We start from the raw sequence: 42,513 nt of genomic DNA on the forward strand, positions 1-42,513 counted from the left end.
ACGAACGGCATTGCGCAAATTTTAGAAGAAAACGGATTGATTCGAAATACTACCGTGTTTCGTTTGGAATCAAAAACAAAAGGCTATGATGGGAAATATAAAGCAGGGGAATATTTGCTTTCAAAAAGTATGTCTATGCTTGAGCTTATGGAAAAAATAGTTGCTGGTAATGTAAATACCGTTCGTTTTACGATACCGGAAGGATATACATTAAAGAAAATATCTGAAAAGCTAAGTGCAGAAGGATTAATCAATGAAGAACTTTTTATGCAGGAGATACAATCCGGAGAATATAATTATGAGTTCTTGAAGCATGCTCCGCAAGGAGAACTTCGCTTAGAAGGGTATTTGTATCCGGAAACGTATGATGTATATACAACCGCTTCCGAGAAAGATATCATTGATCGAATGCTTCTACAATTTGATAAAGTTTTTAAACCAGAATATTACGATCGAGCAAAAGAGTTAAATTTAAATATTAATGAACTGATAACCATTGCTTCTATCATTCAAGGAGAAGCAGTTAAAGAAGATGAGATGAATCTCATTTCCAGTGTGATTTATAATCGGCTTAACATTGGTATGCCGCTGCAAGTAGATGCCACCGTTCAATATGCACTGCAGGAACGAACAAATCGTGTGAGTACGGAAAATACAAAAGTAGATTCACCATACAATACGTATCAGAACAAGGGATTGCCGCCGGGACCAATTTGCTCCCCAAGCATTAAAGCAATTGAAGCAGCGCTTTATCCTGCTGAGACGAATTATATTTATTTCGTCGCTAAGGGAGATGGCTACCATGCCTTCACAAATGATTACGACCAATTTTTAAAAGATAAAAAGGCTTATATTAAAAAAACCTTTGGAGAATAAAAAAATGAACATTATGACACATCAGGTTACCGCATACTTGGACGAACTGTATCGACCGCTAAATCCATTCTTAGAAAAATTGAGAAAGGATGCGGAGGAAAAACATGTTCCGATCATTTTGCGTGATACAGAACAACTATTGATAAATCTTCTGCGTATCAAACATCCAAAAAGAATCCTAGAAATCGGGACAGCCGTAGGGTATTCTTCCATTTGTTTTGCAACAATTTGCTCAAAATCTATAATAACTACTTTAGAATTATCAGAAGATAGTGCTAACATTGCAAGAAAAAATATAGAAGACGCAGGGTTTTCCGATCGAATTCAAGTAGTACAAGGAGATGCAAAAGAAAGCCTTACGTTTCTAGAAGAGCAATTAGACCAAGGGCAAATAGAACCTTATGATTTCATCTTTATTGATGCGGCAAAAGCGCAATATCAAGCATTTTGGGATGCGTGTGAACCACTTTGGAGCAATGAGGCACTTATTGTGTCAGACAATGTTTTATTTAAGGGAATGACTGCTTCTGATGATTTTGTATTAGACCGAAGAAACAAGACTATTATTCGCCGTATGCGAGAATACCTTAAGAACATTACAAATTTGCAAAAGGTTGATACTTGTGTATTGGCAGTTGGTGATGGTGTTGCCATTAGCTTAATCCATGAATAGAAGTGAGGAAATCATGAAAAAAATTGAATTGTTGGCTCCAGCCGGAGATTTAGAAAAATTAAAAATAGCGATTGATTATGGTGCAGATGCGGTCTATATGGCAGGAGAGTTATTTGGACTTCGTGCAGGTGCAAAAAACTTCAGTTTAGAGGATATGCAAGAAGGCGTAGCCTATGCCCATGCACGTGGAAAAAAAGTATTTCTTACCATGAATGTGTTTGCGCATAATGATGACATTGAATTAATGAAAAACTACCTTAATCAAATAAAAGAGATTCCTCTTGATGCTTTTATTGCTTCGGATGCCGGAGTGATTCAATTAATACGGGAAGTGATTCCAGATGCTGAAATTCATTTAAGCACACAAGCTAACACAACGAATTACAGAACCGCTGCATTTTGGTATCAGCAAGGAGTGAAACGTATTGTTTTGGCTCGAGAGCTATCCTTTGATGAAATAAAGGGTTTAAAAGAAAATTTACCGGAAGATATGGAATTAGAAGCCTTTGTTCAAGGTGCAATGTGCATTTCTTATTCTGGCCGATGTCTTTTAAGCAATTTTATGATTGAACGCGATGCAAACAGAGGAATGTGTGCGCATCCGTGTCGTTGGAAATATAGCTTGGTTGAAGAAAAAAGACCCGGAGAGTATTATCCGGTTGAAGAGGATGCACGAGGTACCTATATCTTTAACTCTAGGGATTTATGCATGATTGAACACATACCGGATTTGATTGAATCTGGACTTGCATCACTAAAAATAGAAGGACGTATGAAGAGTGTTTTTTATGTAGCAACCGTTATAGGTGCTTACAGAAAAGCCATTGATGCATATTATGAAAAGAAAGAAAACTATTGTTTTCAACCTGAATGGATGGAAGAATTAAAAAAAGTCAGCAATCGACATTTTACTACGGGTTTTTATTATCGAAAGCCAACCAACGAAGATCAAAATTATGAAAGCAGTGCCTACTATCGAGAATATGTATTTTTAGGAATTGTACATGATTATGATGAAAGCACCGGCTTTGCTACCGTTGAACAGAGAAATAAGATAACCGTGGGTGATGAAGTAGAAATTTTCGGACCAAACAGTGATTATTTTAATCAAAAAATAGAAATCATGCTGAATGAAGAAGGAGATGCGATTACAGAAGCACCTCATGCCCAACAAATGTTGAAAATTAAAGTTTCTAAACCAGTATCGGAAAAGTTCATAATACGAAAAAGGAAAGAATAAGATTGAATTTTCATTAAATTTATGGTATAATATAGTAAGTTTTGATAGAAAACAACATATAATAGTATTTCATTAAATTAGGAGGAATTTAAAAATGATGGACTCTAGTCCAGACCCCAGTATGCCGCTGGCATTTCAACTATTATTTTTAGCATTATTGATACTGATTAATGCTTTTTTCGCCTCGGCAGAAATGGCGTTTGTATCACTGAATAAAAATAAGATTAAACTACTTGCAAATCAAGGAAACAAAAAAGCGATTTTACTTCAACGATTGATTGAAGAGCCTAATAAATTTTTATCGACTATACAGGTAGCGATAACACTGGCAGGATTTTTATCCAGTGCATCCGCTGCTACGTCAATGGCCGATGATATCGGTGCTTTTTTACATCGGTTTGGCATTCCTTATGAGACTCAAATTGCAGTTGTTTTGGTAACCCTAGTTTTAAGTTATTTTACTTTGGTATTTGGGGAATTATTTCCAAAGAGACTTGCACTGCAAAATGCAGAAAAAATGGCTTTGTTTGCTGTTAAACCGATATTATTTATTTCAAAAATTGCATCACCATTTGTAAAATTATTGTCCATTTCGGTTTCTTTTCTATTAAAAATTACCGGAAAAGATCAGCATGATCAGGCAGATGAATATTCGGAAGAAGAAATCCGATCCTTACTTGAAGTCGGTCAGGAGTCTGGGCAAATTAATGAAACCGGACGTGAAATGATCAATAGTATTTTTGAATTCGATGATAAATTAGCCTATGAAATCATGACACCAAGAACGGATGTTTTTTCGATTGACATAAATGATGATTTATCCGAATACATTGATGAACTTTTAGAAGAACGCTATTCCAGAATTCCGGTTTATAATAAAGACAGTGATGACATTATTGGTATCCTTTATATGAAGGATTTTATTCTTGAAGCAAGAAAACATGGTTTTGAAAAGGTTGATATCCGTAAGATTCTTCAAAAACCATTCTTTGTTCCGGAAAGTAAAAAAATCAACGAATTATTTAGCGAATTGCAGATTTCTAAAATGCATATCGCAATTTTAATTGATGAATACGGTGGATTTGCCGGTATTGTCACAATGGAAGATATCATAGAAGAGGTTATGGGAAACATCGATGACGAATACGATGATGATGAACCACAGCTGGAACTGATTGAAGAAAACACTTATATGGTAGATGGACAATATTATTTGGATGATTTGAGCGAGGAACTAGGTTTGGAATTGGAATCGGAAAATCATGAAACCATTGGCGGGTTTGTCATAGATCTGTTAGGTGAAATTCCAGATGAAGATGAAACAGAAGAACGCGTCGTTCCTTATGATGGTTGTATTTTTAAAGTAGAATCGGTAAAAGATCGTCGTATTGATAAGGTTCGTATTATTATTACACCACAAGAAATCATATCCGAAGAAAAAGAAATAGAATCGATTGAAGAAAATGAAAAAGCAGAGATTAATATTACCGAACAAAAAACGCAACATAATTTAATATAACACATAACCCCCTAGTATCCACGCATATAATAAAAATGGGACAGGGGGTTTTTTTATGAAACAAAATGCTGGTTTATTTGCAAAATTACCGTTGGAATTATCCATTGAGCTACAGCGCCTTTCACCGGAAATACAAGAACATCTGCAAGAAATACGTATTAAAATAGGACATCCTATTTTAATCTACTCTGGAAGCAAAGAATATGTGTTAAAGGGAGAATCCGCCTCAGTAATTGATAAAGAATATATTAACAATGTATGCAACTGTATACTTAACCACTCAATTTATGCACATCAACAAGATCTGGCAAACGGCTTCGTTACAATGGAAGGCGGACATCGCGTAGGGTTTTGTGGAAGGGCAGTTATCGATAATGGCAGAGTAAATACCTTAACAAATATTACCTCAGTAAATATAAGAAGAAGTCGGCAAATACTCGGAATTTCAGAACCTTATTATTCTTACTTAACGACACAGGAAGGATATTTTTATAATACCATTTTACTTTCACCTCCAAAATGCGGAAAAACTACCATGCTTCGAGATTTAATTCGTAATTTGAGTGCACATGGCTTCAAAGTAGGCGTTTGTGATGAACGTTCTGAGATTGCAGGATTTGACCATTTTGGCACATCGTTTGATTTGGGAATGCGAACGGATGTTCTGGATGCTTGTCCTAAGGAAATGGCTATGATTATGTTAATTCGATCAATGGCACCCGATATCATTGCAACGGATGAAATTGGAAAGCCGGAAGATTACCAAGCGATCCAATCGGCGATAACTGCAGGTGTAGGTCTTTTAACGACCATCCATGGAAACAGCTATGAAGACTTGCTACGATCTCCGGCAAAAAACTTACTGGATTGTGGCATTTTTCAAAGAATTGTATATCTGGGGAATCAACCAAAGATTGGAACTGTAAGAAAAATTACGGATGAGAAAAACCATATGATTTTATTAAGGGAAAGGAGTCTGGCATGAAGTTATTTTTATGTGTTTTAATTGTTGCTTCCTGCTTTGGAGCCGGTAAAGTAAAAGCACTTGAATTTTCTTATCGTTATCGTCAATTACGAGAATTACATCGAGGATTTAAGTTATTGCAAACCGAGATTCAATATGCAAGAGAAACATTACCGATCTTATTGGAACGTCTTGCCAAAGAAGAAAAGGGACTTCTTGCATCTTTTTACACAGATGTTTGCAATGGCTTAGAGAAAGGTGGAAATAGTTTTTATGAATGTTGGGAAAATTCTGTAACTGCAATCTATAGTAGCAGCAGTTTGCAAAAAGAAGATAAAGAAATATTGCGTCAATTAGGACAAGAGCTTGGAAAAAGTGATTTACAAGGACAAAAAAGTGCATTCGAACGCTTTTTTTCGCGTATCGAAGAGCAAATTAAAGAGGCAGAAGAAGAAAAAAAGAAAAAGGGTAAAATGTATCAAAGTCTTGGATTTTATGGTGGAATTTTAATTGTTTTATTACTTTTTTAGTGTTTTCTATATGCATTTTTTTTGATAATAAAAAAACATTAACGCTAAAATGCAAAAAAAATAGTTGACAATTTCGATTTAAGGGGTTTATTATAAGCATAGTTATAAGTAAAAGATTAAGAGAGGAAATAGAAATGAAGAATCAAATGTTAGCAAAATTAAATAGCTTTACATATTTTAATTTTTGGGGCTTTTATTTTAGCGCTGACATTTTTTCATGTAAAATATTTCGATTCCTATGAGTCTTATAACATCAAAATAAAATCAAAAACGATTAGTCAAACTATTTTGGAAATTTTGAGAACTCAACGGATGGGTTCTCTTTTTTTATACGATAGAAAAAAAACCAAAGTTCCTATCTGTACGAGAAAATCACATTAATAAGCCAATTTAGTATCTTAGAGAAAAAATAGAAAATGGAGGAAAATGATATGATTATTGTATTAAAGCCAAATACGTTGCAAGAGGAAATTGATAAATTATCCATCTTTGTCAAAGGAAAGGGAGTCGAGGTATGCCCCATTGTCGGTACAGAAGTATGTGTGCTGGGTTTGGTTGGCGATACCAGTAAAATTGATTGCTCCCAGCTGGAGGCAAATCGGAACGTTGCACGAGTCATGCATGTAGCTGAACCATTCAAAAAGGCAAATAAAATATTCCATCCGGAACCAACCGTTATTGATGTATGTGGACAAAAAATTGGAGGGGACAAGCTTGCCATTATTGCAGGCCCTTGCTCCGTAGAAAGTGAAGAACAAATCTGTGAAATTGCAGATGAAGTAAAGCAGCTAGGTGCTCACTTTCTTCGAGGCGGTGCATTCAAACCAAGAACTTCTCCATACGCATTTCAAGGATTAAAATACGATGGACTGGAGCTTTTGATGGAAGCACGTCAAAGAACCGGATTGCCAATTGTGTCGGAAATCATGTCTACAAATGATTTAGATATTTTCGAAAGAGAAGTAGACATCATTCAAGTAGGTGCAAGAAATATGCAGAATTTTGACTTGTTAAAGCAACTAGGAAAAACATCCAAACCAATTTTACTGAAACGAGGTTTATCCGCAACGGTTGAAGAATGGCTGATGTCAGCAGAATATATTATGTCTGGCGGAAATGAGCAAATTATCTTATGTGAAAGAGGCATTCGTACATTTGAATCCTACACAAGAAATACACTAGACCTCAGTGCAATTCCAGCAATTAAAGAGTTAAGCCATCTTCCAGTTGTAGTTGATCCAAGTCACGCTACCGGTAAATATTGGATGGTAGAACCTTTAGCTAAAGCTGCAATTGCAGTTGGAGCAGATGGACTGCTTATTGAAGTTCATAACGATCCGGCAAATGCACTTTGTGATGGTCAACAATCTATTAAACCAAAATTGTTCGGGGATATTATGGAAAAACTTCGTCCAATTGCTTCTGTAGTAGGAAGAGAACTATAAGTTAAATAAAAACAATTGCTGAAGACAAAAGAGGTTTTCATGAAAAAACATTTATTGGTAAATTTAAAAGAAAACAGTTATCGCATTCAAATCAAAAATGGTCTTATATCAATCATCGGGAAAGAACTAAAAGGAATCTATCAAGGGCGTAAGGTATTTGTCTTAACAGACCATCATGTAAATGCAGAATATGGTGAGTCATTGCTTTCATCGCTCAAACAAGAAGGATTTGAAGTAAAAATTTATTCACAAGAACCCGGTGAACAATCAAAGTCATTATTTCAGCTTCAACGTATCTACGATGCGCTTTTAAACTTTTCAATGACAAGAAAAGATTTGCTGATTGCTTTTGGGGGCGGTGTTGTTGGAGATATCGGAGGCTTTGCTGCAGCGACCTATCTGCGCGGAATTTCTTTTGTACAAATACCAACCTCGCTTCTCGCACAAGTAGATAGCTCTGTAGGAGGAAAAGTAGCCGTTGATCTTCCGCAAGGCAAAAACTTAATAGGAAATTTTTATCAGCCAAAAGCTGTTTTTATTGACCCTTTGGTTTTATCGACTTTACCAGATAAATTTTTTAAAGATGGTATGGCAGAAGTAATAAAATACGGCTGTATTAAAGATTATGATTTTTTCAATTTGCTTTCACAAAATTTCAGCAGAGATCAAATCATGCAGCATATTGTAGAAATCATTTACCGCTGTTGTGATTTAAAAAGACAGCTTGTAGAAGAAGACGAACGAGATTTCGGAAACCGTATGCTATTAAATTTTGGTCATACCTGGGGCCATGCAATAGAACTGATGTATCACTACGAGGGACCAACACACGGCGAAGCTGTTGCCATCGGAATGTATCAGATTACCGTAAAAAGCGAACACTTGGGTTTAACGGAACAAGGGACAGCCGAAAAAATAAAAAAAATATTGATCGCTCATGGTTTGCCGTTTGAATTGCCTACTTTTTCTATGGAAACGATTAAATCTGCCGCGATTCATGATAAAAAGCAGTTCGGTGATGAACTAAACGTTGTTTTATTAAAAAGAATCGGGGAAAGCTTTCTATATAAAAAAGGGAGGACTCTATGGGAAATATGAAACTGCATCCGTCAAAATTAATGGGAGAAGTTAAAATACCACCCTCTAAAAGCATCGCGCATAGAGCAGTTATCTGCAGTGCTTTAAGCAAAACAAATAAATTTCTAAAATTGAACTTGTCGGATGATTTAATTGCGACCAGTGAAGGCATGCAGACACTTCGAGAAGGCGGAAAAGTCGTTATTGATTGTAACGAATCCGGTTCAACGCTTCGATTTTTAATACCCATTTCTCTGGTTTTAGGAAATGGCGGTCGCTTTCTGGGACGAGGGAATTTAGGAAAACGACCATTAACTCCATTTTATCCAATCTTCGATCAATGCAACATTCAATATGAAGAATGCAGCAATGATTCTCTTGATTTTAGAGTTAATGGCAAATTGATTTCCGGCAATTATTCGATTTCCGGAGATATAAGTTCACAATTTATCAGTGGTCTGTTTTTTGCACTTCCACTTTTGAGCGGCGATTCTACATTGACCATTACAACCCCACTAGAATCAAAAGGATATTTAGATTTAACACGATCTGTAATGGATGAATTTGGAGTAAAGATTGAAAAAAAAGAGAATCAACTTTATTACATAAAAGGAAATCAATCTTATCAAAATCAAAACTATGAAATTGAAGGAGATTATTCACAGGCTGCCTTTTTCCTTTGTGCAAATAGCTTGGGTTCAAATATAAAGATCGCTAATTTAAAAAGTAATTCTTTGCAGGGTGATAAAGCAGTTTTGGAATTATTAAGCAAGATAAAGGAACAAAATACGAGCAGCCTTATTACCATTGACGGCTCTCAATGTCCTGACATTATACCAGTAATTGCATTGGTAGCAGCACTACAAGAAGGTAAGAAAACAGAAATCATTCATGCGCAAAGACTACGCCTGAAGGAATGTGACCGAATTTCCGCCGTAACACAAGAACTAAATAAGTTAGGTGCAAATATTAAAGAGATTGCGGATGGTTTTTACATTGAAGGCGTTGCGCAACTGCAGGGAGGCACTGAGGTGTGGAGTCATAAAGACCATCGTATTGCAATGATGCTTTCCATTGCAGCAACGGTATGCAAAAATCCAATAATTTTACAGGATTACGAATGTGTTTCAAAATCATATCCAGACTTTTTTAAAGACTATTTACAGTTAGGAGGAATTGCAAGTGAGTGGAGTATGGGGTAAGCAATTAGAACTGTCCATTTTCGGAGAATCACACGGAGATGGTATCGGAATGGTAATCAGCGGTCTTCCTTCTGGATTTGCCATTGACATGGAAGAAATCATCCGGGAAATGCAGCGTCGCGCTCCCGGAAAAGATAGTTTTTCTACAACTAGGAATGAACAGGATTTACCGCAGATCTTAAGTGGTTTTTTTAAAGAAAAAACAACAGGTACTCCATTATGCTGTTTCATTGCAAATAAAGACAATCATTCTTCTGATTATTCTCTTATGGAACAAGTTATGCGCCCGGGTCATGGAGATTATCCCGGATTTATCCACTATCAAGGGGCTAACGATTATCGAGGTGGAGGTCATTTTTCCGGGAGGCTTACTGCACCGCTTGTTTTCTGTGGTGCTATATGTAAACAAATTTTAAAAGAAAAAGGAATTTACATCGGAGCTCACATTAAACAAATCGGAAACGTTCGAGATATTTCCTTTACTTCAGAAAGTATCACCCGGGAAATACTTTCTGAGTTAACGAAAGAAACATTTCCTGTACTTGATCAAAACAAAGCAGTATGTATGCATGAAGAAATTCTTTCTGTAAAAGCAGAAGGAGATTCTGTAGGCGGTATTGTAGAATGTGCTGCCATTGGTTTGCCGGTAGGAATCGGGGATCCGTTTTTTGATTCGGTGGAATCCACACTTGCACATCTAATGTTTTCCATACCTGCTATAAAAGGAGTTGAATTTGGTCTTGGATTTGAGATGGCAGAGAAAAAAGGTTCCGAATGCAACGATAGTTATTATTATGATGGAGATCAGGTAAAAACTAAGACCAATTATAACGGTGGAATACTGGGTGGAATTACAAACGGAATGCCAATTGTATTTCGATCTGTAATAAAACCGACACCTTCCATTTCCAAAGAACAAGCTACGATTAATATAAAGACACGGCAAAATACAAATCTTTCTGTTTCTGGAAGACATGATCCTTGCATTGTGCAAAGAGCCTTACCTGTTATTGAAGCTGTATGTGCCATTGGAATATATGAATGCATCAAAAGGAGAGACGCAGATGGAATTGGGAAATAAAGTAGTCGGATTTCAGGGAACCATTGGTTCTTTTTCGGAGGAAGCACTTATCCGATATTTCGGAGAGCACCAAAAGAGGCAAGAATATGCAGAATTCGAAGATGTATTTATAGCATTGCGTGAAGGAAAGATTGCGTATGGTGTACTTCCAATTGAAAACTCTTCTACCGGTGCCATTTCTGCAACCTATGATCTTTTAAAACAATATGATTGTTATATTGTCGGAGAAACGTATTGCTCCATTAAACATCATCTGATTGGCTTCTCCGGAACAAATCTTTCTGAAATTAAGGAAGTCTATTCACATATTCAAGGCTTAGAACAGTGCAGTAATTTCTTAAATCGTTTTTCAAATTGGAAACTGATACCTTTTCATAACACGGCAGTCAGCGCTAAGTTAGTAAAAGAGAGTCAATCAAACGCGAAAGCAGCCATTGCAAGTGAACGTGCAGCAAAAGTATACAACCTTACTATTTTAGAGAAAAACATTCATAATCAAAAAAATAATACAACTCGTTTTGTAATTGTAGGTAGACAGTTGGAAAGAAACGCTTTCAGCAATAAATTCAGTGCAGTGCTTTCCTTGGAAAATCGAGCTGGCTTTCTTTACGAATTATTAGGAGCATTTGCAAAAAATAATGTAAATTTAGTAAAGATTGAATCCCGACCTTTAAAAGAACATGCCTTTCAATATTGCCTGTACTTGGATTTTGAGGGTGATTTACAAGGTGAAAATGTAAAACAAGCACTTGAAACCATTGAAAAGGACGGTTATGATTTCCGACTTTTAGGTTCCTATGTGAAAGAGGTACAATTATGAAAATAGCCATTGTAGGATTGGGAGTCATAGGAGGTTCTTTTGCCTTGGCGCTCAAAGAAAAAGGGTATACCGAAGTTTTTGGTATCGATACGGATGAACAAACGATTACCCAAGCAAAAAAAATGAAAATTATTTGCGACGGAAGTGCAGATGGCAAAGAATTTCTTTCAAAAATGGATTTAATTCTATTGTCAATTTATCCAAAACTCGTATCTTCTTTTTTGAATCAAAATAAAAAGCAATTTAAGCAAGGAACAATTATAACGGATACCACCGGCGTAAAGGGTGCTATTTTAAACGATGTTTTAGAAGCCCTACCAGAAGGTGTGGATTTTATTTTCGGACACCCTATGGCAGGTCGTGAAAAAAAAGGTCTTTCTTATGCCAGCAGTACAGTATTCCAAGGAGCAAATTATATTCTGACTCCAACTATTTATAATAAAGCAGAAAATTTAGATCAAATTGAACGATTAATGCTGGAAATCGGATTTGGAAGAGTGAAGCGAATTACGCCTAGCTTTCATGATGAAATGATCAGTTTTACATCACAACTCCCTCATGCAATGGCAGTAGCACTCATTAACAGTGACAAAGAGGGACGAGATACCGGCAGCTTTATTGGTGATAGCTATCGAGATTTAACTCGTATTGCAAATATGAATGATGCACTTTGGGCAGAGTTGTTTCTTGAAAATAAAGAAAATCTTCTGCATTCCATCGAAAATTTCCAAAAAGAGCTGAATGTGATAAAATTCGCGTTAATAAAGGAAGATACGGAAAGCTTAAAGCAGTGTTTTCGTAAGTCAACGGCTCGTCGAGAAAAACTGGATCAACAATAAAATAGATTATATTTAAAAGTAAAATGCCGAAATAAAAAACCGAAAAATGGTTTTTATTTCGGTTTTTTTTCATTGCATAAAACCTTGGACAAGGAATATACATGGTATAAAGAATTGTTCAACAAAAAGGAATAAAAAGATAGGCGGTGAATCACTTATGACAATCGATGTGGATATTATTTTTAAAATTGCAGCCATTGGGATCATTGTTGCAGTTTTAAATCAGGTATTAATCCGGGCAGGCAGAGAGGATCAGGCAATGATGACAACTCTAGCTGGGATTATTGTCGTTCTAGTTATCATTATACAGATGATCAATGATTTTTTTATAGCAGTGAAAACAATGTTTCAATTTTAGGAGGACAAAGACCATGGATATTTTTCAAATTTGTGCCATTGGTCTTTGTGGCATGATTCTTTCTTCCATAGTAAAAGCATATAAACCAGAGCTGGCAATTTACATTGTCATTGCAACAGTTTTACTTCTTTTTGGATTTTTGCTTTACCATTTACGTACAATCTTTGATTTTCTTAATACTATTTATAATCAAATTACGTATGGAAAAGCATTTTTTTCAGTCATGATTAAGGTTTTAGTTGTTGCATATGTGGCAGATTTTACCGCACAACTATGTAGAGACGCTGGAGAATCTGCCATTGCCGGAAAAGTAGAATTAGCTGGGAAGTTATTTATTTTTTATCTTGCAGTTCCTGTTATGATGTCCATTTTGGAGCTCTTAGAAAATTTGCTACCCATGCATTGAAAAAGTAGGTGATACTCTTGGAAATGGAAAATTTAATCAACGAGCAATTATCTTCAATGAACCTGGAGCAACTACAGGAACTTATGGGGATGGCAAACTCACAAGGACAAATATTTGAAAACAAATCTGTAATGGAGATTATTCAAAGTTTAATAAAAGGAGAACCCTTTTTTCAATGGGATCAATTATTAAGTCGTATTTCTGAACTTTTCTTCATTGAAATCAGATCAGCCATTTTTTTAGCCGTCCAAATACTGCTTATTTGTATGGTCGTTAATTTACTTCAAAATATGGCATCTTCCTTTGGAGAACATACAGTTTCTAAAATGGGTGGCATGATTTGCAGCTGTGTAGTCGCAACCTTATGTCTGAGAAATTTTATAGACGTATATAACCTCTGCAGTATTGCAGTTACACAAATGGTTTCTGCCATGCAGATATTGCTTCCTATTTTAGTTCCGCTGATGATTGCTACAGGCAGTATTACCTCAGGCGGTATTTTAAACCCCGTAATTTTAGCGGCAATTACGCTGCTTTCTAAGGTAATGGAGCAACTGATTCTACCGGCCATTTTTTTATCCTGTATTTTTTTATTAGTTAACAGCCTTTCCGACAAAGATTACATAAAGAAACTAGCTGGTTTCTTACGAGGTTTTGCTGTTTTTCTTATGGGGCTTTCCGTTACATTATTTTCAGGATTAACTGCCATTCAGGGTCTTGCAACTGAATCCGCAGATACCATGCTCATAAAAACTGCACGATTTTCGGTAGATCATTTCATTCCGATCATTGGAGGATTTGCAGCCGATTCTATGGACATGATTCTTAGTTGTACAAAAATGATTAAAAATGGCATTGGGATTTTTGGCCTTTTACTCATTCTTACAATTTTACTCATTCCATTACTAAAATTGGTAGCCATTGCAATTGTATATAAAGTTGTAGCTGTCATTGCAGAACCGATTGGTTCGAAAAAAATTGCGGTATGCATGGATGAGATTGGGAATACCATCATTACTTTAGCGGTTGTCTTGCTTCTGGGTGCTATCTTATTTTTGATTTTTATTTCCATTCTTATTGCTATGGGTACAATGTGAGGGGGATGTTTCATGAGTTTTGTCACGGAATGGGTACGGAATGTATTTTTAATTGTTCTAGCCATCTCATTTTTGGAATTGCTTCTTCCAAGCGGAAGCATGCGAGGTTATTTAAAATTTATTTTTTCCTTACTCTTGCTTACTGTCATGCTTTATCCTCTGCAATCATTGGGAGGAAAAGAAATTTTAGCATTTCATTCGATTCCTTATTCCTTTAGCGCTGCACAATCTTATGAAATTAATAACGATGCTTCCTTCGAATATGATCTTTCACAAGTACAAACAAAGCAAATTTCTGATGTGTACAAAGAGAAAGTAAGCGAAAGCATAAAAGAAGAGTTGGAAAAGCAATTTTCAGGCATAAGTGAGGCAGTAATTGAAATATACATTAACGAGAATAGAAACAGCAAACATTTTGGTGAGTTAAATAAGGTGATATTATATACAGATGATTTGACGGAGCAAGTTAAAATTCAAAATACCCTTTCGGATTTCTTGAATTTGTCAAAAAGGAACATTTTTATCAAAGAAAAGGAGGAAGAAAATGAAGCTACTGATGAAAAATGAAACAAATATTAAAGATTTATTTTTTAAATTAATTACTGTTGTAATCATTGCTTCAATGGGACTTGTCCTATTAAACGTAATGACACAGAGTAAGGATGGAAGAAAGCAAATTGTCGATCATGATGGAGGTACAGAATACATTGCATCAGAAGAATCGACTTCTGCAACGAGAGAAGAGCTTCGCCTTTCTGAAATACTCAGCGGTATCAAAGGCGTAGGGGAAGCCGATGTATTTATTACTTATCGGGATAATGTTCAGACAACAAATGTTTTTTCTTCGTCTGTAGCAAAGGATGGTCCGAAAATAAATGGAGTAATTGTAACCGCAGAAGGGGCAAATAATGTAATCATCAAAAATGATATCATCAATGCTGTTGCTTGCGTATTTAACATATCGGCTGGTAATGTGACCGTGTTTGAAAAAGAATAGAGAAAATGGAGGGTTTGAAAGGTGAAGTATGAAAAAAGAAAAATTGTGGTCTTAGTTAGTATGTTGGCACTGATCGTATGCGTCAGTGTAGTAAACAACAAATTAAGTACCAAGGATGCTCTTAGCGCATCAGCAGGCTATAAAGATTATGAAACAAAAGAAATGCAGCTTCATGATGGCGAAGTTTTGGTGGATAGCATTAATGTTGTAACGCTTCCTGGAAAGAGTCCGGATCCGGTTTCTATTGCCGATCCAGCCAAACCAAATGAAGCAGCCGCTGAAGAAACCAATAATGAAACAACAAATGGAGCGACTGAAGCAGAAGAATCTTCTGTCGTAACTTCCGATAACTTAGAAGAATTAAAAAATACAGATACCTATTTTGAAGAAGTTCGGGCTACCATTAATATGGATCGAAACGAAATTCTTTCTATGCTTACGGCAGTCATTGAAGAAACCAAAGATGGACCGGAAAAAAACAATGCAACACAGCAAAAATTAAAGATTATTGATTATATGAACCAAGAAAAGGTCATTGAAAATTTAATTGAAAATAAAGGTTTTACAGATGCACTGGTTCTCATTACAGATACTTCCGTTAATGTAACTGTAAATAAACAGGAATTATCTCAGACAGATGTGGCAAAAATATGTGATATAGTAATGAGAGAAACAGAAAGAAATGCGGAGCAAATCGTGATTCAAAGTAAATTTTAAACTCTGAAAACATTGTTTATTCTACGCATTTCTGCTATAATAGGCAAGAGGTGAGTGGAATGAACGCAATCAATGACGAAAAATATGGCACAATAAAAATATCTGATGAGGTTATTGCTGTTTGCGCGATGAATGCCACTTTAAAGACAGAAGGTGTATCCTCTTTAAGTCGAGGTATTACCGACAGTATTTCTAATATGTTAGGCAAAGAACCTCTATATAAAGGCATAAAGGTAGCTCAAACTGATTATGGCATTGTGATAGATATTTATCCAATTGTCTTTTTAGGAGTGAAGATTCCTGAGGTTGCTTTTAACATTCAAAAAAATGTAAAAAAAGAAGTAGAACACATGCTTGATGAACCGGTTAAGGCTGTGAACATTCATGTTCAGGGTGTGGATGTCAAGCAGAGTAAATAAATCCCTATACAATCGGAGGAATGTATGCGAAGAACACAAGCAAGAGAGCTATTAATGCAGATGCTTTTTCAGATGGAAGTACAAAATGATCACAGTGATTCTATAAAAAAACGAGTTGCAGAAGAAAACTTAGAAGAATCAAACCAGAAGGATTACTTTGAAGAAATGTATGGTTTGATTACATTGCATTTACCTGAAATTGATCAACAAATTGAAGAATACAGTAACAATTGGAAAATTAATCGTTTAGCAAAAGTTGATTTGGCCATATTACGATTATCCATTGCAGAACTCTTATACAAAATGGATATCCCAGATTCTGTTTCAATTAATGAGGCTGTGGATCTTGCAAAGAAATTTGGAGGAGACGATTCAGGAAAATTTGTAAATGGTGTATTAGGTAAAATTGTAAGAGGCAAGCAAAAAGAAAACGAATAGAAAAGATGGAGAAATGAAATGATACTTGGTATTGATACCAGTAACTATACAACATCAGTTGCATTGACAGATTCAAACGGAAATATCCGACTTGATAAAAGGACACCGTTGGTGGTAAAACAGGGCGAAAGAGGGCTACGGCAATCACACGCCCTTTTTCAACATATGGAGAATTTACCATTGCTCCTAAGTGAGGTGCTGAAAGAACCCTTTCGGTCTCAAATTAAAGCAATTGCAGTCAGCAGCAGACCGCGTCCTGTAGAAGGCTCTTATATGCCAGTGTTTAAAGCAGGTATGCAGTTCGGAAGCGTATTATCCAATGCACTTGCAATTCCGTACTATACGTTTTCACATCAAGAAGGACATTTAGCAGCAGCTGCTCATAATACCTTGATAAACGAACAAGTATCCTATTTTGCTTATCATTTATCCGGCGGCACCTGCGAACTATTGGATGTGAATGAGCAGCACATTTCCATTATTGGGGGGTCAAACGATATTTCTTTTGGACAATTGATCGACCGTTTTGGTGTCGCTACAGGTCTTGCCTTTCCTGCAGGAAGAGCAATGGATGAAATCGCGCTTTCTCAATGGGAAGAACATAATCACACAAAACCACCCAATAAACTAAAGCCGATCCCGATAAAGGAACTTTATCTAAATTTATCCGGAATCGAAACACAGGCACTTCGTATTTTGCAAGCTGCAGATGTAAAAGACAAGCAAAAAGTACAAAATGCTCTGATTTTTGAACTCTTTTTAAAAATCAGCGATTCTTTGGAAAAGCTTACAAAAGAAGCATTAAAACATCAATATAAAGATCAAGTCTTATTTACTGGAGGAGTATCTGCAAGTACTTTTTTACGAAAACGTCTGTTAGATGCTTTTTCAAAAGATAAGATCAATCTATTTTTCGGAGAACCGAAGCTTTCTTCAGACAATGCAGTCGGTATTTCTTTGTTGGGAGGAAAAGCATTATGGCATTAAAGCCGGTTAGTGTATCCCAAGTAAATGGATACATCAAGCGCATTTTACAATCCGATCCGATATTAGGCAATGTTTCCGTCATTGGAGAAATTTCTAATTTAAAATACCATAGTTCTGGACATGTCTATTTTACATTGAAGGATGCAAACAGTAAGCTAAATTGTTTTTTGGCTGCTGAATATTTGCGGAATCTTCGCTATGAGCTTTCAGATGGAATGGAAATTACAGCACACGGTTATCTTTCCGTATACGAACGTGGAGGAAGCTATTCGTTAAACGTAAAAGATGTTTCCCTTTCCGGAATAGGGAATTTAAGCATTGCATTTGAACAGTCAAAGAAAAAATTGGAAGCAGAAGGTCTTTTTGATACAAAATATAAAAAGAGTTTACCTTTTTTTCCAAAGAAAATCGGTGTAATGACTTCGCCGACCGGAGCAGCCGTTCGTGATATTATTAAAATAATAAAATCAAAAAATAATTATGTAAACATTTTAGTATATCCTTGTTTGGTACAAGGCCCGGAAGCAGCAAAGGATATTTCTGAGGGAATAAAAAATATTAATCAAAAGTTTCCGGATTTGGATGTCTTAATTATTGGCAGGGGAGGAGGGTCTCTGGAAGAACTTTGGCCGTTCAATGAGGAAATCGTAGCGAGAAGTATTTTTTCTTCCGTAATCCCGATTATTTCTGCAGTTGGACATGAGACGGATTTTACTATTTCTGATTTTGTGGCAGACTTCCGTGCAGAAACACCTACAGCGGCAGCACAACTGGCGATACCGAATACGTTTGAATTGCAAAGCCTTTGTCAAGATTTCCTTTCATCTATAAAATATGGTTTATCACGCAGGTTGGAGTATGACGCAATGCGAGTTTATATGCACGACAAACAAAAATTATTTGAATCATTCCAAAATCGCTTGCAATATGAGACTTTACGTTTACAACAGCAAAAAGAAAAACTAGAAGCACTCAATCCTTTATCAATTATGGAACGCGGCTATAGCATTCTTACCGATAAAAAAGGAAATTTATTAAATAAAATTTCTCAAATTGATTTAGGTGATCAATTATTTGTACGAATTAAGGACGGTCGTCTGCATTGCACAGTGGATGAGAAACATTGCTTGGATAGGGAGATGATAATAAATGACCTCAAATAAAAATTTAACCTTTGAAGAGGCACTTAAAGGATTGGAAACAGCAGCAAATGCATTAAAACGAAACGAAGGAACGTTAGAAGATGCCATTAAGAATTATGAACAAGGTATTGTTTTTTATGAACAATGCAATCATATACTAAAAGAAGCAAAGCAGCGAATTGAAATTTACGACAAAGAAACGCAGGAACAAATAGAATTCTAAGAGGAGGAAATTAATATGGAAAATAAAGAATACATTTATTTGAAAAATTTACTGGAAGAACATCTTTTGGACTTCTTACCTGAGGTTGACCATAAAAGTATTACGTTATACGAATCTATGTGTTATAGTTTATCAGCCGGAGGAAAAAGAATTCGCCCTGTATTGCTTTTAGCTGCTTGTGATTTTTGCGGATATGACATTAAGCAGGCTTTGCCTTATGCCTGTGCAATGGAGTATATTCAAACCTATTCTTTAATTCACGATGATTTGCCAGCTATGGATAATGACGATCTTCGAAGAGGCATGCCTTCCAATCATAAAGTTTATGGGGATGCAATGGCAATTTTAGCAGGTGATGGCCTTTTAACCTCGGCTTTTGAAGCAATGAATAAGGATATGCTTCTCTATTTTGATGATCCTGACAAATTAATCTGCCGTGTGAAAGCAAGTTATGAAATTTCAAAGGGTGCAGGCTGTCGTGGTATGGTAGCAGGGCAAGCTTCTGATATTGAAAATGAAAACAAGCAATGCTCAAAGGAAATGATTGATTATATTCATTTGAATAAAACAGCAGCTTTAATCATCTCTGCAATCATGTCAGGTGCATATTTATCTGGGGCTGATGATGAAAAGCGCCGTGATTTAAGTATATATGCCGAATGTGTTGGTTTGGCTTATCAGATTGTTGATGATATTTTGGATATTTGCGGTGACCAAGATGAACTTGGAAAAAAGGTTGGTGTGGATGCAAAACAAAATAAATCAACCTATCCAGCTATTTATGGTTTGGAAGAATCGAGAAGAAGAGCAACTGAGCTCTTAGAAAATGCTTTAAATATAATGGCACCTTATTATGACCAGGCTGAGGTCTTTACTGCAGTTGCTGAATATTTATTAAAGCAAATTAAATAATGATAGGAGACTTTCATTTTATGAAGCATTTGTTAAATGATGATAATTTTCCACAAAAACTAAAGTCCATGACGGAGCATGAATTGGAATTATTATCTTATGAAATTCGTCAAACGTTATTGGATACTGTTTCCGTAACCGGAGGACATTTGTCTTCCAATTTAGGTGTTGTGGAGTTAACAATAGCACTTCATACCGTATTTGATACACCAAAGGATAAAATTATTTGGGATGTAGGTCATCAGGCCTATGTACACAAAATGCTAACGGGTAGAAGCGGAAAAATGAATACCCTTAGAACTTACGGAGGAATCAGCGGATTCCCAAGACTAGAAGAGAGTGTACATGATATGTATGCGTCCGGACACAGCAGCACTTCCATTTCTGCAGCCTTTGGATATGCAGTAGCAAGAGATTTGAATCACGATGATTATTCTGTTGTTGCTGTCATAGGAGATGGAGCATTAACGGGAGGGATTGCTTATGAAGCACTAAATAACGTTGGGCAATCCAATCGACCGATGATTGTCATATTAAATGATAATGAAATGTCGATTTCGGAAAATGTTGGAGGCATGTCGCAATATCTTGGAAGATTAAGAGCTTCTCATGCATATTTGGAATTTAAAAAGAAAGTAAAACATGCAGTGAAAGGCATTCCTAAATATGGCGAAGGTCTTTATTCCGGAATGGAACATATCCGAGATTCTTTAAAATATGCCGTAGTATCCGGAGCTATTTTTGAAGAGTTTGGTTTTAAATATTTTGGTCCTATTGATGGTCATAGTATCCATGATTTGATTCAGGCAATGCAATTTGCAAAAAATATGCAGCAGCCTGTTCTTTTGCATGTCGTTACAAAAAAAGGAAAAGGTTATCGCAATGCAGAAAACAATCCAGGCAAATTTCATGGAATTGGAGCTTTCGACTTGAATACAGGAGAATTGCTTTCGGTTGCAAAAAACTACACTTACTCGCAGATTTTTGGAAAAAAAATAGTACAAATTGCACATAATGATCCACGAGTTGTTGCAATCAGTGCTGCTATGGTAGAAGCAACCGGGCTTAATCGATTTCAGGAAAAATTTCCGGAACGTCTCTTTGATGTAGGAATTGCTGAACAGCATGCTGTTTCTTTTGCTGCAGGCATGGCTCTTAATGGGATGAAACCCGTCGTTGCCATTTATTCTACATTTTTACAAAGGGCCTATGATCAAATTTTAATCGATGTATGTATGCAGAACCTTCCGGTTATTTTTGCAATTGATCGAGCCGGAAACGTTGGAAATGACGGTGAAACCCATAATGGTCAGTTTGACCTTTCTTATCTGTCTCATATGCCGAATTTAACCATTCTGGCTCCAAAGGACGGCAGTGAACTTGCAGAAATGCTTGAATATGCTTTTACTTTGAATGGCCCTTGTGCCATTCGTTACCCAAGAGGTGAGGCAGAAGATTTGGATACAGAAAAAAAGGAACATTCACCGATAGATGGAAAAATTGAAGTTCTTTCTGAAGGAAATGACGGTGTATTACTCGCAATCGGAAAGATGGTTGAGCCTGCAATAAAAGCAAAATTAATTTTAAAGCAAAAAGGACTTGATTTCGGGGTAGTAAATGCGCGATTTATAAAGCCGCTTGATGAAGATGGCATTCTTTCTTGTGTTAATACAAAGAAAACGGTCATTACATTAGAAGATAATGCAATCATAGGAGGCTTTGGTTCCGAAGTATGCAAATTATTGAAGGAGAAGGGAAATCCTTCACAGAAATTATTACAGATCGGATGGCCGGATGTGTTTATTTCCCAGGGAAAGGTCTCAGAACTGATGAAACAATATGAATTAGATGCAAATGGAATTGCAAGAAGGGTGGCAGAGTTTATTGAAGGATAGATTGGATGTAATATTGGTAAACAAAGGATTGTTTCCGTCTCGAGAAAAAGCGAAGGCATCCATTATGGCAGGAATCGTTTTTGTAGATGGAAAAATGGTTGACAAAGCCGGTACATCGGTCTCCGATGACTCAGAGTTCACAATAAAAGGTGCTGTTTGCCCTTATGTCAGCCGTGGTGGATTGAAGCTGGCAAAAGCTTTGGAGTTATACTCCTTTTCTTTGGATGGGGCTGTTGCTATGGACATCGGGGCTTCAACCGGGGGATTTACGGATTGTATGCTGCAAAATGGTGCAAAAAAAGTCTACGCTGTTGATGTTGGATATGGACAGTTGGATTGGAAACTTCGGAATGATAATCGAATCGTTAATATGGAACGTGTAAATATTCGTTATTTAGACCCGAAAACCATAGAAGAAAAATTGGATTTTATCAGCATTGATGTTTCATTCATCTCTTTGCATTTGGTTCTCCCAGTAGCATCCTCACTTCTCAGCTCAACCGGCAAATTAGTTTGTCTGGTAAAGCCGCAATTTGAAGCAGGTAGAAGCCAAGTTGGGAAAAACGGTATTGTTCGAGAAAAAAGCACACATTTGGAAGTCCTTCATAAAGTAGCTGATTATGCTCTGGAAGCAGGGTTCACAATTGGTGGTTTAACCTATTCACCGGTAACCGGTGCAAAAGGAAATATTGAATATTTGATGTATTTATGTAAAGATAAATCTTCTTGTGAAGCGTTAAATTATGATGAATTGGCAGAGTCTATTGTCAATGCATCACACGAAGAATTAGATAAATAGAAAGAGGTAACCTATGGCACTCACACCCATGATGCAACAGTATATGGAGATCAAAGAAAAATATAAAGACTGTATTCTATTTTTCCGTTTGGGTGATTTTTATGAAATGTTCTTTGAAGATGCCATTACAGCCTCAAAGGAAATGGAAGTTACACTAACCGGAAAAAACTGTGGACAAGAAGAAAAGGCACCTATGTGTGGTGTTCCTTTTCACGCAGCCGATACTTACATAGCAAAGCTTGTGGAAAAAGGCTATAAAGTAGCCATCTGTGAACAGGTTGAAGATCCTGCCCTTGCAAAGGGGATCGTAAAACGTGAAGTGATTCAAATCGTAACGCCAGGTACCGTAGTCAGTCAAACCATGTTAAATGAAAAAGAAAACAATTATTTGGCATCGGTTTATATGGAAGGTCCACATGCAGGTCTTGCTTTTTGTGATATTTCCACAGGAGAAATCAGTACGACTGAATTTCTTGGCAATTCTTCAAGAGAATTACTCTTAAATGAGCTGGTAAAATTGAAGGTAAAAGAAATCTTGGTCAATGAGGAGATTCTTTTTGAAGAATTTAATCAAGAAATCAAGCAAGCAACGAATGCTTATATTACAACGTTAAATGATAGCTACTATTCAAAAGATACAGCAGAAAGCCGTATTTTATCACAATTTCAGATTGGATCTTTAAAAGGGATTGGTCTTTCTGAGCACACCAATGCAACCTTATCTTTAGGTGCCTTGTTATCCTATCTATTCGAAACTCAGAAACAAACTCTTTCACATTTATCCCATTTAAATGTATACGACATAGGGAAGCATATGTCCTTGGATAAAGCGACCATAAAAAATCTGGAATTGACAGAAACCCTCTTTGAAAAAAAAGTGCAAGGTTCTCTTTTGGGAATTTTAGATAAAACCCATACTGCAATGGGATCCCGAAAACTGAAACAGTGGCTGCGAGAGCCCTTAAATAATTGTCCTCAAATTCAGGAAAGACTCGACGCGGTAGAACTGTTATTTGATCAGATTTTAATCCGAAATAATCTCAAGGAATGTCTGAAAAAAATCTATGATTTAGAACGCCTTTGCGGCCGAGTTGCATGCGGAAATGCAAACGGAAAAGATTTTATAGCATTAAAAAACTCTATTTTTGTCTTGCCGGATATAAAGGAAGAGTTAAAACATTGTGGCAATTCATTACTTGAACGCTTAGAAACAGAAATGAATAGTCTGAAAGATGTTTATGACCGAATTGATTCTGCAATAATAGACGATCCTCCCTTTACCATTAAGGAAGGGGGTATCATCAAAAGCGGTTATTCTAACGAATTAGACCAAATGAAGGATTCCATTAAAGATGGACAAGCTTGGATTGCATCCTTGGAAACAACGGAAAGAGAACGTACCGGAATCAAAAATTTAAAAGTCGGCTATAACAAAGTTTTTGGTTATTATCTGGAAGTTACAAAATCGTATTTTCAATTAGTACCGGATAACTATATTCGAAAACAAACATTATCAAACTGTGAACGTTATGTTACACCGGAATTAAAAGAAGTTGAAGCCGTAGTATTGAATGCTGAGGCAAAAATCAACCAAATGGAATATGAATTGTTTCTTTCCTTACGTCAGGATGTTCAAAACAGCATTGGAATCATTCAAGAGACCTCAGCTGCAATTGCGATACTCGATGTGTTGGTTTCCTTTGCTGAATCCAGCAATCGGTTAGGATATGTAAAGCCACTCGTTCATGATGGAGATGAAATCATCATTGAAAAGGGAAGGCACCCAGTTATTGAGGCTACTATAAAGAATGGTATCTTTGTATCAAACGATACTTATTTGAACCGAAAAGATACAAGTATGCTCTTAATTACAGGACCAAACATGGCTGGAAAATCAACCTATATGAGACAAACGGCTTTAATTGTATTAATGGCGCAAATCGGCTGCTTTGTCCCTGCCGATCGAGCTTCCATCGGCATTGTCGATCGAATCTATACTCGAATTGGTGCTTCTGATAACTTAGCACAGGGTCAAAGTACATTTTTCGTTGAAATGAGTGAACTTGCATATATTTTGAATACAGCAACAGAACGCAGCTTAGTCATTTTAGATGAAATTGGAAGAGGTACTAGTACTTACGATGGTCTTTCCATTGCCTGGGCAGTTGTCGAATATCTGTGCAGTCATAAAAATCATATTCGTACTTTGTTTGCAACGCACTACCATGAATTAACCTCACTGGAGGGTCATATGGAAGGCGTTCAAAATCGAAATGTTGATGTTGCTGAAGAAAATGGTACCGTCGTATTTCTACATAAAATTGTACCGGGAAGTGCAAGCCGAAGCTACGGAATTCACGTTGCAAAGCTTGCTGGTGTACCAACTCTATTATTACAAAATGCACAGGAAAAACTGGATGAGCTTGAGTCTGAAAGCAAGGAAATGGATTTGCAGCAATACCTGACTTCTTCGTTTGTATCAAAGGATACAAACCCTATTCCTGAAGAAACACAACAGCTTTCCTTGTTTGATTTTGCTCCAAATGAAATTGTAAAACGGTTAAATGATTTGGACCTGATGAACCTCACACCATCCGAAGCCTTTTCCATTTTAGAAGACCTCAAATCTGCTGCTGAAAAAGCAGAAAGGAGTTACCGTTGAAATCAATTGATCGAAGGAAAATACAAGCGCTTTCAAAAGAGGTTGCAGATAAAATTGCAGCCGGTGAGGTAGTAGATCGTCCAATTTCTATTGTAAAAGAATTGCTGGAAAACGCAATTGATGCCGGAGCAGACTCGATTGTGGTAGAAATAAAAAATGGAGGAAAAACCTACATCCGTATTACAGATAACGGATGTGGAATTCCTAAAAATGAGGTTGAACTTGCATTCCAACGACATGCTACCAGCAAAATTAAGGAAGCAGCTGATTTAAATCATATTTATACCCTGGGTTTTCGTGGTGAAGCACTTTCCAGTATATGTGCGGTTTCCCGTACAGAATTGATCACGAAAACACCAGAAGAAAAAACAGGAATTCGTCTTTGTATTGATGGGGGAGAAGTTGTTCAAAAATCCGATACCGGCTGTCCCGATGGAACAACTATAATTGTTACTGATTTATTTTATAATACCCCGGCACGGTTGAAGTTTTTAAAGGCTGACCATACAGAAAGTACTTTAATCATTGACTTCATTTCAAAAATGGCACTTGCTTATCCGGACATTAAAATTCGTCTGATTAATAATGGTTCCATTCTTTTTTCAACACCAGGAAAAGGAGATATATATACCAATATATTAACAATATACAGCAAAGAAATTGGTCAAAAACTAATCCATTTAACAGAGGATGATGGAAAAGGAATTAAACTCGAAGCTTACATTTCTTCTCCTGACCAAACAAAAACCAATCGAAAAAGTCAGATTTTTTTTGTAAACGGCCGTTATATCAGTAGTAAAATTTTAGACAAAGCGGTTGCTGAAGCCTACGCGGAAAAATTATTCGAAGGTCGCTATCCCATTGCTTTTCTTTTTCTAAATATTGATCCGGAACAGTTGGATGTAAACATTCATCCAAATAAGCAAGAAATTCGATTTGATGATGAAGGCAATGTAAGCCACTTTGTACGATCATGCATTCGCAAAGGTTTATTAACTGCCGATGCCATTCCAGAGGTGAAAAAAGAAAATCTCTTTGCAAAAATGCCTGTACCTATAAAAAATCAAAAAACAGAAGAACAGGTTGACATAAAAAAATTGTTGGAAACAAAACGAAAAGAACAAGAGATGATAACGCAATCTAAAAATTCTCTCTTCATAAATAAAACCGATGAAAAAGCAAAAGATAGAAATAAGAATATGGCAGATGATCTCTCTTTTGTAAAAGAATCATGTGAAACATATCCATTACCTATACAGCAACCGGTGGAACAGCAGAATGGCATAACTGCATTTGTTCTTTCGAATCTACATCCAACTGGCTCTCTTTTCGGCACCTATATCACAGCAGTCGATGAAAATTATTTTTATTTAATTGATCAGCATGCAGCACACGAACGTGTCTTTTACGAAACGCTTCTGGAACAATACCATTTGGAAGAAAAACCATCGCAGATTCTCTTGACGCCTTATTTGCTAGAAATTCCTTATCGGTTAAAAAATGATGATGTTCATTGGATACATTCTCTCAAGCAAATGGGATTTGCCTTAGAAGAATTTGGACAGAGGTCTTATCGGGTTACGGAAATTCCAATGTATATGAGTTTGACTGAATCCGAACGGTTTTTGGATTATTTTTGTGATAATCTTACGGAGGACGGAGAGCTTTTAGACCCTAAAAAATGGAACGATATTGTTATGAAAGCTTGTAAATCTGCAATAAAGGCAAATGATTCTTTGGATTTACAGGAAATGATTCAGCTTCTTAAAGATCTTTCTAATACAAAAAATCCATTTTCCTGTCCACACGGCAGACCTACGTTTATTAAAATGAGCAAATATGAAATTGAAAAAATGTTTAAACGTACTTAACAATAAAAAGGACTTGGTGATTTTGTGAAACGAAACATTGTAATTATCGCAGGCCCTACGGCCGTAGGAAAAACAAAATATGCCATTAAAATAGCACAAAACCTCGGTGGTGAAATTGTATCAGCGGATTCAATGCAAATTTACCGTTATATGAATATCGGCAGTGCAAAACCAACAAAAGAAGAATTGGCGCAAGCCCGTCATTACATGGTAGATGAAATCGATCCTAAAACAGATTTCAGCGTTGCAGAATATCAAAAAAAAGCAAAAGAATGCATCGCGCAAATTTTTGACAAAGATGCACTTCCGATTATTAGCGGAGGTACGGGACTGTATGTAAATTCTTTGATTTATGATATGGATTTCTCAGTCATTCCGAAGCAAACACAGTTTCGTAAACAGCTGCAAGAAGAAGCCGAAACTTATGGCAATGAATTCATACATGAAAAATTAAGAAAAAAAGATCCAAAAGCAGCAGAACGCATCCATCCTAATAATGTAAAAAAGGTCATTCGTGCCCTGGAAATTTTGGAATCCGGAAAAAACGATGTACGAGAATTTGAAGAATCGTTCGTAAAAACGAAAGATTATGAAGTCATTTTGGTAGGGTTAAACCGCAATCGTGATGAATTGTATGAACGAATCAATCATAGAGTCGACCTTCTGATGAAAGCAGGACTTCTTCAAGAAATTCAACAGCTATTGGATATCGGACTAACCGAAAGTAATATTTCAATGAAGGGAATTGGCTATAAAGAACTAATCGATTATTTTCATGGTGGTTATTCACTGGAAGAAGCAGTGGAACGCATTAAAAAGAACACACGTCATTACGCAAAGCGTCAGCTTACATGGTTTCGGCGTTATAAGGAAATGCAGTGGTTTAATCTTTCAGAATTTGAAAGCAGTCAAAAAGCAGAAGAGGCAATTCTAAATTATATCAAGAGCAATTTACCTTAACGGAGGTTGTTATGTCTTCACAAAAAGAAATTCAAATACAAAATAAAAAGGGGAAACCGACAAATATTCTATTAAAAGAAAATGATATTATAAATCATTGCGTGGAAGTGGAAAAAGAACTTCCTCGTTGGCTTAATGGATTTTTTATGTATCTAAAAGGCAATTTGCTTCCTATGTCACGTTTGGCTTATTTAAAGGATGTTCGTTTTTTTTGCCGTTACTTAATTGAAGAAACGGATTTAACACAAGCAACAAAACCAAGAGATATACTTGTTGAAGATTTTGAGCAGATACAAGCAGTTGATATTAATATATTCATTGATTATTGTCGTCGTTATAAAATAGAAACCGATAAAAATATCATCATATATGAAAACGATAAAAAATCACTCGCGCGAAAAAAATCTTCCTTATCCGTCTTTTTTAAATATCTATATCGTGATGGTTTAGTACCTAAAAACATTACCGACGGTTTTGACCCAATTAAGCTTCCAAAGGCATCGGATCACGAGATCAAAGCATTACAGGATGATGAAGTTATGATTATGTTAGATGCCGTTACCAATGGAACCGGTTTGACGGATCATGAACGCCGCTATTGGGAAAAGACAAAGCATCGTGACAAATGCATTCTCATTTTATTTGTTACGTATGGCTTACGATTGTCTGAACTACAGCAGCTTAATGTCTCATCCTTTAATTTCAGTCGCGGTGAGTTTAAAATTTACAGAAAAAGAGCGAAAGAATCTTTGATGCCTTTAAACAATACCGTAATGGAAGCTCTGCAAAATTATTTGGATTTAGAACGTCCAAGCAACGATCAACTTCTAAAGGAAGAGCAGGATGCTCTATTTCTTTCTTTGCAAAAAAAACGTATGACAGAACGTCAAATTCGTGAAATGGTTAAAAAATATACTTCAATTACTCTAAAAACAGGAAGAAAACAAGGGTATAGCCCGCATAAGCTGCGTGCAACAGCTGCAACCTCGCTGATCGCTCGCGGAAATTCCATCTATGATGTACAGGCACTTTTAGATCATGATAATGTTACGACGACACAACTTTATGCCGCACATAAAATGAATGTAAAGCGGGATTTAATTAAGGTCTTCGAATGGAAGGAAGAAGAATAAATACATATTTCGTTTTAAAAAATAAATTATAAAAGAGGGAAACAAATGCAGAAAAACACCAATCAATTACTAAAAGAATCCTTGGGAATCCATGAAAATGTAATTAATACCATTTCGCAAGCGGAAGAAGAAATCAAAGACATCTTTTCTGAACTCGATGATATCATGGCGTTCAATCAATATAAAGTTTTAGATGTATTTCAAAAATGCCGCATCAGTGATATGCATTTCGCTTGGAATACTGGATATGGTTATGACGATCCCGGAAGAGATGCATTGGAAAAAGTATATGCCATGCTCTTTAAAACAGAAGCCGCTTTGGTACGTCCGATTATTGTAAATGGAACACATGCATTAACTTTAACTTTAACGGGTATTTTAAGACCAGGAGATGAGTTGATTTATTGTACGGGAAAGCCTTATGATACCTTGGAAGAGGTAATTGGTCTCCGAGAAGAAGGGCGAGGCTCCTTAAAAGAATTTGGAATTACCTACAAACAAGTGGATTTAAAAGAAGACGGTACCATTGATTTGAATACTTTAAAAAATACCATTTCTTCCAAAACGAAAATGGTTTGCGTTCAAAGAGCAACGGGATACGGTTGGCGTAAAGCCATAACCATTCCCGAAATGGAAGAATGGGCTCGCTTTGTAAAAGAAATCAATCCAAATATCGTTTGCATGGTTGATAATTGCTATGGAGAATTTTTAGATACGAAAGAGCCAACCGAAGTCGGTGTTGATGTTATCGCCGGTTCATTAATTAAAAACCCAGGAGGAGGTTTGGCATTAACGGGGGGATACATTGCCGGACGTTCCGATTTAATTGAGAACATTTCTTATCGAATGACTTCCCCTGGAATTGGCGGGGAATGTGGGCTTACCTTTGGTCAAACTCGTACAATGCTGCAAGGACTTTTCATCGCTCCAAAAGTAGTTAATGGTGCGATAAAAGGTGCAATATTATGTGCAAAAGTCTTCCAAAATTTAGGGTATGAAGTTTGTCCAAAGCCAGATGAAAAAAGAAGTGATATTATCGAAGCCGTAAAATTAGGTTCTGCAGAAGCAGTAGTTGCTTTTTGTGAAGGTATTCAGGCAGCTGCTCCAATTGATTCTCACGTAAAGCCAGTAGCTTGGGATATGCCGGGTTATGCAGATCCCGTAATTATGGCAGCAGGGGCATTCGTACAGGGCTCTTCCATTGAATTAAGTGCAGATGCACCAATTCGACCTCCTTATATTGTATATTTTCAAGGCGGTCTAACTTACGAGCATTCCAAATTTGGTGTAATTAAAGCATTGCAAGCTTTGTATGAAAAAGAAATAATTAAATAAAAAGAAAGTAGGGGGATTAGGAGTTAATTTATGCAAAAGGATAAACGCAAAAAGCAATTTCAATTTTTCTTTTCTATTGTAAAGCTAACGCTTTTGCTGGTTATCGCATTAGGGATACCTTTGATTCTTTATTTTTGGTTCCCGGATTTTTTAAATCGATTTAAGACTCAAGAGGAGATTAATGCATTTCTTTCCCAATACCACACAGCCGGTATCTTTATTTACATCGGATTTCAAATGATACAAATCATTATTTGTATCATTCCGGGACAAATGCTGCAATTTGCAGCTGGATACGCTTATTACTTTTGGATTGGGTTTTTCCTCTCCATTATCGGAATTGGGTTAGGTACCGTTATTACATTTTATTTAGCAAGAATACTAGGAAAAAATGCAATGCACGTTCTATTTGGGGAAAAGAAAATCAATCATTTTATCGAAATGTTGAACAGCAAACGGGCATATATGATAATTTTTATACTGTATGTAATTCCAGGTTTTCCAAAAGATCTAATTACTTATGCAGCTGGTGTCTCAGAGATAAAATTAAAGCCATATTTGGTTTTATCTCTGGTAGGCAGAACACCTGCCTTAATGGCTACGATTATGATTGGTGCGATGACTCGAACCGGTAGTTATACGAATGTCATTCTTCTTTGTGTTGCGGTTGTCTTTCTCTCCGTTGTTTGTTTCGTACACAGAAAGAAGTTTATTGGTATTACTGATGTTATATACAATCGATTAATACAATCAAGAAAAAGAAGTTACAGGTAAAAATAAAAGAAAAGGAGAATCCGTTTTAAAAAAGAACGAGTTGAAATAATTATGAAGCATCGATTTTTAATAATATTTTTTGTTACTATTTTTGTATTAAGCTGGGTTCAGCCTACTTTGGCTCTGGAAAGATCCATTTCCATTTCCACTGATGTACAAATTAATCTTGGAAAAAAAGTTGCAGAAAATTTCAAAATGCAGGAAAAAAAATTATCCAATCAGACCAAAAAGATTAATTATAAAGTCATACCATTGTCCGTTCCGATTTTAATGTTTCACCATATTTCCGACGAAGAAAATTCATCTTTAACTTCTAACACATTTCGTCGTTATATGATGGAATTGAAAGAAGGCGGCTATGAAACTATTTTCTATGAAGATTTGTACGCATTTGTAAAAGGTGAAAAGGATTTGCCTGAAAAACCAGTTATTATTACCTTTGATGATGGATATGAAAGCAATTACTTATATGCTTATCCAATTTTAAAGGGATTGGGAATGAAAGCTGAAATTTCAATTATTGGCAGTTCTGTTGGTTTGGATAAAAATCCAAACACAGGACTTCCGATTATTCCGCATTTTTCTTGGGAACAGGCAAAAGAGATGGTGAATTCAGGTTTTATACGGATTCGATCCCATAGCTATGAAATGCATCAACATGTTTCTGCAGAAGAAGTCAATCGGCTTGGTGTTATGAAGAAAGCTTACGAATCTCCACAGTATTATTTTAATATGTTTTCTCAAGATACGAAGCAAATGAAGGAGTTAATAGAGAAAAATTTAAACTATGACGATTTAGCATATACATATCCTTATGGAAAATACAATTTACAAACAGAACATGTACTGCAAAATATGAACTATAAAATTACAATTACAACGAGCCCTGGAGTCAATCGGGTGAAAATCGGAGAAAATGATTCTTTACATACTATGAAACGCATTCCTTGTGATACCAATAACTCACAAAACATAATTGATCGAATTAAATATTATGAAGAGAACTACTAATAATTTTAAAAAGCTACGGAGTTTATTCCGTAGCTTCAGACTGTAGACAAAATACCTTGCTAAATTTATATTCTTATAATTTCTGCAAGGTATTTTCTATTTTTTCTATAAAGCTTTTAAAAAAAGAAAAAATAAAAGGATATCTCTATGCCATTTGATTCCTTCTTTCAGATTTATGAATCCATGTTGCTAGTTTTTTTAGATTCATGGACGCAAAAAGAAGATTCAGTTCCATTTCTATCTTCTGAATCCCTCGATATTGTGTATAACGCATATTATGTTTTTCTTTTGCATCTGCAAAGACTCGCTCAATGGTTTGACTCCGTAGTTTGTAAAGATCTCGATACTTTGGAGTATGACGAATGTCCTCACATTGCTCTATGTAGTTTTCCCATATATGACGTGTGACTACTTTTACATGGTCCTTACTTGCTGTGCATTCTGATAAGGAAGGGCAACTCTTGCAAATTTCTCCTTTACTCTTATATTCCCGATACCCTTCTCTATTTGTTGTAGTATAGTTTAACACTTGGTTTTCTGGGCATACAAAGCAATCATAGTATTCATCATAAGCATATTCGTGTTTTTTAAAATAACCATTTTTTGTCATAGGTCGTTTGTATGGTAGGATAGGAATTCGTTTATCTTTGAGTATTTCTCTAGCAATTGCAGGTGTTTTATATCCGGAATCCATTACAATATTTTTTACACCTTTATATCTTTTTACTTTTTCATAAATCTTTGGGAATGCAACTGAGTCATGTACATTTCCTGGATTTGTATGAAAAGCAAGTATGTAATTGTTTCGATCGCAAGCTACATTTGCAGCATAAGCAAATACTACCTTATGCTTTCCTTTATGAAATACACCGCAATCCGGATCTACGGTACTTTTCTTGATTACTTTTGTCTTTTCTTTGGCTTCCGTTTTTTTTTACAAGCTTGTTTTCCTCGTTCAATGCGATCTTCGTTAATTTCTTTCATTAGTTCTTTTTCATAGTATTTAACGGATTCCAAAACGGTTTCTTTTTCACTGTTATGGTTATTTGCACTTGCTTTAATATGTGTACCGTCAATGAAAATGCTTTCTGAATTAATGAATTCATATTCCATAATTTCAGCAATGACTCTTTGAAAGATTTGTTCGAATAAGTCAGTATTTTGAAACCGACGAGAGTAGTTTTTACCAAAGGTAGAAAAGTGAGGAATTTCTTCCTCTAAACTATAACCAAGATACCATCGATAAGCTACATTCGTTTGAATTTCTTTAATGGTCTGCCTCATGGATCGAATACCAAAGGTATATTGAATGAGGGTAATTTTAATTAAGACGACAGGGTCGATGCTTTCTTTTCCCACATCAGAATACAAATCTTTTACAAGGTCATAAATGAAAGAGAGATTAATCGCAGTATCTATCTTACGAATAATATGATCTTGTGGAACAAGAGAATTCAAGGTTACCATTTGAAATTGATCACGACCTAATAAATCTTTCTTACCCATCATAAAGCAAATACCTCCATGTATTTATACATATATTTTACCATAAATACAATAAAATGTATTACATTATGTAAAAAAAACTGTAGGCAAAGATAGAGATATCCTTGTCTACAGTCTGAAGCTACGGAGTTTATTCCGTAGCTTTTCTATTTTGTCCTTACCTTATTTTATTTCTCTACATTATGAATCTTACTAATAATTTTTTATCTAAAATAAGATTCTTTTTCTTTAAAAAATTCATAATATACTCTGACAGTTTCCAAGTCAGACCAATTTGACTCTGTAATTTGCTTTTGATCCAAGTCATATATTTTACCCTCAAGGGTACCCAAAAGAAACGGAGAATGTGTTGCAATGATAAACTGGCAGCCAAGCAATCTTGCACGTCTGTTTATTTCATTGGCCAACTTGATTTGATTGCTTGGAGAAAGTGAGGTTTCCGGCTCATCTAAAAGGTAAAGAGCATCCATCTCAATTTCTTCCTCTAAAAGCTGATATGCCGTTTCTCCATTTGAATATTTTTCTTTACTAAATTCTAAATTTTCCATTGCCTGCTTAAGCTTCACCGGACGCATTTTTCTTTCAATTGTATTTTCATCTGCATCTTCAATTCCAAGTGTTCTTGCACAATGTCGAATATAAGCATCCAACATGGTTCTTTTATCTTCTACTTGTTTCACTTCATTTAAAATATCTTCACTTTTAATATATCGGCTGCTTTTTGGAATCGCAGTAAATTCCTCCGCTATAATACCATTGCACTCATTAATATACTGAAAAAAAGCTTCCCCACATGCTTTTGAACGTACTGATCCATTTAACTTATAATGATTGGCAATCACATTCAATACAGTAGATTTTCCGGAAGCATTCGCTCCATAAAGTATCGTAATGGAATCAAAGAACATAACATCAATTCTACGAGAACTCAATATGTTGTAAGGATATACGTTTTGCGTCATAGCTGTATTTTTAGAAAATTCAAAGCCTCTTAAATAGATCATTTTAATACTCCTAATTTCGAATTGATATAAATTTCAAAATAAGTATAGCATAAATATAAAAAAAGAACAAATGTTTTAATTTTCTATTTACAAAGAACATACATTCTGTTATTATAATGGTACAAACACATGTTCTTTTTAGGGTAGGAGGGCGTTATCATGACTAAGAAATATCGAATCGTATCAAAATCTCGTTTTACCGTTTTTATGAGTTTGTTTTTCATACTTCTCATTGTAATTATGAATTCCTTATTCGGCTTTTATCAGTCAGACAGTCTAACGCAAACAAACTATATGGAAATTCAAATTCAAGATGGTGATACTTTATGGAATTTAGCAAAAGAATTCGGACCAGCTCATCAAGATCTTCGTGCAGTGGTTTATGAAATCTGCATGATCAATCAAATCTCCGCAGATTGTATCTATCCAGGGCAATCTATTTTGATTCCATCTACTATTTAATAAATATCTTTCATATTCTTCAATTTGTTCTGAAATAGTATGGATTTTTACTCGTACTGTACATAATTAGATTTAAAGAGAGATTTTATAGGTATAAAACCATTAAAAGGAAGAAAAAGTCGCTTAAATCGACGATTTGAGGCTCGTCCAGTTAAAACGTTGAAATTTCAACGTTTATAAATGCAGATTAAGAATTTGAACTTTAAAACATCAAATGATATAGAAAAAACAATCATTGGATCGATGAAATTCACTGGATGTAAATAAAGACAAAAGAAATATATACAAATTGTGGTGGAATAAGAATATATAGAAAAGTAAGTATTAAATAATGTGATTTTTTTAAGATTGAATTAAAATAGATTTATATAAGAAATGAAAAAGAATTGTGATAGATTAAATTCTATAATACTTTAAAAAATAAGATTAAGAAGATAAGAGATAGAACATAAAGAATGGTTTAAATAGATATTAGTGATATAATGTAAAATAATATATTTATATAAAGGGACTCAAAAGGAACAAATTTATGGTTAAAAAGCCAAAAAGCTGCTCCTTCTTTAAATTTTGTATATACTATTCCGAAAACACACATTTTAGGAATAGTTATCCTTCGTTTCAAAGCCCCTGTTTAGAGACTTTGCAGATTCTTGTCAATTAAACGAAACGTCTTTAATATCTATTTTTAATATAAATATTAAACTAATTTCCATTTAATCCAATTTTAATCATCTAGTAATATGGTTCCCTTTGAATCCTCAACTAATATAAATATAGGAAAACGCTTCTTATAAACAACTCCAAAACTTTAACTAACTATAATTCAAAACATTTTACTCCATTTTGATATTTATAAGAAGATTTTTAATATCTGAGCTTATTACCATTTTTAACACTTCATTATATATTTCTCCATGTATTTCTCCCTAATTATGTTTATCAAGTTAATCTTACATTCTAAATATCTACATTAGTACTTAGAATTTGGTAAATCCTTAGAGTTTTCTAATGGTGGCCCATCACAAGGTAGCGTGATTATAAAACGGCTTCCCTTATTTAACTCGGACTCAACATGAATTTCACCATTAAGCATAGAGAGATTTTCTTTTACTACATATAAGCCAATCCCCTCCCCAGAAATGTTTGAAACATTGATTCCTCTAAAATATGCATTAAATAAGTTCTTCATATCTTCCGAACGAATACCGATACCCGTATCTTCAATCACGATCTTTAGTTCTTCTTCTATTAATTCGTAAGAAACCAATACTTTTCCATTTGGTTCAGTAAACTTATAGGCATTGGTTAGAATGTTATAAATACATTGACTTAATTTATATTTATCACTTTTAACAACGATCTTCTTATTACTTTGCAAGGATAAATCAATTTGCTTTTTACTGAATTGTACCTTTAATGAGCCGATAATTAATTTCAGAAGCTGATTCATTTCAACATCTTCAAGTTGAATGGATTCAAGGTTCTTTTCTGCATCAATCATAGCGCTCATATTTACAATAATCGAAGTTATGTTGTCAATCTGGGCTTTACAGGTTTCTATTTCTTTGCTCGACATGTCGAGTACACCATCCTCAAATCCTTCCAAGTTGGTTTTCAATATCGTCAGCGGTGTTCTAGTCTGATGAACCAGTTCATCCAGTAGCCGTTTCCTGCTTACCTGTTTCAGTTTCAGTTTTGATTGCAAAGCTTCAAGGCTCTGTTGAATAATACGGATTTCTTGAACTTTTGATTTTTCTATAGTTACATCTTGGCCTAAGTCAATGTTCGTTGCCATTTCAGTCACATTCATTAAATCTCTACTCATTTTTCTGCTAATGGCAAATCCGATAATAAGCATTAATATTACTACAATGCAAAAAGATAATATGCTGTTTCTTACTAAGGCAACTGTAAACATCCGAGTTTGCATCGAATTCGCTAAGGAGCTATATCTGACAATATCTAATTTGCCTAATAAAACTCCGGAATCAGAGATATCTTCGGAATCAACTTCCTCCATAGGGGTTCGCATCATCCTGTTCATCATATGATTGCCCATCATAGTTATTTCATTACTTACATCTGCCAATAAATAGCCATTTACATCATACAATTTTATCCTTACAATTGGGTCTACAATGTGTGTTTCTAGTTGTGTACTTAACTGTTGCTGCGTGAAATTCTCTAAAAGAGCTTTTCTCGTAAATTCAACTATTTGCTCATAATGTTTATTATAATTATTTTTAGAATTGTCAATAAAGTAATTATTAATCAACAATCCTAGAATGAAAGAGTTTATAATCACACAAATTATTGCAGACAAAATTAATACCAGCATCCACTGTCTTCTAATTGTCATGCGTGATTACCTCCGAAAGTGTAGCCTACACCATACTTTGTAACTAGAATCTGAGGGTTTCTCGGATTATCTTCAATTTTTTGTCTAATTCTCTTAATATAGCTGTCCACATTTCGATCATACCCTTCATATTCATTTCCATATGCTAATTCAATTAACTGCTCCCTAGTCAGGACTTGCCCTTGATTTTTGAACATGACAAGCAGCAGATTATACTCTGCTGCTGTAATTTGGATTTCATCATTCTTTTTATATAATCGCATACTTTTCGTATGCAGACTCAAGTCTTTGCATTGATATATAATTTCATCCGACTCATGATAAACTCTTTTCAACAGTGTCTTAATTCTTAACATTAGCTCTTTTACACTGAATGGCTTTATTACGTAGTCATCTACTCCAATTGTAAACCCTTTCACTCGGTCTACTTCTTCTTGCTTTGCCGTTATCATAATAACCGGTACCTCAGAGATCTTTCGTATCTCTTTTAAAACTTCGAATCCGTCAATTCCTGGCATCATAATATCTAACAGCACGAGATGAACTATATTATTGTTAAAGAAATTTAATGCTTCAAATCCATCTTTGGCCAAATAATATCCATAGCCTTCTTTTTTAAGATATTTTGAAATAATATCTCTTATTTCAGATTGATCTTCAACAACTAAAATCTGATATTTCATTAATTCACCTCACCCTTTCATAAATTTAATCCAATATCATTTTTCTTTTATTATATTCTTCTTCTGAAATTTCACCCATAGCCAATTTCATTTTTAATGCTTCTAAAGCTGCATTATCGGAATGGTGGCGTCTTTTTTTCTTAGCTAGAAAAAAGATACCTATTATAGTAAGTGCAATAAGTCCTAACATGATAGTCATACCCAATCCACCATACATAAAACCACTTGCTGCTCCGAAACATCTTCCAATTCCATTATATCCATACATCATTGTAATCACCTCTCTTAATCCTTAAGAACTTCTAGCGTTCTCAAATATGTTTGCTGATCAATTTCTCCATTAACATATCTTAATTTTAATATTTCTACGGCATCAGCTTTGCTGTTGTTTTTTCTTTCTTCATTATTATTGTCTTTTACTAAATAGTAAATGCCAAATCCGATCAGTAACCAAATTAAAATCATCATTGTTATTACTTCCTTTCTTCATTTATAAGTAAATACTATTCTTTCTTTTTTAAATCTTTTTTGTTTATGGCCTTACTATACAATGAAATTATGGCACAATTATGGTTGAATAAACTTTTTTATAAAATCTATAAAAAAATAAGTACAAATAAAAACCTAAACTTAGGTAATTACTTGTACTTATTTATTTTTTAATGAACCTTAACCTTTATAGTTATAATCTCTAGGTTTGAAAGTGTTACAGCAAGTTCCTGCTGCTGTATTTACCATATTATCTCCATTTGACGTAACTTCGACATTCTCTGCACAACATTCATGATTTTCATTGTAATGACATTCTTCACACATACATTTTAAATTTTTCATAATGATTCAACTCCTTATAATTTTTTTAATTATTATTTGTATTTGTGAATCAAAATATCCCTATTAATAAATTTGCTTTGTTTAACTATATCCTGTTAGTTTAATTTCTTTAAAGATTGATCATGTAATTTTGAAAGTGATAATAAAGAAATAATTGCACCGCATAAAGCACATAACATATCATAATGTGTATCCCAACCATCTCCCTGAGTACCTAAGAATACTTCAGCAGATTCTCCTTTCAGATGACCGGCCGTAAATTCCGTTAACTCATAAGCAGCACTAATCCCCAAGCAAATAAAAATTACGATTAAAACCAACCATTTTTCGTTCTTAATCACTTCATTTCGAATCAATATTTCTCGAACAATCATAGCCGGTATAAATCCCTGTGCAAAATGACCGACTCGATCATAATAATTACGACTTAATTCAAAATAATCTTGGATCCAATCAAACAGCGGCATTTCTGCATATGTATAATGCGCTCCTACAATTAATATGATGCAATGTATCCAAATCAAAACATACACTAAATTTGAAAATTTAAATTTGGGATAAAGAATCATTACGATACCGACACCTAGTATCGCCGGAAGCGTTTCTAAAAACCAAGTGAACATGTCTTTGGGTTCAATCACTGACCATATGAAAACTCCCAGTAAGTTCAACAATAATAATAAATGAAATGTCCTATTTTTCATAATCTCTTCCCTTCTTGTATTTATAAATGGAATGCTGTCTTTCTATACATCCGTATCTTCCATAATAGAAATCATTTCAATTTTATAACAGCATTCTAATATTTTCAACATAAACCTCCCCCACCCTACAAGAATACACTATCGTAAAATAATACCATCTACATCATTCAATCGAAACGATATTTCCCTATGTCATATAAAAATAACTGGGCAATGTAAAAAGCATTACCCAGTTATCGTTTCAATTACTTAAGTAGTTGTATTTTGTTTTTTATTTGAGTTACTATTTTTTCAATCTACGGTCATTTCACTCTTTCTTTGTTCTTCAAAATCTTTTTCTATCATTTTAACACCGTCTAACATTGCGATGATGTTTTCAATGGTCATTTCGTAGTTTCTATTCTTGATTGATTCCCCTAAATCATTTAACAGCATATCAAATTCAACAATATCATCATTATATTTTTCATCAAGTTCAGGTTTTAATCTATCCCAATACCTTTTTGCTGTCATATAATTATTATTCGCTTCATTCCAATCATTACTTTCAATGTTAATGATCATTTGTCTGCCTAGATAAGACAATCTCTTTATATCAGGTGGTATAATTATTTCAAAGTAGTCAAGCATATCTGCAAGAAATCTCGTAACTTGATTTGCTTGAGAGATTGCCGGGTAAGTCTTTTTGCGCATTACATTTTGCTCTAAATTGCGAATAGCAGAATTCATAGAAGAAATGATTTGATTCGGAACATAAGCCTCCTGAAGATATGGCATTGACTCATTCATTGCTCTCTTGATAACTTCTACCTTACTCATCGCCTCTGCCCAATCTCCTAGATATATATCATCAATGATATCTACGGCATTAGACTCTAATACATCAAATTGTTCCGGAATTCTAAATAAATCAGGAATCTGTATGATTTGCCCAATATAGATTAAATTTGGGTTTGCTAATTCGGGATTTGCATTAATCAATTGTACTAAAGGTATTCCAAATTGTTTTGCAATGTAAAATAAAGTATCATTGGGTTGTATGATGTACTCTTGCATTGTAACCCTCCTTTCTATTTATTCAATTTATAATATGTTCAAAAAAATATATTGCTACAAAGTAATATAAAAAGAAGGAATTCATACATTCCTTCTTTCTCCCCTTCCCTATTTTTCGTCCATAAAGATGAAAATTCTAACGTGTTTGTTTTTGTGGTAATATTATCTTTTCATACGTATAGGAATCTTGATCAATGTACATACGACACATGCTAATTTCTAAATCAAATCGGCGTTTACCACAGCTTCCCGGATTTAATAATAGTATCCCATCTCTTACTTTTTCATCATACTTATGTGAGTGCCCATATATAACCACATCAATATCCGTAAGATTCTCGGGAATATCCTTTTTATTATGGACAATTAAAAACTGAACTCCTTCAATTGTAACCGCAAGCAGTTTGGGCAAATACTCTGCCCAGTCCTTATCATTATTTCCTCGTACAATATATAATTCGCCATAGCCTTTCAGCTCTTGGACAATCGAATCGGTATTGATATCTCCGGCATGAATGACAATATCAGACGCTTCCAATTCTTCTTTAACTTCGTCGCGTAGTAATCCATGTGTGTCCGAAATAATGGCAATTCTTTTCATATGCACCCCATTTTCTGCTTTAGCATTCTATTTTATATTTGAGTAGTTTATAACTTTTTCAATTGTAAATAGTATACAAAATATATCCCAATTAATGATTTAATACTATTTGATTCAAATCTGCCTGCGTTTGCTGTATTTTATTTTGTATCTCTCTTCTTATCGTGTTTAATTGACTCTGAATCTGTTTCACTTGGTTATGTGTATCCTCTACCTGATTTCGACTTTTTTGAATGCGGTCAAGAACCGCCCAATCTGCAAACAGTCCATCAAAAAAGAAGTCGGCAAAATATAAAAAACCTTCGATCTTTGCCTGCATTTCTGCGTGAATTTTCACATCAGCAAGCTCTGTTTTATACCTTCCTAAAAGATCTTGTAATTGCTGTATTTGTTGCTCCGCATTATCGAGATTTGAATGCTTCGCCATATTAGAAATCAGTCCTCCGCCAAACAAATCCCATGTGCCCCATCCTTCGGCACGATCCAAAGATTCCATAATATCTTGTATCTGATTTATTATACATTCACCAATTGAATAGGCTTCATTAATTTCATTGTTTTGTGCTTTTAAAATTCGCATATGTTCTTCAAGACGAAGAATTTCAGGACCGTTTATCAAATCCGTTTTCTTTATGTATTCCGCTTTTTCATTTAATAAGTGTTCGTATTCACTTTCACAAGAGGACAGCTCCATAAGCTCATCCGTGTATCTTTGTATATCCTGATTGACAGCTCTCAGCTGAGCACAAACTTTATTATGCTTTGCTGCTGCAGCATGTGCCTCTCTTCTTTCTTTTTCCATTTGTTCTTCTTTTCGTCCGGTAATGGAATAATAAAGGGCAGTTAGGCTAACACCTTCCAACTTATTTACATCTGCCTGTTCTTTACTGCTAGCTGATGCT

44 protein-coding genes and 1 pseudogene (1 of these 45 cut by a window edge) are annotated in these 42,513 nt (G+C 35.1%); 34 read left to right on the forward strand and 11 right to left on the reverse strand.

The window, feature by feature from the left end:
• From mltG to I2490_RS01975, 33 genes are all read left to right on the forward strand, one after another.
• Positions 1-876: the 3' portion of an endolytic transglycosylase MltG gene (gene mltG / locus I2490_RS01815; RefSeq protein ID WP_206458077.1), read on the forward strand. It extends 180 nt beyond the left edge of the window; 876 of the gene's 1,056 nt are visible here — the last part of the coding sequence; its start codon lies off the left edge, out of view; its stop codon occupies positions 874-876.
• A 4-nt stretch (positions 877-880) separates the two neighbouring features.
• The gene (locus I2490_RS01820; RefSeq protein ID WP_206458078.1) at positions 881-1,549 is read left to right on the forward strand and encodes an O-methyltransferase; all 669 of its coding nucleotides are present in this window, start codon (positions 881-883) and stop codon (positions 1,547-1,549) included.
• A gap of 13 nt (positions 1,550-1,562) precedes the next feature.
• Positions 1,563-2,789, forward strand: coding sequence for a peptidase U32 family protein (locus I2490_RS01825; protein WP_206458079.1), 1,227 nt, complete (start codon positions 1,563-1,565; stop codon positions 2,787-2,789).
• A gap of 94 nt (positions 2,790-2,883) precedes the next feature.
• Entirely contained in the window at positions 2,884-4,308 is a 1,425-nt protein-coding gene (locus I2490_RS01830; RefSeq protein WP_330634518.1) for a hemolysin family protein, read from the forward strand.
• A 55-nt stretch (positions 4,309-4,363) separates the two neighbouring features.
• Positions 4,364-5,293: a stage III sporulation protein AA gene (gene spoIIIAA / locus I2490_RS01835; RefSeq protein WP_206458080.1), complete on the forward strand. Its 930-nt coding sequence runs from the start codon at positions 4,364-4,366 to the stop codon at positions 5,291-5,293.
• Complete coding sequence (locus I2490_RS01840) at positions 5,290-5,802, forward strand: stage III sporulation protein AB (RefSeq protein ID WP_206458081.1); 513 nt, start codon at positions 5,290-5,292, stop codon at positions 5,800-5,802. The genes spoIIIAA and I2490_RS01840 overlap by 4 nt, the downstream gene beginning before the upstream one ends.
• A 431-nt stretch (positions 5,803-6,233) precedes the next feature.
• Positions 6,234-7,247, forward strand: a complete 1,014-nt coding sequence (gene aroF, locus I2490_RS01845; protein ID WP_206458082.1) for a 3-deoxy-7-phosphoheptulonate synthase — start codon at positions 6,234-6,236, stop codon at positions 7,245-7,247.
• 39 nt (positions 7,248-7,286) lie between these two features.
• Positions 7,287-8,345 (forward strand): 3-dehydroquinate synthase, encoded by a 1,059-nt coding sequence (gene aroB / locus I2490_RS01850; RefSeq protein ID WP_206458083.1) that lies wholly within the window; start codon positions 7,287-7,289, stop codon positions 8,343-8,345.
• Positions 8,333-9,526: a 3-phosphoshikimate 1-carboxyvinyltransferase gene (locus I2490_RS01855; protein ID WP_206458084.1), complete on the forward strand. Its 1,194-nt coding sequence runs from the start codon at positions 8,333-8,335 to the stop codon at positions 9,524-9,526. Before aroB ends, I2490_RS01855 begins: the two co-directional genes overlap by 13 nt.
• On the forward strand, positions 9,507-10,607 hold the full coding sequence (gene aroC, locus I2490_RS01860) for a chorismate synthase (protein ID WP_206458085.1): 1,101 nt from the start codon (positions 9,507-9,509) through the stop codon (positions 10,605-10,607). Before I2490_RS01855 ends, aroC begins: the two co-directional genes overlap by 20 nt.
• Positions 10,591-11,427, forward strand: a complete 837-nt coding sequence (pheA, locus tag I2490_RS01865; RefSeq protein ID WP_245157052.1) for a prephenate dehydratase — start codon at positions 10,591-10,593, stop codon at positions 11,425-11,427. Before aroC ends, pheA begins: the two co-directional genes overlap by 17 nt.
• Positions 11,424-12,266 (forward strand): prephenate dehydrogenase, encoded by an 843-nt coding sequence (locus tag I2490_RS01870; protein ID WP_206458087.1) that lies wholly within the window; start codon positions 11,424-11,426, stop codon positions 12,264-12,266. Before pheA ends, I2490_RS01870 begins: the two co-directional genes overlap by 4 nt.
• A 157-nt stretch (positions 12,267-12,423) precedes the next feature.
• Positions 12,424-12,624 (forward strand): stage III sporulation protein AC, encoded by a 201-nt coding sequence (spoIIIAC, locus tag I2490_RS01875; RefSeq protein ID WP_209010562.1) that lies wholly within the window; start codon positions 12,424-12,426, stop codon positions 12,622-12,624.
• Between the two features lie 13 nt (positions 12,625-12,637).
• A complete protein-coding gene (locus I2490_RS01880) occupies positions 12,638-13,030 on the forward strand; it encodes a SpoIIIAC/SpoIIIAD family protein (protein ID WP_206458088.1) in 393 nt (130 codons plus the stop codon).
• 23 nt (positions 13,031-13,053) lie between these two features.
• Positions 13,054-14,127, forward strand: a complete 1,074-nt coding sequence (locus I2490_RS01885) for a stage III sporulation protein AE (RefSeq protein ID WP_206458089.1) — start codon at positions 13,054-13,056, stop codon at positions 14,125-14,127.
• Positions 14,128-14,139: 12 nt separating this feature from the next.
• On the forward strand, positions 14,140-14,694 hold the full coding sequence (spoIIIAF, locus tag I2490_RS01890; RefSeq protein ID WP_206458090.1) for a stage III sporulation protein AF: 555 nt from the start codon (positions 14,140-14,142) through the stop codon (positions 14,692-14,694).
• Complete coding sequence (locus I2490_RS01895; RefSeq protein ID WP_206458091.1) at positions 14,672-15,124, forward strand: hypothetical protein; 453 nt, start codon at positions 14,672-14,674, stop codon at positions 15,122-15,124. The genes spoIIIAF and I2490_RS01895 overlap by 23 nt, the downstream gene beginning before the upstream one ends.
• 21 nt (positions 15,125-15,145) lie before the next feature.
• Complete coding sequence (locus I2490_RS01900) at positions 15,146-15,841, forward strand: SpoIIIAH-like family protein (RefSeq protein ID WP_206458092.1); 696 nt, start codon at positions 15,146-15,148, stop codon at positions 15,839-15,841.
• A 59-nt stretch (positions 15,842-15,900) separates the two neighbouring features.
• Entirely contained in the window at positions 15,901-16,260 is a 360-nt protein-coding gene (locus I2490_RS01905) for an Asp23/Gls24 family envelope stress response protein (RefSeq protein WP_206458093.1), read from the forward strand.
• Positions 16,261-16,284: 24 nt separating this feature from the next.
• A complete protein-coding gene (gene nusB / locus I2490_RS01910; protein WP_206458094.1) occupies positions 16,285-16,698 on the forward strand; it encodes a transcription antitermination factor NusB in 414 nt (137 codons plus the stop codon).
• An 18-nt stretch (positions 16,699-16,716) separates the two neighbouring features.
• Positions 16,717-17,685 (forward strand): O-sialoglycoprotein endopeptidase, encoded by a 969-nt coding sequence (locus tag I2490_RS01915; protein ID WP_206458095.1) that lies wholly within the window; start codon positions 16,717-16,719, stop codon positions 17,683-17,685.
• On the forward strand, positions 17,676-18,848 hold the full coding sequence (gene xseA / locus I2490_RS01920; RefSeq protein WP_206458096.1) for an exodeoxyribonuclease VII large subunit: 1,173 nt from the start codon (positions 17,676-17,678) through the stop codon (positions 18,846-18,848). The genes I2490_RS01915 and xseA overlap by 10 nt, the downstream gene beginning before the upstream one ends.
• The gene (gene xseB, locus I2490_RS01925; RefSeq protein WP_206458097.1) at positions 18,835-19,050 is read left to right on the forward strand and encodes an exodeoxyribonuclease VII small subunit; all 216 of its coding nucleotides are present in this window, start codon (positions 18,835-18,837) and stop codon (positions 19,048-19,050) included. Before xseA ends, xseB begins: the two co-directional genes overlap by 14 nt.
• A 15-nt stretch (positions 19,051-19,065) precedes the next feature.
• Complete coding sequence (locus I2490_RS01930) at positions 19,066-19,962, forward strand: polyprenyl synthetase family protein (protein ID WP_206458098.1); 897 nt, start codon at positions 19,066-19,068, stop codon at positions 19,960-19,962.
• A 20-nt stretch (positions 19,963-19,982) separates the two neighbouring features.
• The gene (dxs, locus tag I2490_RS01935; protein WP_206458099.1) at positions 19,983-21,857 is read left to right on the forward strand and encodes a 1-deoxy-D-xylulose-5-phosphate synthase; all 1,875 of its coding nucleotides are present in this window, start codon (positions 19,983-19,985) and stop codon (positions 21,855-21,857) included.
• Positions 21,847-22,656: a TlyA family RNA methyltransferase gene (locus I2490_RS01940; protein ID WP_206458100.1), complete on the forward strand. Its 810-nt coding sequence runs from the start codon at positions 21,847-21,849 to the stop codon at positions 22,654-22,656. Before dxs ends, I2490_RS01940 begins: the two co-directional genes overlap by 11 nt.
• 13 nt (positions 22,657-22,669) lie before the next feature.
• On the forward strand, positions 22,670-25,318 hold the full coding sequence (gene mutS / locus I2490_RS01945; protein ID WP_206458101.1) for a DNA mismatch repair protein MutS: 2,649 nt from the start codon (positions 22,670-22,672) through the stop codon (positions 25,316-25,318).
• Positions 25,315-27,189 (forward strand): DNA mismatch repair endonuclease MutL, encoded by a 1,875-nt coding sequence (gene mutL / locus I2490_RS01950; protein ID WP_206458102.1) that lies wholly within the window; start codon positions 25,315-25,317, stop codon positions 27,187-27,189. Before mutS ends, mutL begins: the two co-directional genes overlap by 4 nt.
• A gap of 24 nt (positions 27,190-27,213) precedes the next feature.
• On the forward strand, positions 27,214-28,149 hold the full coding sequence (gene miaA, locus I2490_RS01955; RefSeq protein WP_206458103.1) for a tRNA (adenosine(37)-N6)-dimethylallyltransferase MiaA: 936 nt from the start codon (positions 27,214-27,216) through the stop codon (positions 28,147-28,149).
• A gap of 11 nt (positions 28,150-28,160) precedes the next feature.
• Positions 28,161-29,282, forward strand: a complete 1,122-nt coding sequence (locus I2490_RS01960) for a tyrosine-type recombinase/integrase (protein WP_206458104.1) — start codon at positions 28,161-28,163, stop codon at positions 29,280-29,282.
• A gap of 45 nt (positions 29,283-29,327) precedes the next feature.
• The gene (locus I2490_RS01965; protein WP_206458105.1) at positions 29,328-30,617 is read left to right on the forward strand and encodes a methionine gamma-lyase family protein; all 1,290 of its coding nucleotides are present in this window, start codon (positions 29,328-29,330) and stop codon (positions 30,615-30,617) included.
• A 30-nt stretch (positions 30,618-30,647) separates the two neighbouring features.
• Complete coding sequence (locus tag I2490_RS01970; RefSeq protein ID WP_206458106.1) at positions 30,648-31,391, forward strand: TVP38/TMEM64 family protein; 744 nt, start codon at positions 30,648-30,650, stop codon at positions 31,389-31,391.
• Between the two features lie 51 nt (positions 31,392-31,442).
• On the forward strand, positions 31,443-32,402 hold the full coding sequence (locus I2490_RS01975) for a polysaccharide deacetylase family protein (RefSeq protein WP_206458107.1): 960 nt from the start codon (positions 31,443-31,445) through the stop codon (positions 32,400-32,402).
• A 145-nt stretch (positions 32,403-32,547) separates the two neighbouring features.
• Here the strand turns inward: I2490_RS01975 and I2490_RS01980 are convergent.
• Both I2490_RS01980 and I2490_RS01985 read right to left on the reverse strand, forming a co-directional pair.
• Positions 32,548-33,911, reverse strand: a pseudogene (locus I2490_RS01980) (IS1182 family transposase).
• A gap of 200 nt (positions 33,912-34,111) precedes the next feature.
• The gene (locus I2490_RS01985; RefSeq protein WP_206458108.1) at positions 34,112-34,912 is read right to left on the reverse strand and encodes an AAA family ATPase; all 801 of its coding nucleotides are present in this window, start codon (positions 34,910-34,912) and stop codon (positions 34,112-34,114) included.
• A 159-nt stretch (positions 34,913-35,071) separates the two neighbouring features.
• Here I2490_RS01985 and yneA point away from each other — a divergent pair, with 159 nt between their 5' ends.
• Complete coding sequence (gene yneA / locus I2490_RS01990; RefSeq protein WP_206458109.1) at positions 35,072-35,374, forward strand: cell division suppressor protein YneA; 303 nt, start codon at positions 35,072-35,074, stop codon at positions 35,372-35,374.
• A 970-nt stretch (positions 35,375-36,344) separates the two neighbouring features.
• Here the strand turns inward: yneA and I2490_RS01995 are convergent.
• The 9 genes from I2490_RS01995 to I2490_RS02035 all read right to left on the reverse strand — a co-directional run.
• On the reverse strand, positions 36,345-37,733 hold the full coding sequence (locus I2490_RS01995) for a sensor histidine kinase (RefSeq protein WP_206458110.1): 1,389 nt from the start codon (positions 37,731-37,733) through the stop codon (positions 36,345-36,347).
• Positions 37,730-38,416: a response regulator transcription factor gene (locus I2490_RS02000; protein ID WP_206458111.1), complete on the reverse strand. Its 687-nt coding sequence runs from the start codon at positions 38,414-38,416 to the stop codon at positions 37,730-37,732. The genes I2490_RS01995 and I2490_RS02000 overlap by 4 nt, the downstream gene beginning before the upstream one ends.
• A gap of 25 nt (positions 38,417-38,441) precedes the next feature.
• Positions 38,442-38,687, reverse strand: a complete 246-nt coding sequence (locus I2490_RS02005; protein ID WP_206458112.1) for an SHOCT domain-containing protein — start codon at positions 38,685-38,687, stop codon at positions 38,442-38,444.
• 14 nt (positions 38,688-38,701) lie between these two features.
• On the reverse strand, positions 38,702-38,884 hold the full coding sequence (locus tag I2490_RS02010) for an SHOCT domain-containing protein (protein WP_206458113.1): 183 nt from the start codon (positions 38,882-38,884) through the stop codon (positions 38,702-38,704).
• Between the two features lie 201 nt (positions 38,885-39,085).
• Positions 39,086-39,250, reverse strand: coding sequence for a DUF1540 domain-containing protein (locus I2490_RS02015; RefSeq protein WP_206458114.1), 165 nt, complete (start codon positions 39,248-39,250; stop codon positions 39,086-39,088).
• Between the two features lie 95 nt (positions 39,251-39,345).
• On the reverse strand, positions 39,346-39,954 hold the full coding sequence (locus tag I2490_RS02020) for a DUF2238 domain-containing protein (RefSeq protein ID WP_206458115.1): 609 nt from the start codon (positions 39,952-39,954) through the stop codon (positions 39,346-39,348).
• Between the two features lie 291 nt (positions 39,955-40,245).
• Positions 40,246-41,010 (reverse strand): LysM peptidoglycan-binding domain-containing protein, encoded by a 765-nt coding sequence (locus tag I2490_RS02025; RefSeq protein WP_206458116.1) that lies wholly within the window; start codon positions 41,008-41,010, stop codon positions 40,246-40,248.
• Positions 41,011-41,146: 136 nt separating this feature from the next.
• Entirely contained in the window at positions 41,147-41,611 is a 465-nt protein-coding gene (locus tag I2490_RS02030; RefSeq protein ID WP_206458117.1) for a metallophosphoesterase family protein, read from the reverse strand.
• Between the two features lie 91 nt (positions 41,612-41,702).
• On the reverse strand, positions 41,703-42,513 hold an 811-nt coding region (locus tag I2490_RS02035), incomplete at its 5' end, for a hypothetical protein (RefSeq protein WP_206458118.1).

The sequence above is a fragment of the Anaerovorax sp. IOR16 genome, from assembly GCF_017168145.1.
Taxonomy (GTDB): domain Bacteria; phylum Bacillota; class Clostridia; order Peptostreptococcales; family Anaerovoracaceae; genus IOR16.

Coding starts and splice junctions, on each gene's coding strand:
- I2490_RS01820 (WP_206458078.1), top strand. CDS start 881: ATGAACATTATGACACATCAGGTTACCGCATACTTGGACGAACTGTAT.
- I2490_RS01825 (WP_206458079.1), top strand. CDS start 1,563: ATGAAAAAAATTGAATTGTTGGCTCCAGCCGGAGATTTAGAAAAATTA.
- I2490_RS01830 (WP_330634518.1), top strand. CDS start 2,884: ATGATGGACTCTAGTCCAGACCCCAGTATGCCGCTGGCATTTCAACTA.
- spoIIIAA (WP_206458080.1), top strand. CDS start 4,364: ATGAAACAAAATGCTGGTTTATTTGCAAAATTACCGTTGGAATTATCC.
- I2490_RS01840 (WP_206458081.1), top strand. CDS start 5,290: ATGAAGTTATTTTTATGTGTTTTAATTGTTGCTTCCTGCTTTGGAGCC.
- aroF (WP_206458082.1), top strand. CDS start 6,234: ATGATTATTGTATTAAAGCCAAATACGTTGCAAGAGGAAATTGATAAA.
- aroB (WP_206458083.1), top strand. CDS start 7,287: ATGAAAAAACATTTATTGGTAAATTTAAAAGAAAACAGTTATCGCATT.
- I2490_RS01855 (WP_206458084.1), top strand. CDS start 8,333: ATGGGAAATATGAAACTGCATCCGTCAAAATTAATGGGAGAAGTTAAA.
- pheA (WP_245157052.1), top strand. CDS start 10,591: ATGGAATTGGGAAATAAAGTAGTCGGATTTCAGGGAACCATTGGTTCT.
- I2490_RS01870 (WP_206458087.1), top strand. CDS start 11,424: ATGAAAATAGCCATTGTAGGATTGGGAGTCATAGGAGGTTCTTTTGCC.
- spoIIIAC (WP_209010562.1), top strand. CDS start 12,424: ATGACAATCGATGTGGATATTATTTTTAAAATTGCAGCCATTGGGATC.
- I2490_RS01880 (WP_206458088.1), top strand. CDS start 12,638: ATGGATATTTTTCAAATTTGTGCCATTGGTCTTTGTGGCATGATTCTT.
- I2490_RS01885 (WP_206458089.1), top strand. CDS start 13,054: ATGGAAAATTTAATCAACGAGCAATTATCTTCAATGAACCTGGAGCAA.
- spoIIIAF (WP_206458090.1), top strand. CDS start 14,140: ATGAGTTTTGTCACGGAATGGGTACGGAATGTATTTTTAATTGTTCTA.
- I2490_RS01895 (WP_206458091.1), top strand. CDS start 14,672: ATGAAGCTACTGATGAAAAATGAAACAAATATTAAAGATTTATTTTTT.
- I2490_RS01905 (WP_206458093.1), top strand. CDS start 15,901: ATGAACGCAATCAATGACGAAAAATATGGCACAATAAAAATATCTGAT.
- nusB (WP_206458094.1), top strand. CDS start 16,285: ATGCGAAGAACACAAGCAAGAGAGCTATTAATGCAGATGCTTTTTCAG.
- I2490_RS01915 (WP_206458095.1), top strand. CDS start 16,717: ATGATACTTGGTATTGATACCAGTAACTATACAACATCAGTTGCATTG.
- xseA (WP_206458096.1), top strand. CDS start 17,676: ATGGCATTAAAGCCGGTTAGTGTATCCCAAGTAAATGGATACATCAAG.
- xseB (WP_206458097.1), top strand. CDS start 18,835: ATGACCTCAAATAAAAATTTAACCTTTGAAGAGGCACTTAAAGGATTG.
- I2490_RS01930 (WP_206458098.1), top strand. CDS start 19,066: ATGGAAAATAAAGAATACATTTATTTGAAAAATTTACTGGAAGAACAT.
- dxs (WP_206458099.1), top strand. CDS start 19,983: ATGAAGCATTTGTTAAATGATGATAATTTTCCACAAAAACTAAAGTCC.
- mutS (WP_206458101.1), top strand. CDS start 22,670: ATGGCACTCACACCCATGATGCAACAGTATATGGAGATCAAAGAAAAA.
- I2490_RS01960 (WP_206458104.1), top strand. CDS start 28,161: ATGTCTTCACAAAAAGAAATTCAAATACAAAATAAAAAGGGGAAACCG.
- I2490_RS01965 (WP_206458105.1), top strand. CDS start 29,328: ATGCAGAAAAACACCAATCAATTACTAAAAGAATCCTTGGGAATCCAT.
- I2490_RS01970 (WP_206458106.1), top strand. CDS start 30,648: ATGCAAAAGGATAAACGCAAAAAGCAATTTCAATTTTTCTTTTCTATT.
- I2490_RS01975 (WP_206458107.1), top strand. CDS start 31,443: ATGAAGCATCGATTTTTAATAATATTTTTTGTTACTATTTTTGTATTA.
- I2490_RS01985 (WP_206458108.1), bottom strand. CDS start 34,912: ATGATCTATTTAAGAGGCTTTGAATTTTCTAAAAATACAGCTATGACG.
- yneA (WP_206458109.1), top strand. CDS start 35,072: ATGACTAAGAAATATCGAATCGTATCAAAATCTCGTTTTACCGTTTTT.
- I2490_RS01995 (WP_206458110.1), bottom strand. CDS start 37,733: ATGACAATTAGAAGACAGTGGATGCTGGTATTAATTTTGTCTGCAATA.
- I2490_RS02000 (WP_206458111.1), bottom strand. CDS start 38,416: ATGAAATATCAGATTTTAGTTGTTGAAGATCAATCTGAAATAAGAGAT.
- I2490_RS02005 (WP_206458112.1), bottom strand. CDS start 38,687: ATGATGTATGGATATAATGGAATTGGAAGATGTTTCGGAGCAGCAAGT.
- I2490_RS02010 (WP_206458113.1), bottom strand. CDS start 38,884: ATGATGATTTTAATTTGGTTACTGATCGGATTTGGCATTTACTATTTA.
- I2490_RS02015 (WP_206458114.1), bottom strand. CDS start 39,250: ATGAAAAATTTAAAATGTATGTGTGAAGAATGTCATTACAATGAAAAT.
- I2490_RS02020 (WP_206458115.1), bottom strand. CDS start 39,954: ATGAAAAATAGGACATTTCATTTATTATTATTGTTGAACTTACTGGGA.
- I2490_RS02025 (WP_206458116.1), bottom strand. CDS start 41,010: ATGCAAGAGTACATCATACAACCCAATGATACTTTATTTTACATTGCA.
- I2490_RS02030 (WP_206458117.1), bottom strand. CDS start 41,611: ATGAAAAGAATTGCCATTATTTCGGACACACATGGATTACTACGCGAC.